54 protein-coding genes and 4 pseudogenes (2 of these 58 only partly in view) are annotated in these 56,084 nt (G+C 70.8%); 36 read left to right on the top strand and 22 right to left on the bottom strand.

Translation table 11 applies throughout. From position 1 onward, the window contains the following. From FIV43_RS12115 to FIV43_RS12060, 12 genes are all read left to right on the top strand, one after another. Positions 1–592: the end of an FHA domain-containing protein gene (locus FIV43_RS12115; RefSeq protein ID WP_141014341.1), read on the top strand. Its footprint begins 1,814 nt before the window's first position; the window shows 592 of its 2,406 coding nt (coding positions 1,815–2,406); its start codon lies off the left edge, out of view; the stop codon is at positions 590–592. A gap of 44 nt (positions 593–636) precedes the next feature. Then, entirely contained in the window at positions 637–1,680 is a 1,044-nt protein-coding gene (locus FIV43_RS12110; protein WP_141014340.1) for an LLM class flavin-dependent oxidoreductase, read from the top strand. Positions 1,681–1,918: 238 nt separating this feature from the next. Next, positions 1,919–2,140, top strand: a complete 222-nt coding sequence (infA, locus tag FIV43_RS12105) for a translation initiation factor IF-1 (protein ID WP_028656368.1) — start codon at positions 1,919–1,921, stop codon at positions 2,138–2,140. Between the two features lie 27 nt (positions 2,141–2,167). Next, positions 2,168–2,281: a 50S ribosomal protein L36 gene (rpmJ, locus tag FIV43_RS12100; protein WP_028656369.1), complete on the top strand. Its 114-nt coding sequence runs from the start codon at positions 2,168–2,170 to the stop codon at positions 2,279–2,281. A gap of 189 nt (positions 2,282–2,470) precedes the next feature. Further along, entirely contained in the window at positions 2,471–2,845 is a 375-nt protein-coding gene (gene rpsM, locus FIV43_RS12095; protein ID WP_136436176.1) for a 30S ribosomal protein S13, read from the top strand. A gap of 57 nt (positions 2,846–2,902) precedes the next feature. After that, positions 2,903–3,304, top strand: a complete 402-nt coding sequence (gene rpsK / locus FIV43_RS12090) for a 30S ribosomal protein S11 (RefSeq protein ID WP_038681087.1) — start codon at positions 2,903–2,905, stop codon at positions 3,302–3,304. 33 nt (positions 3,305–3,337) lie between these two features. Continuing rightward, positions 3,338–3,946, top strand: a complete 609-nt coding sequence (gene rpsD, locus FIV43_RS12085) for a 30S ribosomal protein S4 (protein WP_141014339.1) — start codon at positions 3,338–3,340, stop codon at positions 3,944–3,946. Positions 3,947–4,092: 146 nt separating this feature from the next. Continuing rightward, on the top strand, positions 4,093–5,106 hold the full coding sequence (locus FIV43_RS12080; protein WP_141014338.1) for a DNA-directed RNA polymerase subunit alpha: 1,014 nt from the start codon (positions 4,093–4,095) through the stop codon (positions 5,104–5,106). 92 nt (positions 5,107–5,198) lie between these two features. Beyond that, a complete protein-coding gene (gene rplQ, locus FIV43_RS12075) occupies positions 5,199–5,768 on the top strand; it encodes a 50S ribosomal protein L17 (RefSeq protein ID WP_141014337.1) in 570 nt (189 codons plus the stop codon). 122 nt (positions 5,769–5,890) lie between these two features. Continuing rightward, positions 5,891–6,907: a 4-hydroxy-3-methylbut-2-enyl diphosphate reductase gene (locus FIV43_RS12070; RefSeq protein WP_181407466.1), complete on the top strand. Its 1,017-nt coding sequence runs from the start codon at positions 5,891–5,893 to the stop codon at positions 6,905–6,907. Positions 6,908–6,917: 10 nt separating this feature from the next. Beyond that, a complete protein-coding gene (locus FIV43_RS12065; RefSeq protein ID WP_141014336.1) occupies positions 6,918–7,538 on the top strand; it encodes an L-threonylcarbamoyladenylate synthase in 621 nt (206 codons plus the stop codon). An 86-nt stretch (positions 7,539–7,624) separates the two neighbouring features. Further along, positions 7,625–8,101, top strand: coding sequence for a hypothetical protein (locus FIV43_RS12060; protein ID WP_141014335.1), 477 nt, complete (start codon positions 7,625–7,627; stop codon positions 8,099–8,101). Here the strand turns inward: FIV43_RS12060 and FIV43_RS12055 are convergent. Together FIV43_RS12055 and FIV43_RS12050 are read right to left on the bottom strand one after the other, a co-directional pair. Further along, on the bottom strand, positions 8,085–8,501 hold the full coding sequence (locus FIV43_RS12055) for a DUF6542 domain-containing protein (RefSeq protein ID WP_141014334.1): 417 nt from the start codon (positions 8,499–8,501) through the stop codon (positions 8,085–8,087). The genes FIV43_RS12060 and FIV43_RS12055 overlap by 17 nt on opposite strands. Before the next feature lie 82 nt (positions 8,502–8,583). Continuing rightward, complete coding sequence (locus FIV43_RS12050) at positions 8,584–9,666, bottom strand: ABC transporter ATP-binding protein (protein WP_141014333.1); 1,083 nt, start codon at positions 9,664–9,666, stop codon at positions 8,584–8,586. A 160-nt stretch (positions 9,667–9,826) separates the two neighbouring features. Between FIV43_RS12050 and FIV43_RS12045 the strand changes: the two genes are divergently transcribed. From FIV43_RS12045 to nagB, 10 genes and pseudogenes are all read left to right on the top strand, one after another. Next, a complete protein-coding gene (locus FIV43_RS12045) occupies positions 9,827–10,864 on the top strand; it encodes an ROK family transcriptional regulator (protein WP_231123133.1) in 1,038 nt (345 codons plus the stop codon). A 73-nt stretch (positions 10,865–10,937) separates the two neighbouring features. After that, positions 10,938–12,209, top strand: a complete 1,272-nt coding sequence (locus tag FIV43_RS12040) for an extracellular solute-binding protein (protein WP_141014331.1) — start codon at positions 10,938–10,940, stop codon at positions 12,207–12,209. A 112-nt stretch (positions 12,210–12,321) separates the two neighbouring features. Beyond that, entirely contained in the window at positions 12,322–13,227 is a 906-nt protein-coding gene (locus FIV43_RS12035; protein WP_141014330.1) for a carbohydrate ABC transporter permease, read from the top strand. Further along, positions 13,227–14,069, top strand: a complete 843-nt coding sequence (locus FIV43_RS12030; protein ID WP_141014329.1) for a carbohydrate ABC transporter permease — start codon at positions 13,227–13,229, stop codon at positions 14,067–14,069. The genes FIV43_RS12035 and FIV43_RS12030 overlap by 1 nt, the downstream gene beginning before the upstream one ends. Beyond that, complete coding sequence (locus FIV43_RS12025; protein WP_141014328.1) at positions 14,066–15,538, top strand: glycoside hydrolase family 3 N-terminal domain-containing protein; 1,473 nt, start codon at positions 14,066–14,068, stop codon at positions 15,536–15,538. The genes FIV43_RS12030 and FIV43_RS12025 overlap by 4 nt, the downstream gene beginning before the upstream one ends. Next, positions 15,535–16,056: pseudogene (locus FIV43_RS12020) on the top strand (ROK family protein); the annotation flags it as partial. The gene FIV43_RS12025 and the pseudogene FIV43_RS12020, both read left to right, overlap by 4 nt. Beyond that, positions 16,044–16,289 (top strand): annotated as a pseudogene (locus FIV43_RS23535) (ROK family protein); the annotation flags it as partial. The pseudogenes FIV43_RS12020 and FIV43_RS23535, both read left to right, overlap by 13 nt. A gap of 15 nt (positions 16,290–16,304) precedes the next feature. Further along, positions 16,305–16,445 carry a hypothetical protein gene (locus FIV43_RS22395; protein ID WP_231123999.1) on the top strand — a complete coding sequence of 47 codons (141 nt, stop codon included), beginning with the start codon at positions 16,305–16,307 and terminating at the stop codon, positions 16,443–16,445. After that, on the top strand, positions 16,442–17,602 hold the full coding sequence (locus tag FIV43_RS12015) for an N-acetylglucosamine-6-phosphate deacetylase (RefSeq protein WP_141014327.1): 1,161 nt from the start codon (positions 16,442–16,444) through the stop codon (positions 17,600–17,602). The genes FIV43_RS22395 and FIV43_RS12015 overlap by 4 nt, the downstream gene beginning before the upstream one ends. Continuing rightward, a complete protein-coding gene (gene nagB / locus FIV43_RS12010; protein ID WP_141014326.1) occupies positions 17,602–18,387 on the top strand; it encodes a glucosamine-6-phosphate deaminase in 786 nt (261 codons plus the stop codon). The genes FIV43_RS12015 and nagB overlap by 1 nt, the downstream gene beginning before the upstream one ends. A gap of 13 nt (positions 18,388–18,400) precedes the next feature. Here the strand turns inward: nagB and FIV43_RS12005 are convergent, their stop codons facing one another. After that, complete coding sequence (locus FIV43_RS12005; protein WP_141014325.1) at positions 18,401–19,189, bottom strand: exodeoxyribonuclease III; 789 nt, start codon at positions 19,187–19,189, stop codon at positions 18,401–18,403. Between the two features lie 282 nt (positions 19,190–19,471). Between FIV43_RS12005 and FIV43_RS12000 the strand changes: the two genes are divergently transcribed. From FIV43_RS12000 to FIV43_RS11985, 4 genes are all read left to right on the top strand, one after another. After that, entirely contained in the window at positions 19,472–20,185 is a 714-nt protein-coding gene (locus FIV43_RS12000; RefSeq protein ID WP_196780774.1) for a M57 family metalloprotease, read from the top strand. Positions 20,186–20,266: 81 nt separating this feature from the next. After that, positions 20,267–21,340 (top strand): redox-regulated ATPase YchF, encoded by a 1,074-nt coding sequence (gene ychF / locus FIV43_RS11995; RefSeq protein ID WP_141014323.1) that lies wholly within the window; start codon positions 20,267–20,269, stop codon positions 21,338–21,340. A gap of 271 nt (positions 21,341–21,611) precedes the next feature. After that, on the top strand, positions 21,612–22,073 hold the full coding sequence (locus FIV43_RS11990) for a helix-turn-helix domain-containing protein (protein ID WP_181407465.1): 462 nt from the start codon (positions 21,612–21,614) through the stop codon (positions 22,071–22,073). Positions 22,074–22,092: 19 nt separating this feature from the next. Continuing rightward, complete coding sequence (locus tag FIV43_RS11985; protein ID WP_196780773.1) at positions 22,093–22,788, top strand: nucleotidyl transferase AbiEii/AbiGii toxin family protein; 696 nt, start codon at positions 22,093–22,095, stop codon at positions 22,786–22,788. 953 nt (positions 22,789–23,741) lie between these two features. Here the strand turns inward: FIV43_RS11985 and FIV43_RS11980 are convergent. Then, a complete protein-coding gene (locus FIV43_RS11980; protein WP_141014320.1) occupies positions 23,742–25,124 on the bottom strand; it encodes an SWIM zinc finger family protein in 1,383 nt (460 codons plus the stop codon). Then, a complete protein-coding gene (locus tag FIV43_RS11975; RefSeq protein ID WP_141014319.1) occupies positions 25,121–28,495 on the bottom strand; it encodes a hypothetical protein in 3,375 nt (1,124 codons plus the stop codon). The genes FIV43_RS11980 and FIV43_RS11975 overlap by 4 nt, the downstream gene beginning before the upstream one ends. A 160-nt stretch (positions 28,496–28,655) precedes the next feature. On the opposite strand from FIV43_RS11975, the gene FIV43_RS11970 reads away from it, so the two are divergent. After that, positions 28,656–28,877, top strand: a complete 222-nt coding sequence (locus FIV43_RS11970; protein ID WP_141014318.1) for an addiction module protein — start codon at positions 28,656–28,658, stop codon at positions 28,875–28,877. A gap of 562 nt (positions 28,878–29,439) precedes the next feature. On the opposite strand, the gene FIV43_RS11965 is transcribed toward FIV43_RS11970, so the two are convergent. The 3 genes from FIV43_RS11965 to FIV43_RS11955 form a co-directional block, all read right to left on the bottom strand. Continuing rightward, on the bottom strand, positions 29,440–31,128 hold the full coding sequence (locus FIV43_RS11965; RefSeq protein WP_141014317.1) for a SulP family inorganic anion transporter: 1,689 nt from the start codon (positions 31,126–31,128) through the stop codon (positions 29,440–29,442). 15 nt (positions 31,129–31,143) lie between these two features. Next, complete coding sequence (locus FIV43_RS11960; RefSeq protein WP_231123131.1) at positions 31,144–33,507, bottom strand: arylsulfatase; 2,364 nt, start codon at positions 33,505–33,507, stop codon at positions 31,144–31,146. Positions 33,508–33,644: 137 nt separating this feature from the next. Next, positions 33,645–35,387, bottom strand: coding sequence for a collagen-binding domain-containing protein (locus tag FIV43_RS11955; RefSeq protein ID WP_141014316.1), 1,743 nt, complete (start codon positions 35,385–35,387; stop codon positions 33,645–33,647). Positions 35,388–35,813: 426 nt separating this feature from the next. On the opposite strand from FIV43_RS11955, the pseudogene FIV43_RS23820 reads away from it, so the two are divergent. From FIV43_RS23820 to FIV43_RS11920, 6 genes and pseudogenes are all read left to right on the top strand, one after another. Continuing rightward, positions 35,814–36,499: pseudogene (locus FIV43_RS23820) on the top strand (GAP family protein). Between the two features lie 81 nt (positions 36,500–36,580). Then, positions 36,581–37,897 carry a guanine deaminase gene (gene guaD, locus FIV43_RS11940; RefSeq protein WP_196780772.1) on the top strand — a complete coding sequence of 439 codons (1,317 nt, stop codon included), beginning with the start codon at positions 36,581–36,583 and terminating at the stop codon, positions 37,895–37,897. Next, positions 37,897–39,222, top strand: a complete 1,326-nt coding sequence (locus FIV43_RS11935) for an MFS transporter (protein WP_141014312.1) — start codon at positions 37,897–37,899, stop codon at positions 39,220–39,222. The genes guaD and FIV43_RS11935 overlap by 1 nt, the downstream gene beginning before the upstream one ends. Positions 39,223–39,268: 46 nt before the next feature. Then, positions 39,269–39,943 carry a glyoxalase gene (locus FIV43_RS11930; RefSeq protein WP_141014311.1) on the top strand — a complete coding sequence of 225 codons (675 nt, stop codon included), beginning with the start codon at positions 39,269–39,271 and terminating at the stop codon, positions 39,941–39,943. 26 nt (positions 39,944–39,969) lie between these two features. Next, on the top strand, positions 39,970–40,335 hold the full coding sequence (locus FIV43_RS11925) for an iron chaperone (protein WP_141014310.1): 366 nt from the start codon (positions 39,970–39,972) through the stop codon (positions 40,333–40,335). Positions 40,336–40,412: 77 nt separating this feature from the next. After that, positions 40,413–41,357: an SDR family NAD(P)-dependent oxidoreductase gene (locus FIV43_RS11920; protein ID WP_196780771.1), complete on the top strand. Its 945-nt coding sequence runs from the start codon at positions 40,413–40,415 to the stop codon at positions 41,355–41,357. Here FIV43_RS11920 and FIV43_RS11915 read toward each other — a convergent pair whose 3' ends face one another. From FIV43_RS11915 to FIV43_RS11895, 5 genes are read right to left on the bottom strand one after another with little or no spacing between them, the layout of a single operon-like run. After that, the gene (locus tag FIV43_RS11915) at positions 41,358–41,957 is read right to left on the bottom strand and encodes a histone deacetylase (RefSeq protein WP_141014308.1); all 600 of its coding nucleotides are present in this window, start codon (positions 41,955–41,957) and stop codon (positions 41,358–41,360) included. A gap of 20 nt (positions 41,958–41,977) precedes the next feature. Next, complete coding sequence (locus tag FIV43_RS11910; protein WP_141014307.1) at positions 41,978–42,793, bottom strand: ABC transporter permease; 816 nt, start codon at positions 42,791–42,793, stop codon at positions 41,978–41,980. Continuing rightward, positions 42,790–43,617 (bottom strand): ABC transporter permease, encoded by an 828-nt coding sequence (locus tag FIV43_RS11905; RefSeq protein ID WP_141014306.1) that lies wholly within the window; start codon positions 43,615–43,617, stop codon positions 42,790–42,792. The genes FIV43_RS11910 and FIV43_RS11905 overlap by 4 nt, the downstream gene beginning before the upstream one ends. After that, positions 43,614–44,429, bottom strand: a complete 816-nt coding sequence (locus tag FIV43_RS11900) for an ABC transporter ATP-binding protein (protein WP_141014305.1) — start codon at positions 44,427–44,429, stop codon at positions 43,614–43,616. The genes FIV43_RS11905 and FIV43_RS11900 overlap by 4 nt, the downstream gene beginning before the upstream one ends. Before the next feature lie 26 nt (positions 44,430–44,455). After that, complete coding sequence (locus FIV43_RS11895) at positions 44,456–45,571, bottom strand: ABC transporter substrate-binding protein (protein WP_141014304.1); 1,116 nt, start codon at positions 45,569–45,571, stop codon at positions 44,456–44,458. 235 nt (positions 45,572–45,806) lie between these two features. On the opposite strand from FIV43_RS11895, the gene FIV43_RS11890 reads away from it, so the two are divergent. From FIV43_RS11890 to xdhC, 3 genes are read left to right on the top strand one after another with little or no spacing between them, the layout of a single operon-like run. Next, positions 45,807–47,261, top strand: a complete 1,455-nt coding sequence (locus FIV43_RS11890) for an FAD binding domain-containing protein (protein WP_141014303.1) — start codon at positions 45,807–45,809, stop codon at positions 47,259–47,261. Further along, positions 47,258–49,531 carry a xanthine dehydrogenase molybdopterin binding subunit gene (xdhB, locus tag FIV43_RS11885; RefSeq protein ID WP_141014302.1) on the top strand — a complete coding sequence of 758 codons (2,274 nt, stop codon included), beginning with the start codon at positions 47,258–47,260 and terminating at the stop codon, positions 49,529–49,531. The genes FIV43_RS11890 and xdhB overlap by 4 nt, the downstream gene beginning before the upstream one ends. Next, the gene (gene xdhC, locus FIV43_RS11880) at positions 49,498–50,331 is read left to right on the top strand and encodes a xanthine dehydrogenase accessory protein XdhC (protein WP_231123128.1); all 834 of its coding nucleotides are present in this window, start codon (positions 49,498–49,500) and stop codon (positions 50,329–50,331) included. Before xdhB ends, xdhC begins: the two co-directional genes overlap by 34 nt. Here the strand turns inward: xdhC and FIV43_RS11875 are convergent. The 9 genes and pseudogenes from FIV43_RS11875 to allB all read right to left on the bottom strand — a co-directional run. Next, the gene (locus FIV43_RS11875) at positions 50,313–51,065 is read right to left on the bottom strand and encodes an HNH endonuclease (RefSeq protein WP_141014301.1); all 753 of its coding nucleotides are present in this window, start codon (positions 51,063–51,065) and stop codon (positions 50,313–50,315) included. The genes xdhC and FIV43_RS11875 overlap by 19 nt on opposite strands. A gap of 178 nt (positions 51,066–51,243) precedes the next feature. Beyond that, positions 51,244–51,501 (bottom strand): hypothetical protein, encoded by a 258-nt coding sequence (locus FIV43_RS11870; RefSeq protein WP_141014300.1) that lies wholly within the window; start codon positions 51,499–51,501, stop codon positions 51,244–51,246. Positions 51,502–51,577: 76 nt separating this feature from the next. Further along, entirely contained in the window at positions 51,578–52,033 is a 456-nt protein-coding gene (gene arfB, locus FIV43_RS11865) for an alternative ribosome rescue aminoacyl-tRNA hydrolase ArfB (protein ID WP_141014299.1), read from the bottom strand. Between the two features lie 72 nt (positions 52,034–52,105). Further along, positions 52,106–52,591 (bottom strand): nucleoside deaminase, encoded by a 486-nt coding sequence (locus tag FIV43_RS11860; protein ID WP_231123116.1) that lies wholly within the window; start codon positions 52,589–52,591, stop codon positions 52,106–52,108. After that, positions 52,588–53,421, bottom strand: a complete 834-nt coding sequence (locus tag FIV43_RS11855; RefSeq protein WP_141014298.1) for a MurR/RpiR family transcriptional regulator — start codon at positions 53,419–53,421, stop codon at positions 52,588–52,590. Before FIV43_RS11855 ends, FIV43_RS11860 begins: the two co-directional genes overlap by 4 nt. Further along, on the bottom strand, positions 53,418–54,239 hold the full coding sequence (locus tag FIV43_RS11850) for a hydantoinase/carbamoylase family amidase (RefSeq protein WP_269204010.1): 822 nt from the start codon (positions 54,237–54,239) through the stop codon (positions 53,418–53,420). Before FIV43_RS11850 ends, FIV43_RS11855 begins: the two co-directional genes overlap by 4 nt. An 80-nt stretch (positions 54,240–54,319) precedes the next feature. Beyond that, positions 54,320–54,532, bottom strand: a pseudogene (locus FIV43_RS23155) (Zn-dependent hydrolase); the annotation flags it as partial. A gap of 170 nt (positions 54,533–54,702) precedes the next feature. After that, positions 54,703–55,947, bottom strand: a complete 1,245-nt coding sequence (locus tag FIV43_RS11845) for a pyridoxal-phosphate-dependent aminotransferase family protein (protein WP_231123109.1) — start codon at positions 55,945–55,947, stop codon at positions 54,703–54,705. Beyond that, a protein-coding gene (gene allB / locus FIV43_RS11840; RefSeq protein WP_231123107.1) for an allantoinase AllB crosses the window boundary here: on the bottom strand, positions 55,944–56,084 show its 3' portion. Its footprint extends 1,242 nt past the window's final position; the window shows 141 of its 1,383 coding nt (coding positions 1,243–1,383); the start codon falls outside the window, past its right edge; the stop codon is at positions 55,944–55,946. Before allB ends, FIV43_RS11845 begins: the two co-directional genes overlap by 4 nt.

The following is a 56,084-nucleotide window of genomic DNA, read 5'->3' as shown; positions in this document are numbered from 1 at the left end:
GGGCACCGCGCTCTCGATCCGGGAGCTGGTGGGGGAGCGGGCGATCTACCGGCGCGAGTATGCGGTGGGCCTCTCGCCGGGTGCCTACTTCCTCTCCAAGATCCTGGTCCTCGGCTCCGCCGCGTTCGTGCAGGGCCTGGTGGTCACCTTCATCGCGACCGTCGGCCTGCCCGGTGCCGACGGTCCGCTGGGCACCCTGCGGGTGGCGCTCACCGTCGCCGCGCTCTCCTTCACCATGGCGGTGGTGGGCCTGGCCCTCTCCGCTCTGGTGACCAGCACCGAGCAGACCATGCCGGCGCTGGTCGGGGTGATCATGGTGCAGCTGGTGCTCTCCGGAGCACTCTTCGCGATCGCCGGACGCCCGGTCCTGGAGCAGGTCGCCTGGCTCTCCCCGTCCCGGTGGGCCTACGCCGCGGCGGCCTCGGCGATGGGTCTGGTCCGCGGCCAGGACGACCGTGAGACCGAGGACTGGATCGCGCTCGCCGGCGCCGGGCACTACCTGATGGACATGGTGATGCTGGGGCTGCTCTGCGCGGGCGCCGTGGTCGCGGGTCTCCTGCTGGTCCGGCGCAGTGCCACCAGCGCGGACTGATCCGACCCGGGAATGTCAGGGCCCGCGTGCGCCTTGTGTCAGTGATGTCCGTTGAACTCTCCGTCCTCGACCTGGTGCCGGTCCGCGCCGACCAGACCACCAGCGACGCCCTCGCCGCCACCGTCTCGCTCGCCCAGGCGGCCGACCGCCTCGGCTACCGCCGCTACTGGATGGCCGAGCACCACAACATGCCGGCGGTCGCCGCCACCAACCCGCCGGTGCTGATCTCCATGGTCGCCGCCCGGACCGAGCGGATCCGGGTCGGCTCGGGCGGGGTGATGCTGCCCAACCACGCCCCGCTGGTGATCGCCGAGCAGTTCGCGCTGCTCGAGGCCGCTTTCCCGGGCCGGATCGACCTCGGCATCGGTCGGGCACCGGGCACCGACCCGGTCACCAGCTGGGCGCTGCGCCACGGCGCCGGCGGAGTCACCGAGGACGCCGTCGCCCAGTTCCCCGAGTACGTCGACAACGTGCTCGCGATGATGGAGCCGGCCGGTGTCGGGCTCGCCCTGCGCGGGCGCACCCATGAGCTCCGGGCGACACCGGCTGCCGCCTCGGTGCCCACGATCTGGCTGCTCGGCTCGTCGGACTACTCGGCGAAGCTGGCCGCGGAGAAGGGCCTTCCCTACGTCTTCGCACACCACTTCTCCGGCAGCGGCACGGCCGAGGCGCTCGAGCTCTACCGCGCCAACTTCCAGCCCTCGCCCGAGGCGTCGCAGCCGCGGACGTTCCTGACCCTCAACGTGGCGGTCGCGGAGACCACCGCGCAGGCGCAGCGGCTCGCGGTGCCGCAGATGCTGCAGATGCTCGCCCTGCGCACCGGGCAGCCGCTGGTCCCGCAGCCCTCCGTGGAGGAGGCCGAGGCCACCTTCGCCGAGCTGCCGCTGCAGCACCGGGAGCTCGCCGAGGCGATGCGCGAGCGGTGGGTGGTCGCCGACCCGGTGACCGCCCGCGCCCGGATCGAGGAGCTGGCGGCGTCGTACGGCGTGGACGAGGTGATGGTGAACCCGGTGGCCGGTGCCGTCGAGGGGACCGCCACCGACGCCGTCCCGTCCCGCGTGCGGACCCTGGAGCTGTTGGCCGAGTGAGGCCGCGGCGTCGCCCCCGGCCGCTTGTGGATTAGGGATTCGACGAGGCGCCACCTTAAACTGGCGTGTCGGCCCAACATGGGTCTGTGTCGTGATGCTCGCGGCTGCCGGTCGGTTCCTTCCGGCGGGGGCTTCCCGACACGGCCAGATGAGGTCCACCACCGCTCCGGACGAGAGTACGGGCGGCGGAGGTTCCCGGGTCACCGGTAGGCACACACCCGATCAGATTTGTGAGGACATGGCCAAGAAAGAGGGCGTCATCGAGATGGAGGGCTCCGTTGTGGAGGCCCTTCCCAACGCGATGTTCCGCGTCGAGCTGAGCAACGGGCACAAGGTGCTCGCACACATCAGCGGCAAGATGCGGCAGCACTACATCCGGATCCTCCCCGAGGACCGGGTCGTGGTCGAGCTCTCGCCCTATGACCTGTCCCGCGGACGGATCGTCTACCGCTACAAGTAACGACCAGCCGCAACAGAAAGGGCTGACATGAAGGTCAACCCGAGCGTCAAGCCGATCTGTGACAAGTGCAAGGTGATCCGTCGCCACGGCCGCGTCATGGTGATCTGCGACAACCCGCGCCACAAGCAGCGCCAGGGCTGACGCAGCGCCCGGCCGCCACGGCGGCCGAGCACGACAACTGAACACATTCACGACGTGAGCGCTCAGCCGACGACCAGCGGTCGACGGTGAACCACCCCCGGAACGGATGGCCGGGGCCCGGGACCTCCGAGCGAGCAGCGGGACGCGCCACGACCAGACCACCGTGCATCACAAGGAGAACCGCCACTCATGGCACGACTCGTTGGTGTCGACCTCCCGCGCGACAAGCGCATCGAGGTCGCTCTCACCTACATCTACGGCATCGGCCGTACCCGCGCCCAGCAGCTGCTGGAGGCCACCGGCGTCAGCCCGGACCTCCGCGTGCACCAGCTGGGTGACGAAGAGCTGGTCAAGCTTCGCGACGAGATCGAGGCGAACTTCAAGATCGAGGGTGACCTCCGTCGCGAGGTCCAGGCCGACATCCGTCGCAAGATCGAGATCGGCAGCTACCAGGGTCGCCGTCACCGCCAGGGCCTTCCGGTCCGCGGTCAGCGCACCAAGACCAACGCGCGTACCCGCAAGGGCCCCAAGCGCACGGTTGCCGGCAAGAAGAAGGCCAAGTGATCCGACGCCTCCGGCGTCTCACTGCCTCACGACCAGTTCTTTAGTAGGAGATAACGCATGCCTCCCAAGGCTCGCGCGGGCGCGAAGAAGGTCCGCCGCAAGGAGAAGAAGAACGTCGCTCAGGGCGAAGCCCACATCAAGAGCACGTTCAACAACACGATCGTCACGATCACCGACCCGACCGGTGCGGTGATCTCGTGGGCCTCTGCCGGCACCGTCGGCTTCAAGGGCTCCCGCAAGTCCACCCCGTACGCCGCGCAGATGGCCGCCGAGGCCGCCGGGCGCCGGGCGATGGAGCACGGAATGAAGAAGATCGACGTCTTCGTCAAGGGCCCGGGCTCGGGTCGCGAGACGGCGATCCGCTCCCTGGGTGCGATCGGCCTCGAGGTCGGCACCATCCAGGACGTGACCCCCGCCCCGCACAACGGTTGCCGCCCGCCGAAGCGCCGGCGCGTCTGAGCCGCGACGAGAGACTGAAGGAGTCAAGAAGAGATGGCCCGTTACACCGGCCCCATGACCAAGAAGTCGCGTCGCCTCGGCGTCGACCTCGTCGGTGAGGACAAGGCGTTCGAGAAGCGCCCCTACGCCCCCGGCCAGCACGGCCGCGCGCGCGTCAAGGAGTCCGAGTACCGCAACCAGCTGCAGGAGAAGCAGAAGGCCCGCTTCACCTACGGCGTGATGGAGAAGCAGTTCCACCGCTACTACGTGGAGGCTGCACGTCGCCAGGGCAAGACCGGTGACAACCTGCTCCAGCAGCTCGAGGCCCGCCTCGACAACGTCGTCTACCGTGCCGGCTTCGCCCGGACCCGCCGCCAGGCCCGCCAGCTGGTCACCCACGGCCACCTGCTGGTCAACGGCAAGAAGGTCGACATCCCGTCGTTCCAGGTCAGCCAGTACGACATCATCGACGTGCGCGAGAAGTCGCTGGAGATGACCCCGTTCATCGTGGCGCGTGAGACCCACGGCGAGCGCGTCGTCCCGGCCTGGCTCGAGGCCCTGCCGAGCCGGATGCGCATCCTGGTGCACCAGCTCCCGGTCCGCGAGCAGATCGACATCGCGATCCAGGAACAGCTGATCGTCGAGTTCTACTCCAAGAAGTGACCCCATCGGCGCCCTGTCCGGCCCCTTCCCGCGTGGAGGGCCGGACGGGGACGCCGGAGTTTTCGCCCGATACCAATCTGTGAGGACCTCGTCCTCGTCGGTCTGGGTCGTCATATAGCGGTCGGCCCGGAAAGGAAACGAAACCAGTGCTCATCGCACAGCGCCCCACCCTGTCGGAGGAGACCGTCGACCAGTTCCGGTCGCGGTTCGTCATCGAGCCCCTCGAGCCCGGCTTCGGCTACACGCTCGGCAACTCGCTGCGTCGTACCCTCCTGTCCTCCATCCCCGGTGCGTCGGTCACCAGCATCAAGATCGACACCGTGCTCCACGAGTTCTCGACCATCGAGGGCGTCAAGGAGGACGTCACCGAGGTCATCTTGAACCTGAAGGGCCTCGTCGTCTCCTCCGAGCACGACGAGCCGGTCACCATGTACCTGCGCAAGTCCGGTGCCGGTGACGTGACCGCCGCCGACATCGCGCCCCCGGCCGGTGTCGAGGTGCACAACCCCGACCTGAAGATCGCCACGCTGTCGGACAACGGCAAGCTCGAGATGGAGCTCGTCGTCGAGCGCGGCCGTGGCTACGTCTCGGCCGTCCAGAACAAGGGCGCCGACAACGAGATCGGCCGGATGCCGGTCGACTCCATCTACAGCCCCGTGCTGAAGGTGACCTACAAGGTCGAGGCCACCCGAGTCGAGCAGCGCACCGACTTCGACAAGCTCGTCATCGACATCGAGACCAAGCCCTCGATCCTGCCGCGCGACGCGATCGCGTCGGCCGGAAAGACCCTGGTCGAGCTCTTCGGCCTGGCCCGGGAGCTCAACGTCGAGGCCGAGGGCATCGACATCGGCCCGTCGCCGGTCGACGAGCAGCTCGCCGCCGACCTCGCCCTCCCGGTCGAGGACCTGCAGCTGACCGTCCGGTCCTACAACTGCCTCAAGCGCGAGGGCATCCACACCGTGGGTGAGCTCATCGGTCGCTCGGAGCAGGACCTGCTGGACATCCGCAACTTCGGCGCGAAGTCCATCGACGAGGTCAAGGCCAAGCTGGTCGAGATGGGTCTGTCCCTCAAGGACAGCGCTCCGGGCTTCGACCCGGCCGCCGCGCTGGCCTACAACGACGACGACGACAGCTCGTTCGTCGAGGACGAGCAGTTCTGATCGCCTCCTAGTACGACGCCGTCCGGGCCGGCCCGGCCCGGACGGTCCACTACCCCGGTACCTGGTACGGCCGGGGAGAAACGAGAGAAGCAATGCCCAAGCCCAAGAAGGGTCCCCGCCTCGGCGGAAGCCCGGCCCACCAGCGCCTGATCCTGGCGAACCTGGCCACCCAGCTCTTCGAGCACGGCCGGATCACCACGACCGAGTCGCGCGCCCGGACCCTGCGTCCGTACGCCGAGAAGCTGATCACCAAGGCGCGCAAGGCGCACGCGGGGGAGAACCCGCTGCACCAGCGCCGCGAGGTGCTCAAGGTGATCGGTGACAAGGGTGTCGTGCACACCCTCTTCACCGAGATCGCGCCGAGCTTCGCCGACCGTCCCGGCGGCTACACCCGGATCACCAAGATCGGTCCCCGCCACGGCGACAACGCGCCGATGGCCGTGATCGAGCTGGTCACCGAGGCCTACACCCCCGCCGCGCCCAAGGCCGCTCCGGCCGCGGACACCGGTGAGGACGTGGTGACCGAGCCCGAGGCCACCGACACCCTCGAGGGTGAGGGCGGCGCGGTCGCGGAGACCGAGGAGACCCCGGCCGAGCAGGCCGAGGAGACCGCGGCGGACGACGCCGAGGAGACCCCGGCCGAGGACGCCGAGAAGGCCTGACCTCCCGCAACGAGACCGGCCCGGAGCGCACTGCGCTCCGGGCCGGTTCGTCTTTTCCCCGGGTCCCGGCGGGTGTCGGCGACGGTTCGTGCGTTCCCGGGGGCGACCGTAGACTTGGGGCCATGACGATCGACCTCGGCACGCCGCGCCACATCGACGACGCCGACCGCCAGGTGCTGCTGGCCGCTCCCCGCGGCTACTGCGCCGGCGTGGACCGTGCGGTGGTCACCGTGGAGCAGGCGCTGGACCTCTACGGGGCGCCGATCTACGTGCGCAAGCAGATCGTGCACAACAAGCACGTGGTGGCCAACCTCGAGGCGCGCGGTGCGATCTTCGTCGAGGAGCTCGACGAGGTCCCGGCAGGTGCAACCGTCGTCTTCTCCGCCCACGGCGTCTCCCCGGCCGTCGTCCGGGAGGCGGGGGACCGGGCGCTGAAGACGATCGACGCCACCTGCCCCCTGGTCACCAAGGTGCACCGCGAGGCGGTGCGCTTCGCCCGCGAGGGCTACACGATCCTGCTGATCGGGCACGCGGGGCACGAGGAGGTCGAGGGCACCGCCGGCGAGGCGCCCGAGCAGACCGTGCTCGTCGAGCACCCCGACGACGTGGACGGGCTCGAGTTCGCCGACGACGCCAAGCTGGCGTGGCTGTCGCAGACCACGCTGAGCGTCGACGAGACGATGGAGACGGTACGCCGGCTGCGGGCCAAGTTCCCGCAGCTGGAGGACCCGCCGAGCGACGACATCTGCTACGCCACCCAGAACCGCCAGGTCGCGGTCAAGGAGATCGGCGCCGCCGCGGACCTGGTGATCGTGGTCGGGTCGGCGAACTCCTCCAACTCCGTGCGGCTGGTCGAGGTCGCGCTGGAGGCCGGCGCCAAGGCGTCGTACCGGATCGACGACGTCAGCGAGCTGGACGAGTCCTGGTTGGACGGGGTCGGCACGGTCAGTGTCACCTCGGGTGCCTCCGTCCCGGACCACCTGGTCACCGAGGTGCTGGCCTACCTCGCCGCGCGTGGCTACCCCGACGCGCGGGCGGTGCAGACGGCCGAGGAGACCCTGGCGTTCTCCCTGCCCAAGGAGCTGCACCGGGACCTCAAGGAGGCCGGCCGCTCCACGAAGACCCCGGTCCGGGTGTGAGGAGGGTCCGATGGCCCGCTATCTCGATGTCCACCCGGACAACCCGCAGCCGCGGCTGATCCAGCAGATCGTCGACGCGCTCAACGACGATGCGCTGATCGCCTATCCCACCGACTCCGGCTATGCGCTGGGCTGCCGGATCGGCAACCACGCCGGACGTGACCGGATCCTGGCGATCCGCGGCCTCGACGAACGCCACCACTTCACCCTGGTGTGCCGCGACTTCTCGCAGCTGGGCCAGATGGTGCACGTCGACAATGCGGCCTTCCGCGCCATCAGGGCCGCGACGCCGGGCCCCTACACGTTCATCCTCAAGGCGATGCCCGAGGTGCCACGCCGGCTCTCGCACCCCAAGAAGCGCACCGTGGGCGTCCGGATCCCCGACCTTCCGGTGGTGAGCAGCCTGCTCGACGCGCTGGGTGAGCCGCTGCTGTCCAGTTCGCTGATCCTGCCCGGCGAGACCGAGCCGCGGACACTGGGCTGGGAGGTCAAGGAGGAGCTCGAGCACCAGGTCGACATCGTGGTCGAGGCGGGGGAGACCCCGGCCCAGCCGACGACCGTGGTCGACTGGTCCGAGGGCGTCCCGGAGGTCGTACGACGCGGCGCCGGTGACCCGGACCGCTTCGCCTGACCCGTCCGCACCCCGCCGCTCCCGCCGGCGGCCTCGTCCCTCCCCAGCCCCGTCCGTCCCGCCCCGTCTCGGAGGTAGCACCACTCATGTCGTTCCCGCGCCGGCTCGCCGTCGCAGCCGTCCTCCCCAGCACGCTCGTGCTCACCACCCTGGTCGCCCTGCTGGCCCCCGTCGGCGGCCTTCCCGGTCTCGCCGGCCCAGCGGGCGCCGCCGGTCCGGTGGCCGAGGCGGCGTCGAAGCCGATGGTCCGGAGCACGGTGACGGTCAACGGGTTCCGTCTGGCGGACGAGGGCAGGGTGGTGTTCTACGGGCGGGTGCGTTCGCCCCGGCCGGTGTGCCAGCGGGCGCGGCTGGTCAAGCTCCGGCAGGTCGACCAGGGGGCGCGGGCCGGAAAGTCCCGCACCTCGCGCTCCGGGCGCTGGCGGATCGTGTTCAAGGGTCGCCGGGTCGACCCCGACGGCACCTTCCGCGCGCACGTCGCCCGCACGGTGGTCCGGGTCGACGGTCGCCGGGTCGTCTGCGCTCCGGACGCCGTCCGCTACGACCCTACGAGCGGGAGCTGAACCGGCGCCGGACGCCGAGCACCGCGAGGCAGGCGGCGTAGCCGGTGAGCAGGGCGATGCCGTGGCCGGAGAGCCCCGACATCGTGGCCTGGACGATGCCGTCCTGCGGCTCGGCGATCGCGGCCGGTTGGGCGAGGGCCAGCAGCAGGACCACGCCCGCCATCGCCAGCGGCGGAAGCGTGCCGACCGTGAAGAAGTCGTCCGGTCGCACGGCCAGCGCTGCACCGACGCAGACGGTGACGAACGCCAGGTCGTAGAGGAGTCCGAGCCGGTCGGAGATGGCGAGGTCCACCAGCGCCGCGGTCAGCAGCACGGCTGCGCTCAGGCTCACCACCTCGCGCGCGCTCATCCGCCCCTCCTCCCAGAGGGTGCGGGTCTGCTGCTCGGGCGCGAGGCTCACAGGGTCGACGCTAGGGGGTCGGGGCGACCGGCCGGGGACGGCGCGCCGACCCGGCCCCGTCAGGCTCAGCCGGGACCCAGGCTCAGCCGGGCAGCCGCACGCCGCTGGCGGTGTCGAACACGTGGGCGGCCCCGGTGGGCACCCGCACGTGGATCACGTCGCCGGCGCCGGTGTGCCCGCGGCTGGGCAGGCGCACGGTGACCGAGGCCTCCACCCCGGGCGTCAGCGTGGCGCTGCCGTAGGCGAAGCCGTCGGCGCCGAGCTCCTCCACCAGGTCGACGGTGACCGGCACGCCCTCCCCGGGGCCGACCAACTGCCAGGCCTCGGCGCGGATGCCGACGGTCACCTCGGAGGTCAGCGCCGCACGGGTCTGTGCGGTCACCGGGACCTCCAGCCCGCCGAGCATCACCTTGCCGTCGGTCACGGCGGCGGGGAGCAGGTTCATCTGGGGCGAGCCGATGAAGCCGGCGACGAAGAGGTTGGCCGGGGCGTCGTAGAGGCCGAGCGGGGTGTCGGCCTGCTGGATCTCACCGGCGTTCATCACCACGACCCGGTCGCCCATCGTCATTGCCTCGACCTGATCGTGGGTGACGTAGACGGTGGTGATCTCGAGCTCGCGCTGCAGTCGCGCGATGTCCCCGCGGGTCTGCACCCGCATCTTGGCGTCGAGGTTCGACAGCGGCTCGTCCATGCAGAAGACCTGGGGCTCGCGGACGATCGCCCGGCCCATCGCGACGCGCTGGCGCTGGCCGCCGGAGAGCGCCTTGGGGCGACGCTCCAGGTAGTCGGTGAGGCCGAGCATCGCGGCCACCCGCTCCACCCGGACCCGCTGCTCGTCCTTGTCCACGCCGGCCATCTTGAGCGGGAAGGCCAGGTTGTCGGCGACGCTCTTGTGCGGGTAGAGCGCGTAGTTCTGGAAGACCATCGCGATGTCACGGTCCTTGGGGGCCAGACGGGTGACGTCGCGGTCCCCGATCAGGATCCGGCCCTCGTTGACCTCCTCCAGCCCGGCCAGCATCCGCAGGGTGGTGGTCTTGCCGCAGCCGGAGGGGCCGACCAGCACCAGGAACTCGCCGTCCTGGACCTCCAGGTCGATGCCGGGGACGGCCGGCTTGTCGGCGCCGGCGTACCAGCGTTGGGCGTGATCGAAGGTGATGCTGGCCATCTGGACGACTCCTGCTGTGATCTGGATCTCGCGGAATGCTTGCCAGCGTATATGTAAGTATGGTGAACTAACAAACATGTCCTGGCGCAATCCCACCGACCGCTCACGCCGTGAGCGCACGAAGCTCGGTCGCACCGACTCGCGTCGGCACCACCGCTCCATGTTGCTGCAGGACCTCTTCGCATCGGGCCCGGCCAGCCGCGCCGACCTGGCCCGCAGCAGCGGCCTCACCCGCGTCACCGTCTCCGACCTGGTCGCCGAGATGATCGCCGACGGACTGGTCGCCGAGCTCGGCGCGCCGACCGAGACGCGGGTCGGCAAGCCGCCGACGCTGGTCGGGCTGGTGGCCGACGCCAAGCACGTCGTCGCCATCGACCTCTCCGTGGACGACCAGGTGGTCGGCGCGCTGCTCAACCTGACCGGCGAGGTGATCAGCCGGGAGTCCCGCGACCGGGCCGGGCGCCGCGGCGAGGACGCCGTCGCGCTGGTCCAGGAGGTCGCCGCCGGCCTGATCGAGCGCAGCGAGCGTCCGCTGCTCGGGATCGGCGTCGCCACCCCCGGTGTGGTCAGCCCCGACGGCGTCGTGATCGCCGCGCCGAACCTGGGCTGGACCGACCTGCCGCTCGCCGAGCGCCTGCGCGAGGCGCTCGGACAGCCGGTCTACGTCGCCAACGACGCCAACACCGCGGTGGTGGGGGAGTACACCTACGGCGGCGGCGACGAGGACGGCGTGCTGCTGATCCGGCTGAGCACCGGTGTCGGCGCCGGTCTCGTCCTCGCCGGCTCGGTGGTCCACGGCCGCGGAGCGGCCGGCGAGATCGGCCATGTCCGGGTCGCCGCCGACGGCGAGACCTGCGCGTGCGGACGGCGGGGCTGCCTGGAGACCTTCCTCGCCGTGCCGCGGCTGCGCCGGCGCCTGGCCGAGCACGCCCCGGAGGCGGTGCTGGCCGAGGCCGGCGAGCGGCTCGGCGCCGCCCTGGCGCCCGTGGTCGCCACCCTGAACCTCGGCGAGCTGGTCCTCTCGGGCCCGCTCGACCTGGTGGAACCGTTGGTCCGTATCTCGGCCGACACCGTGCGGGAACGGGTGATGCCCGTCTCCGCCGAGCAGTTCGTGGTCCGAGCATCGAAGCTCGGCGACGACGGGGTCCTCGTCGGCGCGACCGGTCTGGTCCTCGCCGGCGAACTCGGGGTCTCGTGACCCGTCCCCCTCACATCACGCGGACCCGCCGGGTCCGCGTCCCGTCAAGGAAGCAGAGGAACAAGCAGTGCGCATGAAGAAGACACTGGCCCTGGCTGCCGTCACTGCCCTCCTGGGTGTGACCAGCGCGTGCGGGTCCGACGACAACGGTGGATCGAGCGCCGACGGTGGTCCGGAGAAGGCCGACCTCGTCGTCTGGCTCAACGGCGCCGACACCCCCCAGGAGGCCCGGGACTGGCTGAAGGAGACCTTCGAGGAGGAGAACCCCGGCTCCACGCTCACCATCGAGGAGCAGGAGTGGGACGGTCTGGTCGAGCGGATGACCACCGCGCTCTCCTCCGAGGACCAGACCCCCGACGTGGTCGAGGTGGGCAACACCCAGGCCCCGACCTTCACCACCGCAGGTGCGTTCAGCGACCTCACCGGTGACCTCGAGGACCTCGGCGGCGACGACCTGCTGCCGGGCTTCGTGGAGGCCGCCACCGTCGAGGGCAAGACCTACGCGGTGCCCTACTACGCGGGCTCGACCTACGTGTTCTACCGCAAGGACCTGTTCAAGAAGGCCGGCGTCGAGGTGCCGACCACGATGGACGAGTTCGTCGACGTCGCGGTGCAGCTGAAGAAGGAGAGCGGCAAGGCCGACTTCTCCGGCTACTGGCTGCCCGGCCAGGACTGGCGTGACGGTGCCGCGTTCCTCTGGGACGCCGGTGGCGACTTCGCCGTCGCGGACGGTGACGCCTGGACCGCCAGCCTCTCCACGCCGGAGTCCCAGGAGGGCCTGGCCACCGTGCAGCAGCTGTTCACCGAGGCCTCCGGCGCTCCGGCCGACGCCAACGAGAGCGACCCGGTCACCCCGTTCTGCGCCGACAAGGTCGGCATGATGTCCCGCCCGGGCTGGGTGTACGGGATGCTGACCGACGAGGAGTCGGGCTGCCCGGACCTCGCGAAGCAGATCGGCGTCTTCGCGCTCCCCGGCTCCGACGGTGAGCCCGCTCCGGTGCTGCTCGGCGGCTCCGACATCGCCATCCCGGCCAAGTCCCCGAACCAGGACCTCGCCCGCGAGGCGGTCAGCCTGATGCTCAGCGACGACTACCAGGGCATCCTGGCCGAGGCCGGCCTGACCCCGGCCAAGGAGTCGCTGGCCACGCTGCTCGGTGACGACGAGTTCGCGCAGGCGACCATCGCCGCGGCCTCCAACGCCAAGCTCACCCCGGCCGCCGCGAACTGGGCGACCGTCGAGGGCACCCGGGTGCTGGAGGACCTGTTCAGCCAGATCGCCCAGGGCGGCGACATCGCCGACCTGGCCGCGGACGCCGACGCGCGGATCGACGACGAGCTGAACTGAGGTTCCGCTGGAACCTCTGGACCACCCGGGCTGACCGCCCGGGTCCAGGAACCGCTGTCCGGGCGGGCGATCCCCGCCCGGACGGCGGACCGACCTCATGAGGAGGAAGCGCATGCCCCGCGGCGCGCCCGCAGCGACCCGCAACCCGCTGCCCGTCGGCCTGGTCATCCCGGCCGCGTGCCTGCTGGCACTCGCCCTGGGATACCCCCTGATCCGTCAGGTGGTGCTCTCGGCGCAGGAGTTCGGTCTCGCCCAGCAGTTCGGCCAACCACCGGCGTGGGTGGGTCTCCAGAACTACCGTGACCTGGTCACCGACCCCTACCTGTGGAAGGTGGTCGCCCGGACCGTCGGCTTCTGCTTCGTCAACGCGGGGCTCACGCTGGCCATCGGGATGGGCGTCGCCCAGCTGATGACCCGGATGAGCCCGTGGGTCCGGATGGCCTCGCAGATCGGGCTGATGCTCGCCTGGGCCACCCCGGTCGTCGCGGCGATGACCGTCTGGCAGTTCATGTTCGACACCGAGTACGGCCTGGTCAACTGGGTGCTCGTCCAGTTCGGCGGCGACTACGCCGGCCACTCCTGGCTGATCGAACCCCTCTCCTTCTTCGCGGTCGCCACGCTCATCGTGGTCTGGATGAGCGTCCCGTTCGTGGTGTTCACGCTCTACGCGGCACTCACCCAGGTGCCCGAGGACGTGGTCGAGGCCGCCGAGATCGACGGCGCCGGTGCGTGGGCGCGGTTCGTCCACGTCGTGCTGCCCACGATCCGCCCGGTGCTGCTGGTGGTGCTGCTGCTGCAGATCATCTGGGACCTGCGCGTCTTCACCCAGATCTACAGCCTGCAGAAGGCCGGCGGGATCACCCGCGACACCAACCTGCTGGGCACCTACATCTACTCGCTGGGCATCAAGGGCGGCGAGTTCGGTACGGCGGCCGCCGCCGCGATGTTCATGCTCGTGCTGACGGTCGTGCTGACCGCGCCGTACATCCGGATGATGATCAAGCAGGAGGAGGACTGATGGCCCGCCGCACCCCCACCCCGGTCCGCTACGGCGCCAACCTCGCCGGCCTGCTGATCGTCCTGGTCAGCGTCTTCCCGGTCTACTGGATGGTGAGCCGCTCGTTCCTGCCGCGCAACCGGATCCGCGGCACCGAGCAGGTCTGGTTCCCCTGGGACGGGACCCTGGACAACTACCGTCGGATGCTCACCGGTGAGTCCTTCCGCAGCGCCCTGACCACGAGCCTGGCGGTCACCCTGCTCACCGTCGTGATCGCCCTGCTCTTCGCCTTCCTCGCCGCCGTCGCGGTGAGCCGGTTCCGGTTCCGCGGCCGCCGCACGTTCATCATGACCCTGCTGCTGATCCAGATGATCCCCGCCGAGGGCCTCTTCATCTCCCAGTACAAGATGCTCGAGGGGATGCAGCTGCTGAACTCGGTGATCGGTCTGACCCTGGTCTACGTCGCCAGCGTGCTGCCCTTCACCGTGTGGACGCTGCGCGGCTTCGTCGACGGTCTCCCCAGGGAGCTCGAGGAGGCTGCGATGGTGGACGGCTGCTCCCGCACCCGCGCCTTCTTCACCATCACCCTGCCGCTGCTCGCCCCCGGCTTCGTGGCCACCGGCCTGTTCGCGTTCATCCAGGCCTGGAACGAGTTCACGCTGGCCCTGGTGGTGATGACCGACCCCGCCAAGGAGACCCTGCCGGTGTGGCTGATCGGGTTCTCCGAGTCGCGCAGCCGCGGCGTCGACTGGGGCGCGATCATGGCCGCGTCCACGCTGATCACCATCCCGGTGATCATCTTCTTCATCATCGTCCAGCGCCGCATGGTCGCCGGACTGACCGCCGGTGCGGTGAAGGGATGAGTGTCTCGGTGAACCCCCGTCCGACCGCACCAGAGGACGCGGCCGGCGTCGAGCGCCTCGCGCTCCAGGTGCAGCTGGCCTCCTTCGAGGGCCCGCGCCTGGCGCCGGAGTGGTCCGCGCTGCTGGCCGAGGGCCTCGGCGGCATCTGCCTCTTCGGCAGCAACCTGACCGGCGACCGCGACGACGTGGCCGACCTGGTCGCCGACATCCGCCGCGTCCGGCCGGCGGCCCTGGTCGGCCTGGACGAGGAGGGCGGCGACGTCACCCGGCTCCACATCCGGGCCGCCAGCCCGGTGCCCGGTGCCGCGGTGCTCGGTCGGATCGACGACGCCGACCTGACCGCCTCGGTGGGACGCGCCGTCGGCACGGACCTGGCCTCGGTCGGGATCGATCTCGACCTCGGCCCGGTCGCGGACGTGAACAGCAACCCGGACAACCCGGTGATCGGCACCCGCAGCTTCGCCGGTGACCCCGCCGTGGCCGGCCGGCACGTGGCGGCGTGGGTCCGCGGACTGCAGTCGGCCGGGGTGGCCGCCTGCGTCAAGCACTTCCCCGGCCACGGCGACACCGCCCAGGACAGTCACCTGATGCTTCCCGTGCTGGAGGCCGAGGTCGCGGTCCTCGAGCGGCGCGAGCTGCCTCCGTTCGCAGCGGCGATCGCGGCCGGTGCGGCGACCGTGATGACCTCCCACCTGGTGGTGCCGGTGCTGGACGACGCGCTGCCGGCGACCTTCTCCGCGGCGATCCTCGGACGGCTGCGGACGATGGGCTTCGAGGGTGCGATCGTCAGCGACGCGCTGGACATGGCCGGCGCCTCCGCCGGTCGCGGGATCCCCGCCGCGGCGGTCCTCTCCCTGGCCGCCGGGGCCGACCTCCTGTGCATCGGGCCGGACAAGCCGGCCGCTCTGGTCCGCGAGGTCCAGGCGGCGATCGTCGCCGCTGTCGAGGACGGGTCGCTGCCGCTGCAGCGGTTGCGGGACGCGGCCGCACGCACGGCCGCTGTCCAGGACCGGGCCGGGCATCCGGCCGGGACCCCCGGGGAGCCGGTGACCGCCGAGCGGCTGCGCGCCGCGACCCGGACCGCCTTCGACCTCGAGGGTGCGCTGCCGGACCTGACCGGAGCGCGGGTCCTCAGCCTGGAGACGGAGGCGAACATCGCCGTGGGCCCCGGCCGCTGGGGTGTCGACCCCGACCTGCGGGTCGACCCTGCCGACGCCGGGCTGCCCGACGGCCCGCTCGTGGTCCAGGTCCGTGACGCGCATCGTCGTACCGACGTCAGCGCGGTGCTGGCCCGGCTCGCCGAGCGCGACGAACCGGCCCTGGTGGTGGAGTGGGGCTGGCCGGGACCGCGGACCGGGTGGGACACCCCGGCCGGGGCTCACCTCGCCCGCCTGTGCACCTGGGGCAACAGCCGTCCGGCCATCGAGGCTGTCGAGGAGATGCTGCGAGAGGCCGGGTGGCGGCGATGACGGGCGCGATGCGGGTCGGGCTGGACATCGGCGCGACCAAGATCCTCGGCGTCGCCGTGGATCCGGACGGCCGGGTGGTCGCCCAGGTGCGCACCCCCACCCCCAGCGGCGGTGACGCCGTGGTGGCCGCCGCCGCGGAGGTGGTCGACAAGCTGCGGGCCGAGACCGGCTCCGGCCCCGCCCATGCGGTCGGCGTCGGTGTGCCCGGGCTGGTGGACACGGCGCGCGGCACGCTGCAGAACGCGGTCAACCTCGGGGTGAACGAGGACTGGTTCCCGCTCGGCGCCGCGCTCTCGGAGCGGATCGACGCCGCCGTCGTGGTGGACAACGACGCGAATGCCGCCGCGCTCGGGGTCGCGCGCCGCACCGACCACGACGACCTGGCCTACCTGAGCATCGGCACCGGCCTCGCCGCCGCGCTGGTGCTGGGCGGGCGGATCCGCCGTGGGCTGCGCGGCGCAGCCGGCGAGATCGGGCACATCCCGGTCGACCCGGCCGGCCCGCGCTGTCCCTGCGGGCAGGTCGGCTGCCTGGAGACCTTCGCCTCCGGGTCCGCGGTGGCGGCCGCCTGGCCGACCGCCTCGGGCCCCCGGCGCAGGCGCTCTTCGCGGCCGCCGCGGACGGTGACGCCGCGGCGATCGCCGTACGGGACTCGTTCGCCGCCCGGGTGGCCGACGCGGTGCGCCTGGTCGCCCTGGCCGTCGACCCGGCGGCCGTGGTGCTCGGCGGGGGCGTCGCCCACGTCGGCGACCCGCTGCTGGAGGCGGTGCGCGAGGCGCTGGGCCGGCAGGCCGCCGACTCGCCCTTCCTGACCTCGCTCGACCTGGCCGGGCGCCTCTCGATGATGCCGCTGGACACCCCGGTCGCCGCCGTCGGAGCGGCGATCCTGGGGGAGGAGGGACGATGAGCTCGCTGACCGTTCGGGGTGGCACCGATGCCGCCGGAGACCCGTGCGAGGTGCACGTCGTCGACGGTGTGGTCACCGACCCCGCCGATCTCGCCGACCCCGCCCGGCCGGTCGGGGACGTGCTCGACGCCTCCGGCCTGCGGGTGCTGCCCGGCTGGCTGGACCTGCAGGTCAACGGCGTCGCCGGGATCGATCTCACCAACGAGCCCGACCGGCTCTGGGAGGCCGGCACCGCGCTGGCCGGCTTCGGTGTGACCGGATTCCTGCCGACGGTGATCACCTCCGCCCCCGAGGCGCGGGCCCGCGCCCTCGAGGTGTTCGCGGCCGGCCCTCCCGCGGGCTGGCGCGGCGCGGTGCCGCTCGGCCTGCACTTCGAGGGGCCGATGATCGCGCCGACCCGCAAGGGTGCCCACCCCGAGCACTGGCTGCGCGCCCCCGCCCCGGAGCTGGTGCAGGGGTGGTCGCGCACCGACGGCGTGGCGATGGTGACCATCGCCCCCGAGCTGCCCGGCGCGGGCGAGGTGATCGACCTGCTGGTCGCGCGCGGGGTGCTGGTCTCGGTGGGGCACACCGCCGCAGCGACCACCCAGGTCCTCGACGCACTCGACCGCGGCGCCCGGGTGGTCACCCACCTCGGCAACGCGATGCCGCCGATCCAGGCGCGCGAGCCCGGGCCCGCCGGCGTCGCCCTGGCCGACCCGCGGCTGACCGTCGGGCTGATCGCCGACGGCCACCACCTGCACCGGGCATCGCTGACCGGGTACGCCCATGCGATGGGTCCGCAGCGCACCCTCGCGGTCACCGACTGCACCGCCGCGCTCGGGCTGCCCGACGGGGAGACCCGTCTGGGCGACCAGCACGTGCTGGTCGAGGCCGGGGCGGTGCGGTTGGTCGACGGCACCCTGGCCGGGTCCGCGGCCCCGCTGACCCAGTGCCTGCGCGAGCTCGCCGCCGCCACCGACTGGCCCACGACCGACGTCGTGGCCACCTGCACCAGCGTCCCCGCAGACCTGCTCGGCGACCCGGGCCGGGGCCGGATCAGCCCCGGCGCCCGCGGCGACCTGACCCTGGTCGACGACGACTTCGAGGTGGTCGCCACCGTCGTCGGCGGCCACGTCGTGCACCACATCGACAGCTTCGACGGAGGAGATCGCTGATGGAGGTCGTGCCGCTCGCCGGCGCCGAGGAGATCGGACGCGTCGCGGCGGACGTGATCGAGTCGGTGGTGCGACGCCGGCCCGAGGCGGTGCTGGGGCTGGCGACCGGCTCCACGCCGCTGCCGACCTACCGCGAGCTGGTCCGGCGGCACCGCGCCGGCGAGGGGCCGTCGTACCGGCGGGTGCGCTGCTTCAACCTCGACGAGTACGTCGGTCTGCCCGACGGGCACCCCGAGAGCTATCGGGCGACCATCGCCCGCGAGCTCACCGACGACCTCGGGATCGAGCCCGGCCGGGTGGCCGGTCCGGACCCGTCGCCCGCGGGGCTCGCCGATGCCGGCGAGCGGTACGAGGCCGCCCTGGAGGCGGTCGGCGGCGTCGACGTGCAGCTGCTCGGGATCGGCTCGGACGGCCACCTGGCGTTCAACGAGCCCGGCTCGTCGCTCGGGTCGCTGACCCGGATCAAGACGCTGACCGAGCAGACCCGGCAGGACAACGCCCGGTTCTTCGGCTCGCTCGAGGAGGTGCCGCACCACGTGCTCACCCAGGGCCTGGCCACGATCCTGCGCGCTCGGCACCTGGTCCTGCTGGCCAGCGGCGCCGGCAAGGCGGAGGCGCTCGCGGCGGCGGTGGAGGGGCCGGTCTCGGCCTCGTGCCCGGCCTCGGTGCTGCAGCACCACCCGCACGTCACCGTGCTGGTCGACGACGCTGCCGGCGCCCGGCTGGACCGCCTGGACCACTACCGCGAGGTGTACGACGCCAAGCCGGCGTGGCAGGGCCTCTGAGGCCGCTGGCGGATCAGGCCAGGTCGACGACCACCGGCGCGTGGTCGGAGGGGTTGGTCGCGCCGTTGGCCGGGTCGCGCTCGTCGGTGTCGATGAAGGCGCCGGTGACCCGCGCGGCCAGGGCGGGTGAGCCCAGCACGTAGTCGATGCGCAGGCCCCGGTTCCGCTCGAACCGCTGCCGGTAGTAGTCCCAGTAGGTGTAGACGTCCGGACCGGGGCAGTGCGGCCGCACCACGTCGACGTACCCGTCGTCGAGGAAGGCGGCGAAGGCCGCACGCTCGGGTGGGGTGACGTGGGTGGACCTGGCGAACTGGGTGACGTCGAAGACGTCCTCGTCGGTCGGGCAGACGTTCCAGTCGCCGACCAGCGCGGTCTGGCCGTCGAGCCAGCCACCGGCCGCCTCGCGCAGCCGGGCCAGCCAGTCCAGCTTGTAGACGTAGTGCGGGTCGTCGGGCTTGCGGCCGTTGGGCACGTAGAGGCTCCAGATCCGCACGCCGCCGCAGGTCGCACCGATCGCCCGTGCCTCCGCCGCGACCGGGTCGCCCCAGCCGGGCATCCCCGGGAAGCCGACCTCGACGTCCTCGATGCCGACCCGGCTGATCAGGGCCACGCCGTTCCACTGGTTGTAGCCGGCGGCGGCGATCTCGTAGCCCGCACTCTGCAGGCCCATCAGCGGCAGCTGCTCCTCCCGGGCCTTCGTCTCCTGGAGCGCCAGGACGTCGATCTCGTGGCGGGCCAGGAACTCCTCGACCCGGTCGATCCGCGATCGCAGGGAGTTCACGTTCCAGGTGGCGATCCGCATCCGGCAACGGTATCGGTCGGCTCATCGGTCGGCCCCGACCGGGCGCCGTGGGGTCGGTTCAGGTCGCTGCAAGCACCGGCGTCTGCGGATTTGTGATGCAGAGATTTTCTTGGATCGGGCGCGAAACCGCGGTTGTGATGGATTCTCCATCTCGGGAACGAAAGGATTTTTCATGCGTCACCACATCAACCGGATCGCGATCGCATCCGGGGCCTGCCTGGTCGCCGCCCTCTCCGGAGCGGGCGTCAGCGCCTACAGCGCCCCGCGAGCGAGGACGGCGAGGTGCCGACCTTCAAGGAGTTCAAGGCGTCGACCTACCGGGACGCCGACGGGCAGTACATCGTGAACGGCGACGAGCCGCTGAAGAGCACCGGCCAGCTCAAGAAGTTCTACGAGGCGATGGTCGCCCAGCAGCAGACGCCGGAGAACGGCCTGGTCGTCAACACCGTCAACGGCGTCGACGACGCCTGGTCCGACAGCGAGGTGGGGGCGCTCAGCTACTGCGTGAGCGACGACTTCGGCACCGACCACGCCGCCATGGTGGACGCGATGGCCGACGGTGCCGGACTGTGGGAGTCGGCCAGCTCGGCGATCGACTTCGTCTACGTGTCCGCCGAGGACGGTGACTGCACCACCAGCAACAGCGCGGTGACGTTCTCCGTCGAGCCGGTCAACACCAGCCAGTACATCGCCCGGGCCTTCTTCCCCTCCAGCTCCAAGAGCGTGCGCAACGTGCTGGTCGACGACTCCATCTGGGACTCCGGCACCTGGGAGCCCGGCGACATCCTCGGCCACGAGCTCGGCCACGCCCTGGGCTTCCGCCACGAGCACACCCGGCCCGAGGCCGGCACCTGCTTCGAGGACAACAACTGGCGGCCGCTGACGCCGTACGACGGCGCGTCGATCATGCACTACCCGCAGTGCAACGGCGCGTCCTCCGACCTGGAGTTCAGCGACTACGACGTCGAGGGCGTCCAGGAGCTCTACGGCTACTGACCCCCGCGTGCCGGGGCGGGGTGTCCTGCGGATCCGCAGGGATTCGGGGCACCCCGCTCCGGCGCCCTAGAATCGCCCGTCGTGGCACTCACCATCGGCATCGTCGGACTCCCGAACGCAGGCAAGTCGACGCTCTTCAACGCGTTGACCAAGAACGACGTGCTGGCGGCGAACTATCCGTTCGCCACCATCGAGCCGAACGTCGGCGTCGTCGGCGTCCCCGACAGCCGGCTCGGCCGGCTGGCCGAGATCTTCTCCAGCGAGCGGGTGCTGCCGGCCACGGTGGAGTTCGTCGACATCGCCGGCATCGTCCGCGGCGCCTCCCAGGGCGAGGGCCTGGGCAACAAGTTCCTCTCCCACATCCGGGAGTCCGCCGCGATCTGCCAGGTGACCCGCGTCTTCCGGGACGAGGACGTCACCCACGTCGACGGCGAGGTCAACCCCGGCAACGACATCTCCACCATCTCCACCGAGCTGATCCTGGCCGACCTGGAGACCGTGGAGAAGGCGGTGGTCCGGCTGGAGAAGGAGTCGCGCAAGGTCAAGGACCTGGTCGCCAACCTGGAGGCGGCGAAGGCCGCCAAGGAGGCGCTGGAGGCCGGCACCCCGATCATCGCCACCGACATCGACCGCGACCTGCTCCGCGAGCTGTCCCTGCTGACGGCCAAGCCGTTCATCTACGTCTTCAACTGCGACAGCGACGAGCTGGCCGACGAGGAGCTCAAGACCCGGATGCGCGAGCTCGTCGCGCCCGCCGAGGCGATCTTCCTCGACGCCAAGTTCGAGGCCGAGCTGGTCGAGCTCGACGACGAGGAGGCCGCCGAGTTCCTCGCCGAGGCCGGCATCGACGAGCCGGGTCTGGAGGTGCTGGCCAGGGTCGGTTTCGACACCCTCGGCCTGCAGACCTACCTGACCGCCGGCCCCAAGGAGGCCCGCGCCTGGACGATCAGGAAGGGCGCCACCGCCCCCGAGGCCGCCGGCGTGATCCACACCGACTTCCAGAAGGGCTTCATCAAGGCCGAGATCATCTCCTTCGACGACCTGGTCGCCGCGGGATCGATGGTCAAGGCCAGGGAGGCCGGGAAGGTCCGGATGGAGGGCAAGGACTACGTGATGGCCGACGGCGACGTGGTGGAGTTCCGCTTCAACGTCTGAATCGCCGTACAACCGCAGGTCAGAGGGGGTGTGACCCCTCCCGGCCCGCACACAGTCCGCAAGAAATAGCGTGATGGCTCGATCTGGCCGTTCGGAGGGCCGATCTCCCGACCCCGGGTGCGTGTCTCCGGCGGCGCAGGGGGCTTCGCCTTCCAGCTACCCGAGTCGGTCGGAATGGCGATGGCGACGCGGTCGACGCGACCGGAGCGAGAGATCATTCGAATCGTTTCTCATTATTGACCTGAGGGGCCGAATGGCTAAAATGAGAAACATGCCAGCAGCCAGCCCGTACACGAGCCCCGAGCAGCAGGCGGACCTCGAACGCCTAGGTGCCCGGCTGCGCGAACGCCGGAAGGCCCTCGGTGTCACGGTAGTGGCCTGTGCCGAAGCTGCTGGCGTGTCGCGCGTGACCCTGCACAGGATCGAGGCCGGCAACCCCTCGGTCACGATCGGCGCCTACATCAACGTTGCCGCCGCACTCGGACTTCACCTCGTCGTCCCGATCCTCGACGCTCCAGCAGCAGAACCGGCGACGATCACGGTCGGCGAGTACCCCGGTCTCCGCACGCTGGCCTGGCAGACCGACGCCGGCACCACCATCACCGAGGCGGAGGCGCTCAATCTCTATGAACGCGGATGGCGACACCTCAACCAGGAGACGCTGACTGACCACGAGAAGGCATTCATCCAGCACCTGGCGGACACCTACAGCAACGGGAGGCTCCTTGTTTAGGCGGCTGCACCATCAACAGGTGGCCGAGGTGCTGTCGATGCTCGACGGACCGCTCCTGGCAGAGCACAACTGCTGGTTCGGAGGCGGGACCGCGATCGTCCTTGCCAACGGTGAGTTCCGCGAATCGGTCGACATCGACTTCCTGGTCTCCGACCAGCGGTCCTACCGAGCGCTGCGCCAGATGGTCAGGGATCACGGGCTCGATGCCCTGGCCACGCGCGAGCTGGACGTGGGTCGAGCACCCTCTGTTGACGGTTACGGCATCAGGACCTCGGTGCTCGTTGCGGGGATTGCGATCAAGTTCGAGATCATCCATGAAGGTCGCATCGACCTCGACACTCCCACCCCGGGCGATGAGATCTGTGGCTTGCGGATCCTGACGCGAACCGACCAGGTCGCAACCAAGCTGCTCGCCAATGACGACCGCTGGGCAGACACGTCGACGTTCAGCCGCGACGTCATCGACCTGGCCATGATGAAGCCCGACACCGCCGCCCTGAAGGCCGGCGCGCGCAAGGCGGTCGATGCATACGGCAAGACGGTCGGCGAGAGCCTCGACAAGGCAGTCACCTACCTCCGAGATCGCCCGCAGCGTCTCGACGAATGCATCCGAGCACTCAAGATCGACGCGCCCCGAGCAGCCGTCTGGCAGAGCATCCGCGACTTGTCCGCACGATCCGCGAAGATCGAAGGTCTAGGTCGGGGCCCGGACTAGCCTGACGTCATGTCGGTGAGTCCGCGACGAACAACCTCAGGGTCTCCGACCGTCCAGCGGTCCGCAAACAGTCCGCAAGAAGTCCGGCCGAGACCGATCCTCGCCAACGACGTCCAACGGTCCCACGAACGCGTTTTCGCAGGTCAGACCGCGTTTTCCGGCCTCAACCAACGGTGACCGCCAATACCCGAAAACCCCGGTTCTCGTTCCGCTTCAACGTGTGAGTCGTCGCGTCTGCGCAGGTAGGTGGGGTAGCCGCTCTCGGTTTGCAATCAGAGTCCGCAAGACACACAGCCTGGCGGACCGAGATGGCTCTCGGCGGGACACGGATCGGCACACAGGATCGGCGCAGGGAGCATCACGGGCGGGACTGCCCGACTGACATGGCGAGGCTGATTCGGGCCAAGGAAGAGAGCCCGATCGTGCGCCCCCTGCGCGAGATCCTCCGGGTCGTGACGGGCCCGGTGGTGATGCTGGCCGACGAGTTCGGTCGCATCGAGGCCGCGGTGCACCCTCCCGTGACCCGACGATCCTCACCCCGGCGGAGTTCGCCGAGCCCTCCGGGTTCCTGGACGACGTGCGCATCGGTCCCACAGTCGCTGTCGTCGGGGAGTTGCCATGGCGTTGACTCTGCTCACTCGCGACCAGCAGGCAACGAGGCGAAGCCGGTCGGGGCCGCGGCAACCGAGAAGGCCGAGCAGGTCGCCCGGACGCTGCTCGACGCCGCACTCGCCCGAGGGCTGCCGCGATGACCCAGCGGTCCGCAAGGTGGGCCGCGAGAAGTCCGATTGAGCCCTATTCGTCGTCGACGACGTCCATCGGTCCCGGGGTCGCGTTGCAGCGTTCAGAGCGTGCTTTTCGGCGTCAATCGGGAGTGGCCAACACCCACCGGAACGCGGCGTTCTCGGTCTGCTTCAACGGGCAGCGCTGATGACGCGGATCGTAGATCTCCGCTACTCAGCGGCTACGCCGCGCAGACTCATCGCGACAGCCAGCACGTGCTTGCACGGGCCTCGTGTCCCGTGGTGCTTCTCCTCCCAGGGACACCGACAGACCAACGTGGGCCGGCTGAACTCGAGTGCCTCGCTGGGCTTGCCAGCCGCTCGGTCGGCGCGGACCTGATAGGTGGCATTGCTACTACGAGCCACGAGCCACGTTCCCGGCTCGATCTGGCTGACCTTGTCCTGCTCGAGCAGCCGCTGCGCGGAGAGCAGTCGCGGGTTGCGCCGGAGCACTGCGGCTACGTCGACGGGCAATGCGCGGTGGAACCAGGCGTTCGCGCTGAGGTCGTAGCCGAGACGTCCGGACGCGGCGAGCCATGCGAGGCTGGTCGTGACCTCGGACGGACTCATTCCGCTGACGTCGGCGAGCCGGCCAGGGTCGATGATGTGTCCCCAGCCGAGGTGAGGCAGGAGTTCGAGGCCGCAGGTCTCGGCGGACGGGTCCTTGAGCCACATGAGGAGCCCGCCCTCGCCGGAGAACGCCCGGTACGGCTCGGGGCTCAGGACCAATGTCAGCCGGCTGCTGGGGAGCTCGAAGACCCATGCAGTGGTGCCGGTCGGGGAGGAGTAGACGTCGAGCTGTCGTGCATACCGCGTCACTCGTTCGGAGCCGCGAAGCCGGGTGGCGCCGGGCAGTGGGATGGAGCGTTCGGACCCATGGGTGGCGATACGCCAAGAACCTGGCGCCGGCACGAGGTGGAGGAAAGGGCCTGGTGGGGCGACGCGTGGGAGGGCGCCGAGCAGCTTGCGGATGGCGGGTCCGCGTACGGTGCCGCGGTGCGACATCGAGGCGCTGATCGTGGGGACCTCGGCGAGTCCTCGAACCCACCGGTCGGGCAGGGAGACCTTTCGCTCGACATGGCTGGCCCCAGGTGTCGACGCGGTGAGGCCACCGTGCCCGACGCTGAGGTGCAGCGCCTCGGTGCGTGACGTCCGTGCCAGTGCCGCGCGCAATGGCGGGTTGATGTCCACGTTGGTGGTGCCGAACCCGACGGTGCTGGTAGCGAGCCCTTCTGCGAGGACGTCGAGTCGTGCGTGGACGCCGTTGCAGGTTGAGAACGACTCGAAGCGGAGGATGTCGCCGCCGGCGGTGACGACGGGATCGAGACTGGCGACTCGCTGGGAGAGGCCGACGTCGGCGTAGCGCGATCCGGCGACGTCGGCGACGGCGAGCAGGCCGGCGGCGAGGACGTCGGGACGGTCTGGGAAGCCGCTGAAGAACATCGGATTGTTGACCACTCCGTCGGGGGTGACCCCGAGCGCGGTGGCGAGTGCAAGCCTGGACGTCCCCGCGTGCTCCCTCAGTGTCGAGGCAGTCGTGTAGCCGCCGCTCACGCCTGCTCCACTGCCGCAACCAACGTCCGGGCCGCCTCGTGGGCTTTGGTGGACCCGCGGGCGGCGGCGAGGTTGCGGATCCCGTCCGGTAGCTCGACTCGCACGGGGATCTCGACGACCCACCCCGACAATTGACGGAACATGCCGGCCAGCGCCGGCGGCCGCTTGGCTTCGGAAGCGAGGCTCGATGCCAGGGCCGTGAGCAGTGGCCACAACTGCTTGACCAGTCGCTGCTCACCGAGCGCCTGGGTGGTTTCGAGGAGGTGAGGTAGGTCGAGGGTGCCTGCCCGATGTCGCTGTAGGCCCGCTTCCGCGAACAGTGCGGCATCGAACCGTTGGTGCCCGAGGGCGCAGCGAGCTCCGAGGAGCCTGTCGGCGTTGCGGTCCGCGCCGACGGTGGCGCGGGTGAGGTCGTGCAGGAAAAGGTCGTGCAGCGGCACGCCGAAGCTTCCGGTCGCGTGGGCCGGGAAGTCGGCCGTTGTCGTGCCTTGGCGGCTCCCTTGGACGAACGCCTTCCTCACAGCTCGATCGGCCCAGGTGGGGAAGACGCGCGCCAGGTCCGCTGCGGTGACGTAGTGATCCTCTTCGATCGAGGAGAAGCGTTCGAGCACCCGGCACATCGTGAACGGCACGGGCGCCGTTGCCGTGGATGTCCACTTGCCGTCGACGGCGACCGCGTTGACAGGCGGGAGGCCTCCGCTCGATACCCAGGATCGGACGAGTTCGACCGCGTCCCACGACTCATCGCCGTCAGGAGAGGTGAGCTCTGGCGTCGTCCGGACGTCGAGCCCGTCGAGCTCGGTCAGCCGCGCCGGGTCCACCGGGCGCAGCCGGTGCAATGCCTGGATCAGATCGAGGGGCCCGACGGCGCGGCCCTCGCACGCGACGAGGCGGCCGAGCAGGTCGTCGAAGTCGAGGGTGAAGTCGGCCCAGGTCGGCGCGGCGAGGACGACGTCGTTGTGCTCGACGTTCAAGAGTCCCTCGAGCAGTCTGAACCGGGCAATCGCCTCCAACTCGCCCGGCGCCGCAAACACAGCGATCAGGGGCTGGGCATCAACCCGCGGGTTGCCGGTGGGTCGGCCGAGCGGCGAGTCCGCGGCCAGCAGTTCGGCGACCCGCGGCACCTGGCGGAGGACGTCGTGGTCGTCGCGGGCGATGTCGAAGTCCTGGTGACGGACGCTGCGGCCCCACACCTCGACATGATGGCGCTGCTCGCGGTCCTGGTGAGGGAACTGCCTCACGACGGTCCACGCGGGAACTGAGCGCAACGCCGTCCGCCAATAGTCGTCGATCGTGAAGTCGGAATTGGCCCACTCTTGGACAGCCCTGCGGCCGCCATTGAACTCGTGTGGGAAGTCTTGGCCGGCTGCCTTGGTCACCGGTCGGCGCATCTCGCGGCGCACGGCGTCGGAGCCGTGGGACGCAGCAGCCGTGATCACCGCAAGCTGCAGGAGCTCGTCTACCGGGGCCGGCACCGGGACGAAGTATGCACGCTGTGCCGTGACCCACGCCTCGGAGAAGCACTGCACGTGGGTGGCGGCGGGTACAAAGCTCGGGTCGGCGACCACTGTTCGCAGGTGCGCGAGGTCGCGAGCCCGATTGCCGCGATCGTCCGCAAGGCGGACCCCTCCAGGCAGGGGTCGCAGGACCGGGTCGGTCCAGAGCCCACGGGCTTTCCGAGGCCCTGTCGACCCCCGATCCGCACGGAGGTCGGACAGCCAGGCGCCGGCGTCCTCGGCGTGCGCGAGGGCGGCACCGAGTCGCCGCGCTTCCTCCTGCGCGCTCGTGCGGCCGTTGGATAGGGCCAGTTCCGCGATATTCGACGGCAGCGCGATCGCCGCTTCGGGCGGGATCTCGGCGGCGTACCGCGCCAGCATCCGCAACAACAGGTGAAGCCGCGCCGGCTTGCGTCCGACACCTGCTCCGGTGTCCGCGACGGCCAGCGCGACCGGGTAGGCATCGCGGAGTCCGCCGGCGAGGAACACGTCGGCGAAGGCGTCGGCTGTGCGGGCCACGTTCAGCTGCCCATCTGTCACGCGCATCTGCAGGGTGGTGAGCAGCGGGGCACGCCAATCCTGGTCGGCGGCCATCGCGGTCAGTAGGTTGAATGTGGCCCGCTGCAGTTCGACCGGGTGCTCGTTGGACCCCTTGGCGAGTGCATCGCCCCAGGTGATGGTGAGGTCGAGCCAATCCGGCCACGGCTTGTCGGGCGCAATCGGTCGCGGCCGCAGGCCCCAGAGTCCGAGAGGTTCGTCGACGACGGGCTGCGACGGTGGGGCTGCACCGTGTCTCTCGAGCGACCGCACGACCGCCGCGACGAAGCGGATGTCGTCGTCGGCAGCGAGCAGCTCCAACGCCTCAACCACGCCCCCACCGCCGACCCTTGCCTCCAGCCCCGCGTCCTCGAGCGCTTTCAGCAGCCTCGTCTTGTGCACCTTCTCGCGACCGGCCACCAGCATCGTCAGGTCGCGCAGATCGTCCTGACCAGACACCATCTCCAGCGCCAGCGGGAGCAGGAGCTTCAGCACGGAGGACTTGGTCGTCGCTAGCACGCCCATCATGTAGTCGAACCCGCCCGGCACCTCCTCGACACGCACGCGCAGAACCTGGAGCGTCTCGGCCATCACGGCCTGAGCCGACGGGCGATGCTGGGTCGTAAGCGCGGTGAGAACGACCTCGAGCAACCGGGAGCGGTCGAGCACGTCGAGCTCCACCCCACGGCACAACACCTCAGGTAACCACCCCCAGCTGCCGCAGTGGTCCGAGTTCAGCAGGTGGTAGGCGAGGTCGGGAAGCAGAGGGTCCGCGTGGAGCCACTCGTCGGCATCAGGTACGGCCTTCGGCCAGCAGCCGTGGAACGTGATCGGTGCGCCGACGGTCCACACCTCGAGGAACGCCTCGCCAGACGGGCAGGCAAAGCCGTGATGCGCCACGACCGAACGGATCATCTCGCCCGACCCGCCACTCTTCGACGCCTCGTCGACGAAGGCCTGGGCCCACGCACGGTCCTTCTCCCATAGGGCATAGATGAGTTCGCTGTGGTCGTCGGCCAGACCCCACCACTCGGCTTGCACGCGCTGCGCTGCCGTCACCGGTCCACACAGTTCGACTGCGGCGAGCGCGAGGATCAAGTGCGCCCGGTAGCGGCGCTTCAATGCAGCCTCATACGCGTCATTGTCGTGCGGTTGGCCTGGCGCCGGCTGGTCGTACCCGAAGGTGGAGTCGTCCATGAAGTCCGCCCACGGCTCAGGCGGCTCGTACGCAGCCTTCGCCTCGCGACGCTCGTGCCCGTGCAGATCGTGAAGGACTTCCCAGCCCGCGACCACGTCACCAGCCTCGAGAGCCGGCGCCAGTCGATCCTTGAGCCCCATCCGTTCACCCCCGTATGCGTCGCTACTACCCAGTGCTGGACAAGTGTGCAGGGCCCTCGTCGGCGGCTGGGCGAGAATCGACGAAGCGGAGCAGGCAGTGATTGCATGGCCTGGGGCCGATGGCGGCGATGATGTCGCAGTTGCCGGGTACCCTGAATCCATGGTGAACCCCGCTCTGCAGTCAGCCATCGAGGCCATGAGCCTCGATGAGCGCTTGGAGCTCGTGGCGTACATCGAGAGCACGGTGGAGTCGGTGCCCATCGAGGTCACCGAGGAGCAGAGGACGATGATCCGGTCGCGGGCGGCCGAGCTGCGGGCGGACCCATCGATCGGGCTGACCTGGGACGAACTCAAGGCTCGACTGGCTGCGCGTAGGGCGTGATCCGCCGCTCTCTGGTCTTCCACCCTGCGGTGGAAGATGACATCGCGGCCATCTACGACCACTACGAACAGTTCGATCCGGCGCTGCCCGGCAGATTCGAAGTGCGACTCGACGAAACAGATCGAGCGCATCGGGATGTTCCCCGAGTCGGGCGCCTTCTTGTTCGAGCCCTACCGTCGGATGCTGCTCAAGCGGTTCCATCTGCCACCGGCGTTGGCCAACAACCACCGATACCCTGCGTGATCGTTCCGCTTCGACGTGTGAATCGTTGCGTCTGCGCAGGTCGGAGCATCACGGGCGGGACTGCCCCGACTTCTCACGACACTGGTCGTCATGACCGCGCCGACCGCTGATGCTCGCGACGACAGTTGTCCACGAGTACTTCCGAGTCAACCCAGAGGTCATTCGCGACATCCTGGACAGCTCGGCACGATGCGCTCGATCTTCATGACGTCAGTCTCTGCAACCGGCTGGTTCGATGGCCCGCGTTGTGCGCCGCGGCGAGGTGGTGGGGCGCCGATCTGCGAATGAAGGCCCAGGCCAGCAGTGTCGCGCGGTGGGTCTATTGAGGAGGTGAGCCGCTCGGCGACGCGGCGTCGGCGGCTGCGATGGCGCCGTCCACGGTGGCGAGCACGTGACCGCGTGCCTCGAAGTCGGCGAACCACTCTGAGCGTCGCGCGACCTCGAGCGCCGAGTGGGGCATGGAGGTGACGAACATTGTGATTCCTTCCTGGCCGAGGTCTGCGTCGAGTCCTTCCAGGACGTCGAGGAAGGGTATGGAGGTGCGCCGCGCCGCGGAGCACTCGAGAATCAGGGCGCGTGGGCGCGGTTCGGTGAAGGCGGCCGCGAGGACGGCGTCCTGGGTGGGGCGCGCGCTGCCGGTGTAGAGCGAGCCGTCCAAGTGGAGCAGGACGAGATCATCCATCGCCTCGTGGTCGTCGATGATCTCGGGTGGGTTGGTCGACCACCCGCCGCCGGTGCGCGGGTAGAGCGGCCGCACCCGGCTCTCGCTGAAGGCTCGAAGCACCAGGACGAGCGTCAGCAGTACGCCGACTGCGACAGCGAGGAGCAGGCCGGCGGTCAGGCCGATCACCGCGGTCACGACTGCGACCCAGAACTCTGCCCTGTCCACGCGGAGCAGTCGCACGAACTCCGACGGGGTGATCAGTCCCAGGACTGCGACCATGACCATCGCAGCGAGGATCGCCTGGGGCAGGTCGTCGAGGATCGGTGCCAGCAAGAGGGCAACCAGGACGGCGAGCACGGCCGTTGTTGCACCGGCGACCTGGGTGCGTGCGCCGGAGCGCTGGTTGACCGCGCTCTGCGAGAATCCGCCGGCCGGCGGAAGGCATTGCGAGAGTCCACCGGCGAGGGCGGCGATGCCGTTGGCGAGAAGCTCCTGGTCGGCGTCGATGGGCGGTTCGGAACGCTGACGCTGTGCGCGAGCGACGAGCACGGTCTCCATGAAGGCCATCAGGGCGATCGCAACGGCGGCCGGCATGAGCGTGGTGACGTCATGCCAGAGCGGCAGGGTCGGTGTGGGGAGACCGCTCGGCACAGGGTCGATCAGCGCCAACCCCCTGTCTTCCACCCCGGTCAGTGCGACGAGACCGATACCCGCTCCCACCACGATGAGCGGAGCTGGGAGTCGCGGGGCGACACGACGCAGGACCAGGAGTGCCGTGATGGCGGCCGCGGACACCACCGCGGTGACGAGGCTGACGTCTCCGAGCTTCGAGAGAGTGTCGCCGAGCGCGCCCAGGAACCCATCGCCGTCGGAGTCGCCGGAGACGCCCAGGAGCGTCGGCAGCTGGGTCACCGCAACCGTCAGTCCCACACCGGTCTTCACCCCGGTCATCGTGGCCGGACTGATCTGCTCGACCAGCGAGCCGAGGCGGAACAGCCGCATCAACAACAGTGCTGCCCCGACCAGCAGAGTCAGCGTGAAGGCCGCCCTCATCGTGTCGTCGAGCGTCCGTCCGGGGGACAGCCCACCGAGGGTGGTCGCCGTCAGGATCGCGATCGTCGAGGTCGTCGAGAGACTCAGCGTCCGCGAACCACCGAGCAGGGCGTAGACGAGGACCGGAAGCATGCACGTGTAGAGGCCGACCTCGACCGGCAGGCCGGCGATCGACGCGTAGGCCATCGCCTGCGGCACCACCACGGTGCCAGCTGCGACACCCGCCACGACGTCGTACTTCAGCCACTCACGACGGTACGGCGTCAGCGTCGGACACAACCACGTCGGCACAGGGAGATCCCGCTCCTACTGCTTGAGCATCGCGACCTGGTAGTGGTGCTCCGGGTCGATCAGGTGGCTGTGGTCGTCGTCTCCGAGCGAGATGAGGACCTTCTTCAGCTCACCGCTGAACTCGTTGCCCTTCGGGCCGTAGTCGGGCGAGACCGGTGAGGCGAGGTCGCAACCGACATCGACGGTCTCGTCGAAGGTGAACTGGAACGGGATGGTCTTGTCGATGCGGCCCTCACCGATCTTGTCGTCGTCGACGAAGAGACTCACGATGCCGCCCTTCCCGACGCCGCCGCCGTCGTAGGCGAAGTGCGCTCGCAGCTCGTGCTCCCCGGCCGGCACGGGGCTGTCGGAGGAGACGATGTCGACGTCGATGCCCAGCAGGTTGTAGGCGAACTTCAGCCTGCCCTCGTGCGCATAGAAGCTCCAGCCGCCATACGCGCCGCCCTGGGCGATCACCACTCCGGAGAGCGGGTCGCCGTCCGGGACCCCCGCCGATGCCGCGACCGTCCACGACTTGTTCTTGATGTTGATCGTGGAGTTCTCGCTCAGTCGCCGCATGCCCGGGTAGAACGTCTGCGTGTCCGCGGTGATCAGGGCGGGACGGCCGGCCATGTCGGGGTTGAAGCGCTCGGCGGTGCGGATGTCCAGCGGCAGGACGTTGAAGCGGGCCGCCTGGATGAGGAACAGCTGTTGAAGGTGCGCGAGCCGCTCCGGTTCCTGGGCGGCGAGGTCGTGGGACTGGGTCCAGTCCTCCTCGATGTTGTAGAGCTCCCACACGTCTTCGTCGAGGCCGTGCGATGAGCCCAGCCAGGGGTCCTTGTGCTTGGCGACCGCGGTCCAGCCCTTGTGGTAGATCGCTCGGTTCCCGACCATCTCGAAGTACTGCGTGACGTGCTGCTCGTCGGCGGCCGCGTCGTTGAACGAGTAGTTCATCGCCGTGCCCTCGTAGGGGCGCTGGGTGACACCGTGGACGGTGGTCGGCTCGGGGATGCCTGCCGCTTCGAGCACGGTCGGCGCCACGTCGATGACGTGCGCGAACTGGTTGCGGATCTCACCCCTGGCCTCGATCCCCGCCGGCCAGCTGACGATGGTGCCGTTGCGGGTGCCACCCCAGTGCGACGCGACCTGCTTGGTCCACTGGTACGGCGTGTCCATCGCGTGCGCCCAACCCACGGCGTAGTGGTTGTACGACGAGGGAGTGCCGAGGTCGTCGATGTGCGACGCGACGTACGCCTCGTCCTCGATCTCGTTCATGTGGTTGATCGTGAAGCCCTCGTTGGTGGTCCCGTGCATCGAGCCCTCGGCGCTGGCGCCGTTGTCGCCGATGATCACGTAGACCAGCGTGTTGTCGAGAGCGCCGAGCTCCTCGATGGAGTCGAGGAGCCGACCGACGTGGTGGTCGGCGTAGGCCAGGAAGCCGGCATACACCTCCATCTGGCGGCTCAGCGCCGGCTTCAGGGCCTCGCTCATCTCATCCCAAGCCGGGATGCCTGGGCTCCGTTCGGTGAGCACAGCGTCGGACGGAATGACCCCGAGCTCCTTCTGACGGGCGAAAGTCTCCTTGCGGAGCTCGTCCCACCCCTGGTCGAACTGACCGGCGTACTTGTCGGCCCACTCGGTCGGCACGTGGTGCGGAGCGTGCGTGGCGCCGGGGGCGAAGTAGGTGAAGAACGGCTTGTCGGGAGCGATGCTCTTCTGCTGGCGGGTCCAGCCGATCGCCTTGTCCGTCATGTCGTCCATGAAGTGGTAGCCCTCTTCGGGCGTTCCCCAGGGCTCGACCGGCACCGTGTTCTCGTAGATCGCCGGGTACCACTGGTTGGTCTCACCGCCGATGAAGCCGTAGAAGTACTCGAAGCCGTTGCCGGGGCTCGGCCAGCCGTCGAACGGTCCGACAGAGCTGGCCTGCCACACCGGGACCTCGTGGCACTTGCCGAACTGTGCGGTGCTGTAGCCGTTGAGCTTGAGCGTCTCGGCCAGCGGTGCGCAACTGTTGGGTCGCAGCGAGCTGTAGCCCGGGGCGCTGGTCGCGATCTCGGTGATGCCGCCCATCCCGACCGTGTGGTGGTTGCGCCCCGAGAGCAGGGCGGCGCGCGTCGGCGAGCACAGCGCGGTGGTGTGGAAGCGGGTGTACTTCAGTCCCGCAGCGGCAACCCGCTCGAAGTTCGGGGTCTGCACCGGGCCGCCGAAGGCGCTCGATGCGCCGAAACCGACGTCGTCGATCAGGACGACGAGAACGTTCGGGGCGCCGTCGGGCGGAAGCAGACGCTCGATCTTCGGGAACGACGTGTCCGGGTCGGTCGCGTCGTAGGTCACCGTGCCCGTGTAGGCCAGATCGGGGATGGGAAGCGCGCCGCGCTGGATGTTGTTCGCAATGCCCACTGTCTGGTCACTCCTCGAGTCGAGCCGATGGTCGCTTCGGAGTGTAGTGGGGTGCGGCCCCCCGATCTCTAGGAAAACGGTGAGTCAAGCGCGACCGTCTCCGGCCGAGGTGTCCGCGCCGAGCCGACGGGCTGGTCTCAGCTGTCGGCGGGGGGCTTCGTGGCGCCGCGGCGCCGCGACCACCACTCCCAACCGAGGGCTCCGGCCCCGGCCAACAGCAGGGCGACCCCAGCGAGGAGGGTCCGCACATGAGTCCCGCCGGTGTTCGGCAGACCCGACGAAGGAGCCCCTGCGGCCACCCCGGTCGGTTCGGCGCCGGGACCGACGGACGCCGCCGTCCCGCCGGCCGCGGTCGAGGAGGTTGCGACCGTGGGGGCCGGCGCCGTCGCGGTCGTCGTCCCGGTCGGGGAGGTCTCCCCGGTGGGGCTGGTGGTGTCCGGCGTGGGCTGGTCGGTGGGGCTGGTGGTGTCCGGCGTGGGCTGGTCGGTGGGGCTGGTGGTGTCCGGCGTGGGCTGGTCGGTGGGGCTGGTGGTGTCCGGCGTGGGCTGGTCGGTGGGGCTGGTGGTGTCCGGCGTGGGCTGGTCGGTGGGGCTGGTGGTGTCCGGCGTGGGCTGGTCGGTGGGGCTGGTGGTGTCCGGCGTCGGTTCGTCGGTGGGGCTGGTGGTGTCCGGCGTGGGTTCGTCGGTGGGGCTGGTGGTGTCCGGCGTCGGTTCGTCGGTCGTCGCCGGATCAGTCGGTGATGGTTCGTCGATCGGTGAGGTGTCGACTGGGGGCGCACAGCTGACCTCGGTGTCGAACGGGAACCCGTGGACCTCCGAGCCTCCACCGCCGACGTGGGTGAAGCTGGCTGCGATGACATTGCCTTCGATGTTCTGGTCCGCCTCCCACGCCACGGCGGCGTTGGGGGCGAAGAGGGTGCCTTCCAGCGTCGCGCCGCTGGTGATGCGCACGGTCGTTGCGTCCGGGAAGTTCCACAGGATGTACGGCGCGTCGCTACCACCGACGCCGGCCATGTTCGGGATCCGTCCGACGAAACTGGCGCCAGAGACATTCACGACCAAGGGCGTGGAGGACGTGGGCTTGGTCCGGAAGGTGATCTCAGCCAACCCGGCCAACTCAGCAGCGGCTAGGTTCAAGACGTTCGTCCGGCCCGACTCGAGAGTGATGTAGGACTGCCCGCCGGTCACGGGCCGGGCCAGGTCGTCGCCGTTCGCGTTGCGCAGGGTGACGGTGTTCTCGCACTGGCCGAGCCCGTTCGAGGTCTGTCGGTAGGCGGCGAACGCGACTCCGAAGTCCAGGACGCTTCGGTCCACCGGGGCGCCGATGGACTCCGGGGTCTGGGCGCGGGAGCGGCCCTCGATCAGCGGCTGATTCTCGTAGGGTGCTCCCTTCTTCACGATGCGGTATGGCTGGGTGGCGTTGTTCGAGTCACGGTTGAACGCGTCGTACGTGGAGGTGTCGCCGATCTTGGTGAACCCCTGGTTCTCGACCCGGACCAGCGAGCCCGGGTTCTCCCAGGTGACGCCGCCGCGGGCGAACAGGTAGGTGTAGCCCGTGTCGCCATCGCCTTTGAACGTCGGCGGTGGCGGCGAACCGGCGGCGACCTGATAGTTGGTGGCACGGATGACCAGGTTGCCGCCCGTGGCGATGCTTCCTTCGGTCTCGTTCGCCCCGAGCACGACGTCGCCCTCGGAGAACACGAGGAACCCGACGTTCGCGGGGTGCAGGTCCCCGCCCAGGCGCACAGGCTGCGTGACCGGGTTGATGCCGGTGACGATCCTCTGTTCAGACGCACCTTGTCCGACGCCCGACCCGTAGACGGCAAGGACCAGGCCGGCCGCAGCCAGCCCGGTGCCGGCGGCGATCGTCAGGGTAGGCATCGCACCCACGCCCGGCCGCAGCCGGCCTGACTGCTACGGGTGCAAGCGGGCACGGTCACCTGCACAACGTACCGCTCCGTCCTCCCAGGCGGCCGCGATCTCCGTCATCGATCCGGCCATGCGGGGGTTCCCGGGCCGTGGAGGTGCTCCCCGCGCCGAACCGCCACTGCCACCCATGTGAGGAGTCGCTGGTACATCACTCGCGGCTGTGACGCCCACCTCTACCGCCGCACGTTTCCAGGCGATAGCGTTCGACCGCCCGGCCCGCGCTCGGCGGTCGGCGGAGGGAGCGACGCCCCATGTTCTACGCACCCCAGCAGCCGACCCGCTGCACCCCTACGACCCCCTCGCCGCCCCCCGCAGCCCACTGCCGCGTCCCAGTTCGTCGACCCGAGCGCGCTGCCCCTTGGCGCCGACGCCGACGGCATGACCTCCGACCTCTCGGCTGCACTCGGCGACGTGCTGCCGGCCGCCTTCGGGGTGGCGATCAGCCCGATCCCGATCATCGCCACCGTGCTCATGCTGCTGTCGCAACGGGCCCGCCGGACCGCGCCCGCATTCGCTGCAGGGTGGATCCTCGGCATCCTCGCGGTCCTGCTGGTCGTGCTCGCGATCGCCGGACCTGACGGCGTCGACACGACCAGTGGCTCCGACGTGGCGTACTGGATCAAGCTCGTCCTCGGCGCCCTCTTCCTGGTGCTGGCGATCAACACCTGGCGCAAGCGGCCACGACCGGGCCAACCGGTCGAGCCCCGAAGTGGATGGCGACCCTGGACAAGGTCTCACCCCTCGTCGCGTTGGGCCTGGGTGCGGCCCTGTCCGGGCTCAACCCGAAGAACCTAGCGCTCGCGGTCTCCGGTGCGGTGGCCATCGCCTCCAACGAGCTGGGCTCGGCCCAGACGATCACCTGTGTCGTCGTCTTCGTCGTCATCGCCAGCGCACTCGTCGCCGGTCCCGTGATCGCGTTCCTCGTGGGCGGGCAGGCGATGGCAGCCCCGCTCAACGCGCTCAAGACCTTCATGCAGGACCACAACAGCGCGATCATGACCGTCCTGCTCGGCGTCCTCGCGCTCTCGAGCCTCGGCCAGGGAATCGGCGGTCTGCTCAGCTGATGGCGAGTCGGGCGGGTAGGGGCGGTTTGTCCGCTAGCGTGCTCGCGTCGACATAACGAAAGGGTCACGATGGCTGGCGAAATGAGTGCGGTGCGCGGGCATGCGATCAGCTATCGGGGTGACCCGTTCTTCGATGACGATGCATTCGTCGATGTCGAGGATGCGCTGATCATCAGCGAAGGCGGAGTGATCACTGCCTTCGGGCCATACGACGAGGTCAAGGGCCAACTCCCGGACGGGGTCGAGGTCACGCACCACCCGGACGCGTTGATCTGCGCGGGTTTCATCGACACTCACATCCACTACGTCCAGACCGGCATCATCGGCGCGTTCGGTTCGCAGCTGATCGACTGGCTGAACCACTACACGTTCATCGAAGAGCAGCGGTTCGCCGACAAGGCGCACGCCGATGCGGTCGCCAAGATCTACTTCGACCAGCTGTTGGCGAACGGCACCACGACCGCGGTCACCTTCTGTGCGATGTATCCCTCGTCCGTCGACGCCTTCTTCGAGGAGTCAGAGCGACGCGGCACCCGCATGGTCGGCGGCAAGGTGATGATGGATCGCAACGCTCCCGACGCCCTGCTCGACACCGCCACCTCGTCGTACGAGGACTCCAAGGCGTTGATCGCGAAGTGGCACGACCGCGGTCGCAACCAGTACGCCATCACTCCTCGATTCGCACCGACCAGCACTCCTGAACAGCTCGAAGCCGCGGGAGTGCTGTGGAAGGAGAGCCCGGGGACCTTCGTGCACACCCACGTCTCGGAGAACACCGGCGAGATCGCCTGGGTCAAGTCGCTGTTCCCCGAGCGTGCCGGCTACCTGGACGTCTATGACCACTTCGGCCTGCTCGGCCGGCGCTCGGTCCTGGCCCACGGCGTGCACCTCACCGCAAGGGAGCGCGGCCGTGTCCACGAGACCGGTTCCGCGGTCTCCCACTGTCCGACGTCGAACCTGTTCCTCGGGAGCGGACTGTTCCACATCCACGACGCCAAGGATCCGAAGCGACCGATGCACGTGGGGCTGGGCACCGACATCGGTGCCGGCACCAGTTTCTCGATCCTTCAGACGATGAACGAGGCGTACAAGGTCGCCGAGCTCAACGTGTATCCGATGAACTCGATCAAGACGTTCTACCTCGCCACCCTCGGCGGTGCCGAGGCTCTCGACCTCGCCGACAAGATCGGGTCGCTCGAGGTGGGCAAGGAGGCCGACTTCGTGGTCCTCGACCCGAAGGCGACCCCGCTGCTGGCGTACCGAAGTGAACGCGCCGAGAGCACCGAGGAACTGATGTTCGTCCTCTCCATCATGGCCGACGACCGCGCGGTCGCAGCTACCTACGTCGCCGGCAAGCCGGCATACCTGCGGCCATCCGCACAGAACGGAGCCATGTGATGTCCAGCGGACACGCGGCATACCACCACGCCACCACTGGGATGTTCCACCGCAGGAGCGGCGGGGAGAAGGAGCGCTCGCACCTCGGCGGTCCGGAGGCATGGACGATCTGGCTCCTGGCGACGATCTTCGTCGTCTGGCTCTTCGCCATCCAGACCGGCTACGGCATCGTGTCGCCCGACATCCAGCACGACGCGAACCTGACCCTCACCCAGGTCAGCCTGGCCGCGAGCATCTACACCTGGGCGTTCGCCTTGGTGCAGTTCTTCTCCGGATCCCTCCTCGACCGGTATGGCACCCGCCCACTGATGGCGATCGCCGTCGCTCTGGTCACGGCCGGCGCGTTCCTCTACGCCGGCACCACCAGCTTCACGACGCTGGTGCTGGCACAGATCGTCCTGGCGGTCGGGTCCTCGTTCGGCTTCGTCGGCGCCGGCTACATCGGCGGCAAGTGGTTCGACGGGGCCAAGTACGGGTTGATGTTCGGGCTCGTGCAGATGTTCGCCTCGCTCGGCTCCGCAGTCAGTCAACCGGCGATCTCGGCCATGTTGAAGCACATGTCCTGGGAGCAGTTGCTGGCCGGGTTCGGTGCGTTCGGCGTGCTGCTCACGATCGCCTTCGTGCTGGTCGTGCGAAACCCTGTCGCGACGCCGGAGGAGGCGGCGGCTGTCAAGGCTGCCCACGAGGGCAAGAACGTGTTCGTCGAGATCTTCCACGACCTCGGCGCGTGCTTCGGCAACCGCCAGGTCGTCCTGTCCGCACTCTTCGCCGGCGCCTCGTTCGGAACCATGCTCGCGGTCGGTGTCCTGTGGGGTCCGCGGGTCCAGGAGGCGCGCGGCGCCACCGCGGGCTTCGCCGCCACCCTCTCCGCCCTGGCCTGGCTCGGGCTCGCCTTCGGGGCACCCCTGGTCAACGTGGTCTCGGATCGCTGGCACAGCCGCAAGTGGCCCGCCGTAGTGGGCATCCTCCTGCAGGCGGTGGCGGTGGCGCTGTTCATCTACGGCCCAGCCAACGGCGTCGGAGCCAGTGCGGTGGTGATGCTCGCCGTCGGGCTCTTCGCCGGCACCCACATGCTGGGCTTCACGATCGCCGGCGAGTCCGTGACCCCCGCGATGATCGGTTCGGCCTCAGCCATCGTGAACGGCATCTGCTTCATCATCGGAGGCGTGCTCGAGGCGGTCCCCGGCAAGCTGCTGCCCGCGTCACCAGATCTCGCCGACTATCGCTCAGCCCTATGGATCATGCCGGTGGTGCTCGTAGCCGGAGCAGTCTGCGCGCTGCTCATCAAGGAACCACGCACCGAGACAACACCCACCGGGTCCTGACGGAGGCCCCGGTCGGCGTTCCACCGGCACTCTCTACAGTGCCCGGGTGGGCATCACCATCGACGAGTTGCAGGTCGCCGACAACCCGGAGGCGTGGCGGGGCGCCGGGTTCGCCGTCGACGACGACGGCGTGTGCCGGGTCGGCACGGTGCGGATCCGTCTGGTCGGTCCCGACGCCGGCCGCGGGATCGTCGGCTGGTCGCTGCGCGGCACGCCCGACGGCGTACTGGGTCGCGAGCTCGATGGCCTGCTCGATGGCGTGCTCGATGGCGTGCTCGACGGCATCGCGACCGGTACGTCGGCGGCGGCGCCCGCGACACCGGCCACCCACCCCAACGGCGTCACCCACATCGACCACCTGGTGCTGACCACCCCCGACCTCGCCCGCACCGCGGCGGCGCTGCGCACGATCGGACTCGAGGCGCGGCGCGAACGTGACGGCATGCTCAGTGGGGAGCCGGTCCGGCAGGTGTTCTACCGGTTGAGTGAGGTGATCCTCGAGGTGGTCGGCCCGCCCGGTGGGACCTCCGACGAGCCGTCGCGGCTGTGGGGCGTGACCCACGTCGTCGCCGACATCGACGCTGCGGCGGCCCGCCTCGGCGACGCGCTCGGACCGGTCAAGGACGCCGTCCAGCCGGGCCGGCGGATCGCCACCCTGCGGAACCGGGAGATCGGGATCTCGGTGCGCACGGCCCTGATCTCACCGCACGTCCGCCGCTAGGAGCGCGGCTTCTCTAGGCTCGGGGCATGCCCATGCCCAAGCGCGTCGACGTCGACGACTACTACGACCGCCTCGCCGAGGTCGCCCGGCCGCACATGGAGCGGCTGCGCGAGCTGAGCCTGGCCGCGGATCCCGGCATCGAGGAGAAGCTGGCCTGGAACAACCCCGCCTACGCCAAGGACGGCGTACGGCTGTGGATGATGCAGTCCTTCAAGGCGCACTGCTCGCTGCGTACCACGCCCGAGGAGTTCGCGCCGCTGCGCGACGAGGTGCTCGCCGCGGGCTACGAGGCGGGGGAGGGCTTCATCAAGCTGCCCTACGACGCCGAGCTGCCTGAGCACCTCTGCACCCGGCTGATGAGCTTCCAGCTGGCGAATCACCAGCCGACGTAGGAGCGCAGGGCTAGCCTGAGGCCATGGGAGAGGCCGGCCGGTTCGCTCGGGCTGTCGATGGAGCGCTGGATCGCAGCGTGGTGCTCGGATACACCCGCATCGGGAGTGCGGTGCGGTCGCGCTGGTGGCCGGCCGACCCACCGCCGATGGCGCTGGCCGGAAAGCGGATCCTGGTCACCGGCGCCACGTCCGGGCTCGGCACCGCGGCCGTCCACGGCCTGCTGGAGCTGGGCGCCCAGGTCTTCGTGCTGGGCCGGGACCCGGCCAAGGTCGACCGCACGGTGGGGGAGGCGGTCGCCGCCTCGCCCGGTGCCAAGGTCGTCGGCGAGATCTGCGACGTCGGCGACCTCGACGACGTACGACGCTGGGCGGCCGACTTCGCCGGACGGGTGCCGGCGCTGCACGGCGTGCTGCACAACGCCGGCACGATGACCGGCGACGAGCGGGTCACCACCGCCCAGGACCACGAGCTCACCCTCGCGGTCCACGTGCTCGGTCCGCACCTGATGACCGGGCTGCTGCTGGACCGTCTCCGCGCCGCCGGGGCCGAGGGCGGCGCCAGCGTGGTGTGGATGAGCTCCGGCGGGATGTACGGCGCCCGGCTGCACGCCGATGACGCCGACGACATCGAGTACCGCAACGGCAGCTATGACGGCGTGCAGGCCTACGCTCGCACGAAGCGGATGCAGGTGGTGATGGCCCAGCAGTGGGCGGGCGCGGTCGCCGACGACGGCATCCGGGTGGAGAGCATGCACCCCGGGTGGGCCGGCACCCCCGGGGTGCAGCAGAACCTCCCGCGGTTCGAGCGGCTCACCCGCCCGCTGCTGCGCAGCGCCGCCGACGGCGTCGACACCGCCGTCTGGCTGATCGCCACCCGGCCCGAGAGCGGGCCCGGGCACTTCTGGCACGACCGTGCGCTGCGCCCGGTGACCTGGTCGGGCCGGGGCGGCCCGGACGAGCGCGAGGTGCGGCGGCTGGTCGACTACGTGGTCGGGGCGACCGGGATGCCACTGCCGCATTGATCAGTGGGCCGGCTGGCGTTCGTCGAGGTACGACGCGATCCGCTGCTCGCTCCACTGCCGCGACTCCCGCAGTCCCTGCGCCAGCATCGCCCGGTACGCCGGCGCCGGTGGCGTGTGCGCGACGGCGTCGTAGCCGTGCGGCGCGGTGAAGGTCAGCATCGGCAGGCCGTCGCGCCGGCCGACCTCGATCAGGGTCTCGTAGTGCCCGGGCCCGACCTCGTGGCGGCCGTCCACGAGTCCGTCGACGAGGCCGGCGAGCAGCACCTCCTCGATCGGGTCGCCCGGCTCGGGGACCCGGAACATCTCCTGGGCCGCCACGTCGGCGAACTGCTCCACGGTGATCCGGTAGGCCCGGGCCGCGGTGGGGCCGGGGGTGTCGTGGTCGTAGAAGGCCACGCCACCGCCCCACACCGAGGAGGCCCCGGCGAAGTAGAGCCGTCCGGGCAGGTCCACCGCGGCGTCCTCGACCGGCATCGCCTTGCGCCGCGCGCCGACGTAGGACCGTCGGGCGCCCGGCGGACGGCCCCCGAGCAGGTAGGCGGCGAGCCGGTCACGGCACAGGTTCGAGCCGTAGCTGACGTACCAGACCTCGGGACCCACCCTCCCCAGGATGTCAGACCTCACTCCGCGGGCGTCATCCCGGACCGGGCCAGCACCACGTTCTCGACCAGCTGGACCAGGTTGTAGAGGAGCAGGGTGAGCACGGTGATCACCGCCACCGACGCCCACAGGTCGTTGAACTTCGCCGCCGCGCTGAACTTCACCACCATCCCGCCGATCCCCTCGCCGGTGGAGAGCCACTCGGCGAGCAGGGCTCCGGTGACCGCTCCGGGCACCGAGACCCGGGCGGCCGCCAGCAGCGACGGCATCGCGCCGGGGACGGCGACCTTGCGCAGCGCGGTCAGGTTGCCGCCGCCGTAGACCCGGACCAGGTCCAGGCTCTCGTGGCTGGCCCTGCTGAGCCCGAAGAGTGCCGAGGCCAGCGCCGGGAAGAGCACCACGATGGAGCCGATCACCGCCACCGAGGCGGTGGTGCCGCGGCCGGTCATCAAGATGATCACCGGCGCGATCGAGACCAGCGGCACGCTGCGCAGCAGCAGCGCCAGCGGCATCACGCCGGCCTCCACCGTCTTGGAGAGGCTGAACAGCACGGCGAGCAGCACCGCCACGCTCATCCCGACCACGAAGCCGAGCGCGGCGTCCTGCAGGGTCTGGGTGACGAGCGGGAGGAGCTCGGCGCGGTGGTCGGCGGCCAGGTTGCCCTCGCTCGCGCCGGGCTCGTCGACGAAGAGGTAGCGGTAGACGTCGGCCGGGCCCTTCGCGACGTACGGCGAGACCCCGCTGAAGCTGACCACCGCCTGCCAGAGTCCGAGCACGATCAGCACCGTCAGCGCCGCGTTGACCAGGGACCGGGCCAGTGCCCGCAGCACGCTCATGCGGTCCGCCCCCGGCCCGACACCCACGGCGTCACGAGGCGGGAGAGCAGCCCGACGACGGCGTACCCGATCAGTGCGACCACGGCGCAGAGCAGGAAGACTGCCCACACGCGGGTCGAGTCGAGCTGGCCCTGCAGTCGGATCAGGGTGATGCCGACGCTGCGGTCGGTGGCGCCCATGTACTCACCGAGCACGGCGCCGAGCAGCGCGGTGGGCACCGCGATCTGCAGGGCGTTCAGGATCGCGGGCAACGCAGCGACCAGGCGTACCTTGCGCAGCTGGGTGAGCCGCGAGCCGCCGTAGACCCGGACCACGTCGAGCGAGGCCCGGTCCGCCGCCTTGAAGCCGAGCAGCGCCCCGACCACGGTGGTGAAGAAGACCGACAGGGCGGCCAGGAAGATCGCCGTCTTGCTGGGCTCGCCCGGCGACTCCGCCCCACCGATCGCGACGATCGCGATGCCGCCGACGGCGACCAGCGGCAGGCAGTAGGTGACCACCGCGACCTGGACCACGATCGGCTCGATGCGCGGCACCAGCAGCACGGTCGCGGCCAGCAGCAGCGCCAGCCCGTTGCCCCAGGCGAAGCCGAGCAGCGCCTCGTGCACGGTGACCGAGAAGAACTCCCAGTAGGCGGCCAGCCCGTCGTCCAGGATCTGCGAGAAGACCGCCCACGGCGAGGGGACCGGGTCGTACGTCGTCCCGGGGTCGGGGCGGAACGCCACCACCGAGAAGACCCACCACGCGGCGACCAGGACCACCGCGCCGAGCAGGCTGGCGGCCCAGCCGGGCAGCCGCCGCCCGCCCGTCCCTGCGGGTCCCCTCACGACTCGGCCTCGGCGCGCCCGTCGCTGCCGAAGAGCAGGTCCGAGGCCCGGTCGACCAGCGCGTGGAACTCGGGCGTGCGCATCATCTCCGGGGTCCGCGGGCGGGGCAGGTCGACGTCGATGACCGCCTTCACCCGACCCGGCCGCGGCGACATCACCGCGACCTGGTCGGAGAGGAAGATCGCCTCGGCGATCCCGTGGGTGACCAGCAGCGTGGTCGCCGGCTTCTCGGTCCAGATCCGCAGCAGCTCCAGGTTCAGGTTCTGCCGGGTCATGTCGTCCAGCGCACCGAACGGCTCGTCGAGCAGCAGCACCGAGGGCTTCAGCGCCAGCGCACGGGCGATCGAGACGCGCTGCCGCATCCCGCCGGAGAGCTGCGCCGGCCGGGACCTCTCGAAACCGCTCAGCCCGACCAGCTCGATCAGCTCGTCGACATAGGCCTCGTCCACCTTCCGGCCGGCCACCTCGAAGGGCAGCCGGATGTTCTTGCGGACGGTGCGCCAGGGCAGCAGCGCGTGGTCCTGGAAGGCGATCCCGAGCTCGCTGGCCCGGCGCAGCTCGTGCGGCGTGTGGCCGTCGACGTACACCTCACCGGAGCTGGGACGCTCCAGGTCGGCCAGGATCCGCAGGATCGTGGACTTGCCGCACCCCGAGGGGCCGAGCAGGGCCAGGAACGAGCCCTTCTCGGTGTGCAGCTCGGTGTCCTGCAGTGCGGTCACCGTGCGGCCGCGGCCCACCGGGAACGTCTTGGTCAGTCCGGTGATCCCGATGCCGGTGCCGGTGCTGGTGCCGGTGCTGGTTGCAGTGCTCATCACAGGGTGCGGTCCGCGCCGGCCCCTCAGGAGAGGTAGTCGACGAGGTCCGGGTTCTCCTCGTAGATCTTGTCGATGATCGAGGTGTCGAAGAGGTCCTCGACCGCGACGTCCCACCCGGCGGCGGCCAGGGAGTCGACGGTCTGCTGCTGCAGCTCGTCGGTGATCGTGAAGAGGCCGTTGGCCTCGGTGTCGGGGGTGGAGATCAGCTGGGCCTGCGCCTCCAGGCCGAGCTTGGTCTTCTTCGGGTCGAGCGCTCCGAAGACCGCTTCCAGGCCCTCGGCGTTGTCCGAGGCCGCCTCGTTGTAGTGCTTGGTGACCAGGTCGACCGTGGTCTGGACGTCCTCGGTGAAGGTGTGGCTCCAGCCCTTGATCTCGGCGATCAGGAAGTCCTCGATCGCGTCGGCGTTCTCGGCCAGGTACTGGTCGGTGACGGTGAACGTCTCGGCCACGTAGGGGACGCCGTTCTCCGCGTAGGGCAGGTTGGTGACCTCGTAGCCCTGCTGCTCGACGGTGATCGCCTCGTTGGTCAGGTACGCCATGAAGCCGTCGACCTCGCCCTTCATCAGCGGGGTCGGGTCGAAGTCGACGGGAACGACCTCGACCTGGTCCTTGTCGATGCCGTTGGCGTTGAGGATCGCCTCGAAGACGCTGGCGTTGGAGTCCTGGACGCCGATCTTCTTGCCGACCAGGTCCTGCGGCGTCGCGATGTCCGCACCGTCGGCGAGGGAGAGGATGGTGAACGGGTTCTTCTGGAACGTGGCGCCGACGATCTTCAGCGGGGCGTCCTCGTTGGCCACCGCTGCACCCACCGAGGCGGCGTCGCTGAGCGCCACCTGGACCTCGTCGGAGAGCAGCTTGGCGACGCCGGTGTCGGGGCCGGAGATCCCGTTGACGTCGCTGAAGCCGGCCTCGTCGTAGTAGCCCTTGTCGTAGGCGTAGAACTCGCCGGCGAACTCCTCGTTCTTGATCCAGGAGTACTGGACCGAGATCGAGCCGTGGTCGCCGTCCTCGCCCGACGCGGCCTCGGAGTCGTCCGAGCCGCACGCCGCCAGGCCGAGGACGAGGGCGCCGGCGAGAGCGGCGGCGCCGGCGTTCCGCAGGGCGCGGGGCGTGCGAGGACGGGCAGGCGAGTGGGTCATGAAGTCTCCTGGTTCGAATCCGTGGGTCCCCGAGTGCAACTGCTGTTGCTGAGCGGGGACGCTAGGAGAGCGGCGTTTCACGGTGCCGCGCTGTCGGTGTCGCGGGCGTTAAATCCGGTGCCGGCGGGGCCGGGGCGTGAAACGCTTGTTTCGGCCTGTTGCAGTCTCGTGAAATCGCGTGCCAGGGAGTCGGTTTCGACCGTCCGGGGCGATCGGCCGGGCGTACGGTGAATGAGTGGAAGAGCCCCTCGTCACCCTCAACGGTGTCGCGCGCCCGCTGACGGGTGCGGCGCCGCCGCTCACCGCGCTGGACTGGCTGCGCGGCACCGGTCTGACCGGTGCCAAGGAGGGGTGTGCGGAGGGGGAGTGCGGCGCCTGCTCGGTGCTGCTCGCCCGGCCGGCCGCGGACGGCGAGGGTGGCGGCGAAGAGACCGGGACCACCGAGTGGACCGCGACCAATGCCTGCCTGCTCCCGGCCGCGGCGCTCGCCGGCCAGGAGGTCCGCACCGCCGAGGGACTGGGCACGCCGACCGACCTGCACCCGGTGCAGCGCGAGCTGGCCGAGCGCGGCGGCTCCCAGTGCGGCTACTGCACGCCGGGCTTCGTCTGCTCGATGGCGGCCGAGTACTACCGCCCCGGGCGTGCCGGGTTCGACCCGCACGCGCTGAGCGGCAACCTGTGCCGCTGCACCGGCTACCGACCGATCCTGGAGGCCGCCGAGGCGCTGACGGCGCCGGCGGCCGAGGACCCGCTCGCCCGACGCTGCGGCGCGCCCCCGCCGGCACCGACCACCGGCCGGGCACGGGGCTTCCTCCGTCCGGACGACCTCGCCGAGGCGCTGGCGGCGCTCGCCGAGCCGGGCGCCCGGGCGGTCGCCGGAGCCACCGACCTGGGGGTGGAGTCCAACCTGGGCGGCGCCCGCTCGGACCTGCTCGTCGCGATCGACCGGCTCGCCGAACTGCGCACCCTCGACGTCGGTGACGCCGAGGTCGAGATCGGCGCCGGGCTCACCCTCACCGAGGTGGAGCGCAGGCTCGCCGGGCGGCTGCCGCTGCTCGACGAGGTGTTCGCCCAGTTCGCCTCCCGGCTGATCCGCAACGCCGCCACCATCGGCGGCAACATCGGCACCGCCTCACCGATCGGGGACCTGCCGCCGGCGCTGCTCGCCCTCGACGCGGTGCTCGTGCTGGCCTCCGCGGACGCCGGGACCGTCGTCGAGCGCGAGGTGCCGCTGGTCGACTACTTCACCGGCTACCGCGAGACCGTACGACGACCCGGTGAGCTCGTCGTCCGGATCCGGCTCCCGCGGGTCCCGGCCGGCGCCGGCACGGTCACCGCCTTCCACAAGATCGCCAAGCGTCGCTTCGACGACATCTCCTCGGTCGCGGTGGCGTGGTCGCTGGAGGTGGCCGACGGCGTGGTCACCCGCGCCGCGATCGGGCTCGGCGGCGTCGCCGCCACCCCGCTGCGGGCCCGGGCCACCGAGGAGGCACTGCTGGGCCGGGCCTGGGAGCCGGACGCGCTCGCCCCGGTGGCCGCCGTGCTCGCCGCCGAGGGCACCCCGATGGACGACCACCGGGCCAGTGCCGCCTACCGCAGCGCGATGCTCGGTCAGTCGCTGCTGCGACTGCAGCACGCGACCCGGGCCGCCGGGCCCGGCGCCGGGCCGCGGGGGCAGGGGGCGGCATGAGCACCCCGCTGTTCCACCGTCCCGACGGGGCCGAGGTCGGCACCGGCCGGGCCCACGAGTCGGCGGCGCTGCACGTGACCGGCCGGGCGCTCTACACCGACGACGTGGCCCAGCGCACCCACGGGGTGCTGCACGCGCACCCGGTCACCACGAGCACCCCGCACGGGTTGGTCACCCGGTTGGACACCAAGCCGGCACTCGACGTACCGGGGGTGGTGCGGGTGCTCACCGGGGACGACGTGCCCGGGGTGAACGACGCCGGCACCCGGCACGACGAGCCGCTCTTCCCGACCGAGGTGATGTTCCACGGGCATGCGGTCGCCTGGGTGCTGGCCGAGGACCTGGAGTCGGCGCGGCTCGGAGCGAGCGCCGTCGAGGTGGACGTGGAGCTGCTGCCCGCGGTGCTCACCGTGGCCGAGGCGATCGAGCAGGGCGCCTACCAGGGTGCGCACCTGCACCTGGAGCGTGGGGACGTCGCGGTCGGACTCGCCGAGGCCGCGCACACCTTCAGCGGCGTCACCGAGATCGCCGGCCAGGAGCACTTCTACCTGGAGACGCACGCCTCGCTGGCCAGCGTCGACGACGACGGTCAGGTCTTCGTCCAGTGCTCGACGCAGCACCCCACGGAGACCCAGGAGATCGTCGCCCACGTGCTCGGCCTGGACAGTCACCAGGTGACCGTCCAGTGCCTGCGGATGGGTGGCGGCTTCGGCGGCAAGGAGATGCAGCCGCACGGGTTCGCGGCGGTCGCCGCGCTCGGCGCCACGCTGACCGGACGACCGGTCCGGGTCCGGCTCACCCGCGCCCAGGACATGGCGCTGACCGGCAAGCGTCACGGTTTCCACGCCGGCTGGCGGGTCGGCTTCGACCGCGACGGCCGGATCACCGCGCTGGACGCGACGCTCATCTCGGACGGCGGGTGGAGCCTCGACCTCTCCGAACCGGTGCTCTCCCGGGCGCTGTGCCACATCGACAACGCCTACTACCTGCCGCACGTGCGGGTGGACGGTCGCGTCGCGCGGACCAACAAGACCTCGCAGACGGCGTTCCGCGGCTTCGGCGGACCGCAGGGGATGCTGGTGATCGAGGACCTGCTCGGGCGGTGTGCTCCCGAGCTCGGCATCGACCCGGCCGAGCTGCGGCGGCGCAACTTCTACGCCGACGACCAGCCCACGCCCTACGGTCAGCCGGTGCGCCACGCGTCGCGGCTCGACCGGGCGTGGCGGCAGGTGGTCGAGGGCGGCGACCTGGCCGCGCGCAGGGACCGGATCGCGGCGAGCAACGCCGAGACCCCGCACGCCAAGCGCGGGCTGGCGATCACCCCGGTGAAGTTCGGTATCTCGTTCAACTTCACCGCCTTCAACCAGGCCGGCGCGCTGGTCCACGTCTACAAGGACGGCTCGGTGCTGATCAACCACGGCGGCACCGAGATGGGTCAGGGGCTGCACACCAAGATGCTGCAGGTCGCCGCGACGGCGCTCGGGGTGCCGTTGCCGCGGGTGCGGCTGGCACCGACGCGCACCGACAAGGTGCCCAACACCTCGGCGACCGCCGCCAGCTCGGGCGCCGACCTCAACGGCGCCGCGGTCAAGGACGCCTGCGAGCAGATCCTGGCGCGGCTGGCGCCGGTGCGGACGCGCCTGGGTGGGAACGCCACCTGGGACGAGGTGGTCAAGGCCGCCTACCTGGACCGGGTCCAGCTGTGGGCGGCCGGCTTCTACCGGACCGAGGGGCTCAGCTGGGACCCCACCACGATGACCGGCGAGCCGTTCAAGTACTTCGCCTACGGTGTCGCCGCGGCCGAGGTCACCGTCGACGGCTTCACCGGCGCCTACACCGTCGACCGGGTCGACATCGTCCACGACGTGGGCGACAGCCTCTCCCCGCTGGTCGACCTCGGGCAGATCGAGGGCGGCTTCGTGCAGGGCCTGGGTTGGCTCACCCTCGAGGACCTGCGCTGGGACACCTCCGACGGACCGGGCCGTGGCCGGCTCGCGACCGCGGGGGCGTCGACGTACAAGCTGCCGAGCCTCTCGGAGATGCCCGCGGACTTCCGGGTCTCGCTGCTGGAGCGGGCCGGCGAGGACGGCGTCGTCTACGGGTCGAAGGCGGTCGGCGAGCCGCCGCTGATGCTCGCGTTCTGCGTGCGGGAGGCGCTGCGGGACGCGGTCGCCGCCTTCGGTCCCGGCGGGGCCGCCGTGCAGCTGGACTCCCCGGCGACGCCCGAGGCGGTCTGGTGGGCGTTGCAGCGGGCCAGGGGCGGGTCCTGATGGACTGGCTCACCGCGCTGACCCGTTGCCGCGAACAGCGCGAGCCGGCGGTGCTGGTCACCGTCGCCTCGGTCCGCGGGCACGCGCCGCGGGACGCCGGCGCGAAGCTGGTGGTGACCGCCGCGGCGGCCTGGGGAAGCGTCGGTGGCGGCAACCTCGAGGAGGCGGCGATCGCCCGCGCCCGCGCGCTGCTGACCGATGCGGCGGCCGCGCCGTCGCTGGAGACCACCGCACTGACCGACCGGGTGGTCGGGGAGCACGGCGTGCAGTGCTGCGGCGGCGAGGTGACCCTGCTGCTGGAGCCGGTCCCGGTCCGGCCCGCCTACGCCGTCTTCGGGATGGGGCACGTCGGACTCGAGATCGCGCTGTTGCTGAGCCGGCACGAGGTGGAGCTGCACCTGGTCGACTCCCGGGACGACCAGTTGGAGCCGTCCCGACTGGAGCTGCTGGAGAGCGGTCCGTCGCTGGTCCGGGTGCACCGGGAGCCGGTCCTCCCCGAGCTGGCGATCGCCGCGCTGCCGGCCGGTGTCGACTGCCTGGTGCTGACCCACGATCACGCCGAGGACCTGGCGCTGCTCGATGCGCTGCTGCGCTCGGGGACGCCGGGCAGCATCGGCCTGATCGGCTCCAGCGCGAAGTGGGCCCGGTTCCGTGGGCGCCTCGCGGAGCTCGGCCACGACGAGGCGGCCATCGCCCGGGTGCGGACCCCGATCGGGGACCCCGCGGTCACCGGGAAGGAACCCGCCACGATCGCGCTCTCGGTCGCCCTCGAGCTGCTCGGTCACGCGGTGAGGGTGTAGACGCCCGGTCGGGTCAGGAGGTAGCGGGGTTCGTGCCAGCCGGGTGGCGCAGGTGCTCGTGATCTGTAGCGGTGCCCGGTCGGGGTGACGGTCTCGACGGCCCGATCCGGTCGTTGCCGCTGATGCCAGCCCGGCGCCTGCTTCGCGTGGTTGCAGGCCTCGCAGAGACCCTGACCATTGCGGGCGTCGGTCGTGCCGCCGTCGTCGGCGGGGACGATGTGGTCGGTGTGGCGGACCGGGGCGTCGCACCACGGGGTGGCGCAGATCCCGCCACCCCGCTGGGCGAGGAAGCCAGCGAGTCCGGCCGGGAAATCGCGGGACCGGGTGGTCATCGCGATCAGCCGACCACCGGGGTCGACGAAGAGCCTGCGGAACCAGCAGTGGGCCGCACTGGCCGGGTCATCGAGGCCGGCTGCGATCAGGTGGCGGGCCATCTCGGCCGGGAGGACCTCGGGCGGGACGCCGTCTGCGTGGAGCTCGGCGGGATCGAGGCCGCCGGCGAGGGTGGTGACGGGGATCGTGATGGTGACGCCGACCGGCACCCTCGGCCCTCGGTCCGGCACGGCCGAACCTTCGACCCGCTCCGACTCGGCGCGGATGACCCGGTGGACGAGGGTGTCGGCCATCAGTTGGCCCTTCGTCCGGGAGTCCCCGACGGCGCGGGCAGCGTTGGCGGCACGCGTCAGCGAGGCGTGCAGGGCGACCCCCTGAGCGACGGGGAGGAGCGCGCTCACCCAGGTCATCGTGTCGGGGCGGGTCGGATGGAGACATGGCGGTCCTGAGCCGCACTGCTCGCTCGCCGCACGGCCCCGGCGGGGTCGAGCTCGGCCACCAGGCGGCGGGCCCGGCCGATCAGCCGGCGGGTGCCGAGACCCTGCACGAGGCCGGGGGTCGCGCAGAGTTCCTCGTCGATCAGTCGGCTGCGACCTCAGCAGCGACGCCGCGTCCTTGCCGGGCGGCGGGAACGCCGGCGGCCGCCTGGTCGCTGCGCCGCGCAGCGTCGTAGGCGCTGGAGGCGTCGGCCTGGATGCCGCAGGCGACGTTCTTCAGGGTCTCGAGCTCGGTGATGAGGTCGATCAGGTCGCCGGCACCGCAGGGCAGTCGGCCCTCGCGGAGGCGCGCTGTGAACGCGGTGGCCTCCTGAGCGGTGAGTGGGATGCCGGACGACATACCCCGACGTCAGGAGTCACCCCCGACAGAAATGCGTGCCGCGAGGGACCGCGGCGCCAGGAGGCGAGGTCGACTCCTACTCCTCGCGCACCCGCCCGCGCAGCGCCTTGGTCCGCCCCACCTGCTTCTTCGCCTCCACGCGTCGGCGTTGCGATGCCCGACTCGGTCGCGTCGCGCGCCGCGGCGGGGGAGGCGGAGCCACGGCCGCCCGCAGCAGATCGACCAGTCGCCGGCGGGCGGCGGTGCGGTTGCGCAGCTGGGACCGGTGCTCGGAGGCCACGACGCTGACCTGGCCCTGGACGAGGACCTCACCCAGATTGCGGACCAGGCGGTCACGCTGGGCGGGCGTGAACGCGAGCGAGGTGCCGGGAGCGAAGAGCAGCTCCACCCGCGTGTCGCTGGTGTTCACCGACTGGCCGCCGGGGCCGGGGGAGCGCGAGAAGCGCTCGACCAGCTCGCCCGCCGGGATGGTGGCGCCCGCCGGCAGCCCGGGGCCGGCCGGCACGTCGAGGTCTCGGCCGGGCGCGCTCATGGCTCGACGGTACCGCTGCGCCGGGTCACCGACCCACGGCCGCCCCGGCACCCCGACCGCAGCCCGGCCGACTCAGTACGCCGTCCGCCGCTCGTGCGCCAGCCAGGCGTCGAACGGGGCCGTCGCGCTCGCCGTACGCTGCTCGTTGATCCGTACCGGCCACGCGGACCGCGGCTGCTGCATCAGGTCGTAGAACGCCCGGTCGTCGAAGCCACCGCGCGCCGCGTCGTGCCGGTCGGCGGCGAAGACCACCCGGTCCAGCCGCGACCACAGCACCGCGGAGAGGCAGAGCGGGCAGGGCTCGCACGAGGTGTAGAGCGTGCACCCGGCCAGGGTGAAGTCGCCGAGCGCCCGGCACGCGGCGCGGATGGCGACCACCTCGGCGTGCGCCGTGGGGTCGTGGTCGCGGGTGACCCGGTTCTGGCCGCAGGAGATCAGCTCCTCCCCGCGTACGACGACCGCGCCGAACGGTCCGCCGTCGTCGGCCACGTTGGCGGTGGCCAGTGCCACCGCTCGCTCGAGCCAGATGTTGTCGTCGATGGTCATCCTCGGGGTCACTCCGTCTCGTCCAGTCGTTCGTAGGCCGCGGTGATGCTCCGCACCCGGTTGCTGCCGGCCCTCCCGAGACGGGCCAGCACGCCGTCGGCCAGCACGCTGACCAGCGCCATCGGCGCGGCATAGCTGTCGAAGGCCAGGGCGCTGGTCAGCGGGCACTCCAGCCACAGGTCGACGTGCGCGGCGTGGGAGACCGCGGACGGGTCGCCCACCAGCAGCACGGTCGCCGCGCACGACCGGGCCTCGGCCAGGAACGCGGCGAAGCCGGCGGGGCGGCGGCGGAACCCGATCACCACCACCAGGTCCTGGCGTCCGAGGCCGGTCAGCTCCTCACCGAGGGTCTGGCCGGGCGCGGGCGCGATCCGCACCTCGTCCCGCGCCTGGGCGAGCTGCTCGCGCAGGTGCAGCGCGACCGGATAGCTGTTGCGCCAGCCGACCACCACCACCCGCCGTGCCTCGGCGATCAGCGTGATCGCCTCCTCCGTCCGCGGGTGCTCGACGGCACGTTGCACGGCGGCCTGCTCCACGCACGCGATCGCCGCCGGGTCGACGGCGCCGTCCGCCCGGCGCGGCTCCCCGGTCGACCGCAGCCCGCGCAGGTGCTCGCGCACCTGGTCGAAGTCCTCGAACCCGAGGCTGCGGAAGAGTCGGCTCATCGTCGCCTTGGAGACGCCGGCCAGCTCGGCCAGCTCCGCGGCCCGGTAGGTGGCCAGGTCGTCCAGGTGCTCCAGCAGCGTCGCCGCGGCGCGCTGCTCCTGGGGCGTCAGCCGGTCGTGCCGGGCGGCGATCCGCTCGTCGATCCGGTCACCGACCTCGACGCCGTCGGTCGTCATCGCGCCGCGGTCGCCGTCGTCGTACCGGACTCGACGGTGCGGGCCACCGCGAGCACCGCCTGCTCGAAGGCGTCCAGTCCGCGCGCCACGTCGATCTCCCGGACGTTCTCGTCCGGGTGGTGGCTGATGCCGTCGTGGCAGCGGAGGAAGAGCATCCCGATGTCGGTCACCGCGGCGATCGCCATCGCGTCGTGCCCGGCGCGGCTCCACAACCCCATCGGCGCCGGGTCGCCGGTCGCCACGATCCCGTCGATCACCGCCTGCTGCAGCCACGGCGCGCACGGCGCGGCCGGCGCGGTGTGGTTCTCCACCACGTCCAGGCGCAGCTGTCGGGCGTCGCAGATGGCGGCCAGCTCGGTGCGGATGCTGCGCCAGGTGTCATCGCGCTCGAGGTCGGTGGCCGCCCGCAGGTCCAGGCTGATGTCCACCCGCCCGGCGATCACGTTGACCGCGCCCGGCCTCGCCTCGATCCGGCCGACGGTGGCGATGGTGCCGTCGGCCTTCGCCAGGGTCTCGATGGCGACGACGGCCGCGCTGGCGCCGACCAGCGCGTCCCGACGCCTCTCGTACGGCGTCCCGCCGGCGTGCCGCGCCTCCCCGGTGAAGGTGATCCGGAACCGTCGTGCGCCGGCGATGGTGGTCACGTAGCCCAGCGACGCGTCGGCCGCCTCCAGGTAGGGGCCCTGCTCGATGTGTGCCTCCAGGTAGCCGACCAGGTCCTCGGGACGACGCGCGGCGTCGCCGACCCGGGTGGGGTCGAGCCCGAACGCGGTGAAGGCCCGTGGAGCGTGGTGCCGTCGCGGTCGCGCAGGTCCCACCAGTCGGGGTCCCAAGTGCCGGCCGCGGCCTGGCTGCCGAGCAGCGCCTTGCCGAACCGGGCGCCCTCCTCGTCGCTGAAGCCGATCACCTCGAGGGCGAAGGGGAGATCCCGCACCCGGTCGCCGATCCGCTCCACGACGGCGATCGCCATCATCACACCGAGCATCCCGTCGAAGCTGCCGGCGTCGGGCACGGTGTCCAGGTGGGAGCCGAGGAGCAGCGCGGGCAGCCCCGGCTCGCGCCCCTCGCGGCGGCCGCAGATGTTGCCGGCGGCGTCCTGCCAGGTCCGCATCCCGGCCGCCTGCATCCACTCGGCGGCCCGCTCGTTGGCGCCCGCGTGCTCCCGGGTCAGGTAGATCCGCTCCAGGTGCACCGGGTGGGAGCTGAACCGGTCGAGCTCGGCGCACCGGGCGAGCACCTCCGCGGCACTGGACCGCGCCGGCGTCCCGTTCGCAGGGCCGTTCACCGCTCCTCCTCCGGGTAGACGCCGAGCGCCGCCTCGACGCCGCCGCCGGCGGGCACCGGGACCCCGGTGGTGCGCAGACACTGCTCGAGGGCCGCGAGCGTGCCGAGGACCGCGTCCCGGCGGGCGTTGTAGCCCATCGTGCCGATCCGCCAGACCCGGCCGTGCAGAGGGCCGAACGAGGTGCCGATCTCGATCCCGAAGTCGGTCAGCATGCGACCCCGGACCGCGTCCCCGCCGGCCGCCCCGAGCGCCGCGGGGATCTCGACGGCCACCACGTTGGTCATCTTGTGCGCCACGTCGCCGAAGACGCCGAGGCCGAGACCGCGCACGCCCTCGAGCATGGCCTGCCCGTGCAGGGTGTGCCGGGCCACGACGGCGTCCAGCCCCTCGGCGAGCAGCAGCCGGGCGCACTCGCGGGCGGCGTACAGCATGGAGGTGGCCTCGGTGTGGTGGTTGAGCCGCCGCGGTCCCCAGTAGTCCATCACCATGGCGAGGTCGAAGTAGTTGCTCGCGATGATCCGCCCACGCGGCTCGTCGCCGGCCTCGCGGATGCCGGCCTCGACGTGGCGCCGGGCGTCGATGACCGCGACCGCCTTCGGCGAGAGCGTCACCGGGGCGCTGCCCGACGGCCCGCCCAGGCACTTCTGCAGGCCGGCGGTGACGGCGTCCAGGCCCCACTCGTCGGTGCGGAAGGCGTTGCCGCCCAGCGAGGCGGTGGCGTCGCAGTAGAAGAGGACGTCGTGCTCGGCGCAGAGCGCGCCCAGGTCGGCCAGCGGCTGGCACATCGTGGTGGAGGTGTCGCCCTGGACCACGGCCAGCACCCGGGGCCGCACCGTGCGGATGGCGTCGGCGACGCGGTCCGGCTCGACGACCTCGCCCCACGGCACCTCGAGGGTGTGCACCTGGGCGCCGCACCGGCCGGCGATCTCGGCGAGCAGGTGTCCGAAGCGGCCGAAGACCGGGACCAGCACCCGGTCGCCGGGCTCGATCAGGGAGACCAGGGCTGCCTCGATGCCGGCGCGGGAGGTGCCGTCGACCAGGAACGTCTGATCGTTCGTGGTCGCGAAGACGCCGCGGTAGAGGTCCATCACCTCGTTCATGGTCGCCGTCATCCACGGGTCGAACTGGCCGACCAGCTGGGTGGACATCGCCTGCAGCACCCGCGGGTCGACGGTGATCGGGCCAGGGCCCATCAACAGCCGCGGCGGGGGCGCGACCGGCCCGGGGTTCGGCGTGGTCACGGCGCGCTCCTCTCCAGCATCCGGCCCCAGGTGGGGTCGGGCGCGGCGGTGTCGACCAGGCGGCCGCGCACCAGGGTGTGCGTGACGCTGCCGGGGTAGTGGCGGCCCTGGTAGGCCGAGATCGGGTTGCGGTGGGC

It is taken from the genome of Nocardioides sambongensis (assembly GCF_006494815.1).
GTDB classification, from domain to species: Bacteria; Actinomycetota; Actinomycetes; order Propionibacteriales; family Nocardioidaceae; genus Nocardioides; species Nocardioides sambongensis.
Note: the sequence above shows the minus strand (reverse complement) of the source record. Positions and strands in the feature narration are given on the sequence as shown.

What these genes read in the sequence shown, in the direction of transcription:
- FIV43_RS12110 (WP_141014340.1), top strand. Translation starts at nt 637, where the DNA reads ATGTCCGTTGAACTCTCCGTCCTCGACCTGGTGCCGGTCCGCGCCGAC.
- infA (WP_028656368.1), top strand. Translation starts at nt 1,919, where the DNA reads ATGGCCAAGAAAGAGGGCGTCATCGAGATGGAGGGCTCCGTTGTGGAG.
- rpmJ (WP_028656369.1), top strand. Translation starts at nt 2,168, where the DNA reads ATGAAGGTCAACCCGAGCGTCAAGCCGATCTGTGACAAGTGCAAGGTG.
- rpsM (WP_136436176.1), top strand. Translation starts at nt 2,471, where the DNA reads ATGGCACGACTCGTTGGTGTCGACCTCCCGCGCGACAAGCGCATCGAG.
- rpsK (WP_038681087.1), top strand. Translation starts at nt 2,903, where the DNA reads ATGCCTCCCAAGGCTCGCGCGGGCGCGAAGAAGGTCCGCCGCAAGGAG.
- rpsD (WP_141014339.1), top strand. Translation starts at nt 3,338, where the DNA reads ATGGCCCGTTACACCGGCCCCATGACCAAGAAGTCGCGTCGCCTCGGC.
- rplQ (WP_141014337.1), top strand. Translation starts at nt 5,199, where the DNA reads ATGCCCAAGCCCAAGAAGGGTCCCCGCCTCGGCGGAAGCCCGGCCCAC.
- FIV43_RS12070 (WP_181407466.1), top strand. Translation starts at nt 5,891, where the DNA reads ATGACGATCGACCTCGGCACGCCGCGCCACATCGACGACGCCGACCGC.
- FIV43_RS12065 (WP_141014336.1), top strand. Translation starts at nt 6,918, where the DNA reads ATGGCCCGCTATCTCGATGTCCACCCGGACAACCCGCAGCCGCGGCTG.
- FIV43_RS12060 (WP_141014335.1), top strand. Translation starts at nt 7,625, where the DNA reads ATGTCGTTCCCGCGCCGGCTCGCCGTCGCAGCCGTCCTCCCCAGCACG.
- FIV43_RS12050 (WP_141014333.1), bottom strand. Translation starts at nt 9,666, where the DNA reads ATGGCCAGCATCACCTTCGATCACGCCCAACGCTGGTACGCCGGCGCC.
- FIV43_RS12045 (WP_231123133.1), top strand. Translation starts at nt 9,827, where the DNA reads ATGTTGCTGCAGGACCTCTTCGCATCGGGCCCGGCCAGCCGCGCCGAC.
- FIV43_RS12040 (WP_141014331.1), top strand. Translation starts at nt 10,938, where the DNA reads ATGAAGAAGACACTGGCCCTGGCTGCCGTCACTGCCCTCCTGGGTGTG.
- FIV43_RS12035 (WP_141014330.1), top strand. Translation starts at nt 12,322, where the DNA reads ATGCCCCGCGGCGCGCCCGCAGCGACCCGCAACCCGCTGCCCGTCGGC.
- FIV43_RS12030 (WP_141014329.1), top strand. Translation starts at nt 13,227, where the DNA reads ATGGCCCGCCGCACCCCCACCCCGGTCCGCTACGGCGCCAACCTCGCC.
- FIV43_RS12025 (WP_141014328.1), top strand. Translation starts at nt 14,066, where the DNA reads ATGAGTGTCTCGGTGAACCCCCGTCCGACCGCACCAGAGGACGCGGCC.
- FIV43_RS12015 (WP_141014327.1), top strand. Translation starts at nt 16,442, where the DNA reads ATGAGCTCGCTGACCGTTCGGGGTGGCACCGATGCCGCCGGAGACCCG.
- nagB (WP_141014326.1), top strand. Translation starts at nt 17,602, where the DNA reads ATGGAGGTCGTGCCGCTCGCCGGCGCCGAGGAGATCGGACGCGTCGCG.
- FIV43_RS12005 (WP_141014325.1), bottom strand. Translation starts at nt 19,189, where the DNA reads ATGCGGATCGCCACCTGGAACGTGAACTCCCTGCGATCGCGGATCGAC.
- FIV43_RS11990 (WP_181407465.1), top strand. Translation starts at nt 21,612, where the DNA reads ATGCCAGCAGCCAGCCCGTACACGAGCCCCGAGCAGCAGGCGGACCTC.
- FIV43_RS11975 (WP_141014319.1), bottom strand. Translation starts at nt 28,495, where the DNA reads ATGGGGCTCAAGGATCGACTGGCGCCGGCTCTCGAGGCTGGTGACGTG.
- FIV43_RS11970 (WP_141014318.1), top strand. Translation starts at nt 28,656, where the DNA reads ATGGTGAACCCCGCTCTGCAGTCAGCCATCGAGGCCATGAGCCTCGAT.
- FIV43_RS11955 (WP_141014316.1), bottom strand. Translation starts at nt 35,387, where the DNA reads ATGCCTACCCTGACGATCGCCGCCGGCACCGGGCTGGCTGCGGCCGGC.
- guaD (WP_196780772.1), top strand. Translation starts at nt 36,581, where the DNA reads ATGAGTGCGGTGCGCGGGCATGCGATCAGCTATCGGGGTGACCCGTTC.
- FIV43_RS11935 (WP_141014312.1), top strand. Translation starts at nt 37,897, where the DNA reads ATGTCCAGCGGACACGCGGCATACCACCACGCCACCACTGGGATGTTC.
- FIV43_RS11925 (WP_141014310.1), top strand. Translation starts at nt 39,970, where the DNA reads ATGCCCATGCCCAAGCGCGTCGACGTCGACGACTACTACGACCGCCTC.
- FIV43_RS11910 (WP_141014307.1), bottom strand. Translation starts at nt 42,793, where the DNA reads ATGAGCGTGCTGCGGGCACTGGCCCGGTCCCTGGTCAACGCGGCGCTG.
- FIV43_RS11900 (WP_141014305.1), bottom strand. Translation starts at nt 44,429, where the DNA reads ATGAGCACTGCAACCAGCACCGGCACCAGCACCGGCACCGGCATCGGG.
- FIV43_RS11895 (WP_141014304.1), bottom strand. Translation starts at nt 45,571, where the DNA reads ATGACCCACTCGCCTGCCCGTCCTCGCACGCCCCGCGCCCTGCGGAAC.
- xdhB (WP_141014302.1), top strand. Translation starts at nt 47,258, where the DNA reads ATGAGCACCCCGCTGTTCCACCGTCCCGACGGGGCCGAGGTCGGCACC.
- FIV43_RS11870 (WP_141014300.1), bottom strand. Translation starts at nt 51,501, where the DNA reads ATGTCGTCCGGCATCCCACTCACCGCTCAGGAGGCCACCGCGTTCACA.
- arfB (WP_141014299.1), bottom strand. Translation starts at nt 52,033, where the DNA reads ATGAGCGCGCCCGGCCGAGACCTCGACGTGCCGGCCGGCCCCGGGCTG.
- FIV43_RS11855 (WP_141014298.1), bottom strand. Translation starts at nt 53,421, where the DNA reads ATGACGACCGACGGCGTCGAGGTCGGTGACCGGATCGACGAGCGGATC.